Raw genomic sequence first — 50,882 nt, 5'->3', positions numbered from 1 at the left:
TCGTCGCCTTGGTGAGCTCTTACCTCACCAACCAGCTAATCAGACGCAGACCCTTCTTTTAGCGACAGCATGTTCAGAGGCCGTCTTTCCTGTCCTTGCCATGCGGCACGGACTGCTCATTCGGTATTAGCACCCCTTTCGAGGTGTTGTCCCCAACTAAAAGGCAGGTTGTCTACGCGTTACTCACCCGTTCGCCACTAAGGTTCCATTGCTGAAACCTCCGTTCGACTTGCATGTGTTAGGCACGCCGCCAGCGTTCGTCCTGAGCCAGGATCAAACTCTCCAATAATATTTATTGAAGAACCTTGATGGCTCTTTATGAATTAAAGAATTCTTGGTTGTTTTTTGACGGTATTACTCTCGTAATACCTGTCCGCACATCTGGCTTTTCACCTTACTTACATTGTTTAGTTTTCAAGGAACAACTTTTTTTGCTGCCGTTTGTTCAACGGCGGATCTCTATCATAGCATTTAACTTTCGCTATGTCAACACACTTATTTGTGCCATTTATTTCCGCCGCTCATGACGGCTTATATAGAATATCATGTCGCTGGATTTATGTCAATTGTAATTTAATGACTTTTATTTCAAACTAAAGCACGTAATATTATATCCGAACTGGAAGGGGAAAGATACGGACAAATATAAAAAAGCGCTGGTGATACTTTTTGAATTATCACCAGCTACTTCTGAAGTTGCTGCAATATGTTAAGGAAAGCAGCAATTTTTTTAATTAATGAAGGAAATTTAAAAAATGACCAAAACGAAAGGATATTCTAGTGCTTAAGGGCTGGGCAATTGAGCAGATATACTGATTAGCCACCCAGGCAATGGCCTTATATTGCGTAAAATTTTTGTAATAGCATATTACACAGTTATTATCAAACTGGATTTCCGATATCTCAAAGACCTCAAACGGCGTCATGAATCCGGTTTTCAGCACTTTTGCCAATGCTTCTTTCACTGTCCATAAAAGAGTAAGCCCGGTTTCCGGGGAAAGCGGCGCAACACTCATTTGTCTTTTTTCGGCAGCTGTTAAATGTTTGGCAAAAACCTTCTTGCCGGAATCTATTTTTTCAATATCGATTCCCATTGGGTGAGCTTCCGGAAAAGCAAGCGCCGCACCGATATGATCACAATGAGTAATGCTGATTTGCAGATTTTGTCCGTTGCCTATTACAATGGGTTGATTAAAAATACCGGCTAGGATCGGAATATCGGCCAGATTTTTCCCTTCCGCTAATGTTTTTAGGGCCTGCTTGGCGGCGAAGCGGCCGATCAGATAATTTCTTAGTCGCTTTTCCTGTTTTAAGGTATTATAGTAAATCCGCTCCGCAGGGTGAAGAAATCGAACTAATTTTTTATAATCTGCCGCACAGGAGCAAACGCTGCAGCATAACGCGGCATAGGATGTGTTGTCCGGCCTGATTAAAGTAATTTTTTCAGTATAAATATTATCTTTTACCGCGGCTGTCTTAAAAAATGAATGAATAATCAGGATACTTCCCTGCCTTGGTCCATAGTTAAGAGCACATCCCTGGTTATGCAGTGAAGCCCGGCCTGCAGCGCTTTCTTTTCAATCACTCTTTTGATAAATTCACGCACGTCCCCGGGCGCCAAGGCATCTAATATCTCCAAAGCCTCGTTGTTCCACGGAACCGCTTCTCCGGCACTTTCCATTTCCAAAACAAAATCCTTATCCGGTAGGATGTCGTGATTCAAATAATTTTCCAACCGTTTGCCGATTTCGTCACCGGCCAGCATTCCTTTCAAAGCGTTACTTTTTATGCCGCCGGCATACAGGCGCGCCCCTTCATGGGTGAAGCGGGAAAAACCAACCGAATGATATTCTTCATCCTGCCGTTTTAGTTCCATCCGGCATACCGGGCAAACAAGCCTGCCATCTTTTTGAATCTGGAATGTATCGGCAAAACAATTCGTACAAATCAGCCGGTCTTCACACTGGCCGACTGCCGATTTAATACACTGATCCTGTTCCAGGGAAGCGGCAAGGGAGGCCCCCAGTTTGGCCACCTGCTTCAGCTTGCTCGGCAATAATAAAACTTCCCCCTTATTAAAAGCATTTCCCATTGTAAACTGACCTACTACTTCGCAGTGGCATAATGTCAAAAATAAGCTTAACGGAGTCCTGAGCAGCGAAAACGTTCCTCCGGCAACCGATACCGCCGCGCCGTATTTTTTCTTTTCGCTTTGGGCCATTTCGTTTAACGCCCACCGGGATATGCGCTCCATCACTGCCCTTAATCTGGATGGAGCCGAAAGACAGTAGGACGGTGCCGAAACAGCAATGGCATCGGCTTCCCTGATCTTAGTTTTAATAAATTCCAAATCATCCTGCAAAACACAATTCCCTGCCGCCTGCGGTCCGCTCAGGCAGCCAAAGCAGCCGGTACACGGCAGAATGTTTAATCTTCCCAGATTTACTATTTCAATATCATGTCCCTTTTCCCGTAAAGGCCTGAGCAGTTCATTCAAAAGAATTGAGCTGTTTCCATTCTCATGGCCGCTTGCGCAAATTCCCAGCACTTTTTTATTGCTCATAATCTCTCTCTCCCTTTGGCGTTTTTTCAATTAGGATAAAAGCCGGTCGGCAAACCAGTCTGCTACATAGTTGCTTACTTCCGTATAATCATTGTAGGCGCAGTGGTCAGACCCCGGATATACCTTAAATGTTTTGTCCGCCGAAGCAGCCTCTTCATACAGCCTTTTAACGTTCTTCGCACTAATCAGAGGGTCCGGATCATTATGGATTATCAAAAGCGGACAAGTTATTTTTTCTGCGATCCCCTCCAAATTGAACCTGGGCGCAAAATCATGTCTGACATATTCCGTTTCATTTTCAGCCTTTCCGGATCGCATGGTAAAAGCGTCCAAAAAGTCCCGGTTAAACCGCAGCGCCTCTTTCGCGATATAGGAACCGCCGACACTGGCGCAGGCCGCCACCTCATCGGCAAAATAAGCTGCTGTCCGGGCGACAAAATAGCCGCCAAAGCATAGCCCGTACAACCCGATTTTATTCCCCACATCGCCGTGGCTTATTATATAGTCCAATATCGCTCTATGGCCTTCCTGACTGTCTACTTCAAAATAACATTGGTTAGCATAAAAGGTTTCTCCCTGCCCCGGTCCGTCCATATTCAAAACGGCAAAGCCTGCCTCCACCAGCTTCATGGCCATAAAATGCAATTCTTCCTTGAAACCGGTTAATCCGCCGATTAAAACGATGACCGGAACGTCCGCCGGCGCTTGCCGGGGAATACACATCCAGCCGCACATTTTAGAATCTTTATAAGGAATTTCTACTTTTTCCGCCTTCATATTTTCATATAATTGAACGGCGCGAGAAAAACTAGCCAGTTCCTTATTATAGATTCTGCTTTTTTCTTCGGTAAAATTTATAATCTCGTAGGGAGCAACCCGATACAATGCCGCCGCTTTTAAAAAGAAGACCCGCGCCGTGTTCCTGTGTCCTTTTTCTAATTCCCCTGCCGCATAAGCACAGGAAGCATCCCCAAGTTCCTCACATACCTGTACATAATCTTCACCATTGGCAACTCTGGCAACAATTCTGGAATAGTCCGTATGGTCAATTCCGTGCGCCATCATTCGGTTAAAGGTTTGGGCCTTAGGCATCTTTCTCGTCTCTATTTGATTGGTATTGATAACCTCATCCGGAAACATCCTGACAAAATCTTGCGCCGTAGCCGCTTTCGTTTTTGCCCGCATAAAAATTCTCTCCTTTTTGAATATAATAAATCAAGTCTCACAAACCTGTTAATCCTTGATACTGTTTAATAAATCAGCATTATATTACGGAGGAAATCATATCCTGAATTTAAATGAATGAATCAGGATACTAAGACTTTATTTAACACCCCGGCAATTACTTTCACATTCGGCTCATTGAGCATTGTATAATGCGAACCCGGAACTTCAAAAAGCTTTAACCCGGAAGGGGATAATTTGTTCCATTCCTCGAAATCCATACCTTCTGTTAAAGCAATATTAAGCCTCTCCAGAATTTCCTTCGGCTGCATCGTTTGTGCCCGGAAAAATACCAGGCTGCCTGTGTATTGATCCTTCGGCATATGGGTCCGCAGCGAATTATGATTTTTTCGCCAAATATGGTAATACTCTTTGAACTGAATGTTGTCAAATCCCCAGGGTATCCACCCACGCTCTTTCAGATAACGGATAACTCCCTCTAAATTATCAATTTCAACGTCCGCCGCTGCCGCCGTTTTATCAAAATACATGGCGCACACGAGCGGAAATGCTTTCAGAAACCGCAACTCGCTAAATACTTCATTGCAATAATAGGCTAGCGGCGGATGACTGTCGAACATAATCAGGTGCTCCACTTTCACCCCCTTTTTCTGCAGTCTTACCGCAATCTCAAAGGCGGCGTTGCCGCCAAAAGAATGCCCTCCCAAAATAACCGGCCCGTCCGGTTGGATCTCGCGAATCAGTTCAATATAGCCATCGGCGATATCCTCTATGGTCCTGATTGCGTTTTTTTCCTCTTTATACGTGTACTGTATGCCATATACCGGGTAATCTTGCGGCAGATACCGGACAAGCGGCTTGTATCCCATGACTGTGCCGCCCGCGGGATGGATAAGGAAAATGGGCGTTTTGCCGCCCCCAGTCTGGAAACGAACGACAGGGTCTTCGCCCGCCAGTTCCTTGGCGGAGCTGCTATGCAGAAGATTCCATATTATGTCCGCTAATTTTTCCACGGTATTATTCTCAATTATATTTTTAATAGGCAGCTTTAAATGGAACTGTTTTTCGATTTCGTTATTCAGCTGTAAAGCAACAAAAGAATCCCCGCATAATTCAAAAATATCATCCGTATCGTCGACTGTTTCCGTACCGATTAGCTCCATCACCAGATCTTTCAGGCGCTGCGTGATATAGCCCCGGTCAATATTTTCCTTCGTGTTCTCCGCCTGGTTTCTGTTTTCGCCACCAAGAGTTGCTGCCGCCTGAACCATGGAATCGAAACAAGGCGCTCCGATCCAATATCTCTTCCGGTCAAAACAATAGGCAGGCAGCGGGATCCGTTTCTGCCCTCCCTGGCGGTACAAAACACTCCAGTCAATGGAAACGCCGTTGACCCAAAGATGCCCCAGCGTATTTAACAAGTGCATCCGGCTGGAATCCTTGGACTCCTCGTCAAGCAGGACGGGAAGCACCAAAGCATTCGTAAAATGAGCCGCCAAAACCTCGCTCCCGTAATGAGAGCCCATAATCAGGACGGTAACCCGGTTTTCCTTGTTTGTACTTAGGTGAGAATCAATGAATTTAAAATCCTCCTGAGAATCCAGCATGATATATTGGTTGTCATGCTCTGGTTCTTTTTCTGCCGTAAAGTCATCGCCAACAGCAGCAAAGGCGCTGTCAAGAGTTACTTCACCGCCGACACATAAGGTGACCTGTTTCCCGATTGCCCCTCCGGCCCATAAAGCCGCATTGATTCCCAGCCGTGTAAAGAATATCGCCAGAGCATATTGCAGCGAAAATTGAACCAGCCGTTTCTCCCGGTCATCGGTTTCCTTTGCTGGCTCTACTCCAAATAGCCTATTTTCCAGACTGAGTCCGAATTTCTCACCTACCATTTTAGAACATTGGTCCAGACTCTCGCGAAATACCGGTTCCGATTCATAAATCTCCCGAATACTCTCTTTATGAATCCGCTCCATGTCAGGAAACAAAAAGAGCGTTTCCCGTTCTCTGTCTTCTACCTTTCCCTGGCCGCTTCTTGGCGTCTCTTTCCCGCCAACAATCGCTTCAAAATCAGCCGGGTCTTTGCAGACACAATAAAACCGGTTGCCGAACTCCCGCCGGCCCATAGCCAGGGTGAAGGCTGCATCGTCCATTTCAATCCGGGGATTTTCACTAAAATAGTGCAAATAGTTTGCCTTCACTCTCTCAAGAGACTCCGTTGTTCCGGCCGAAATAGGAATCAGGCTCCACATTGCCTGATTTTGTCTTTCTTCTTCCCTGCGTTCCCATTCTTCCAGTACCACATGGGCGTTTGTGCCGCCCAGTCCAAACGAACTGACCCCGGCCCGCCGCAGTGTTTCGCCGGTGGGTTTCCACTCCGTTAACTTCGTGTTGATAAAGAAAGGGCTATTATCCAACTCCAGTTTCGGATTGGGACTTACAAAGTTGATACTGGGCGGAATTAACCGCTTGTCAAGCATCCATACCGTTTTGATAAGGCCTGTGACCCCTGAGGCGGCGTCAAGATGTCCCACGTTGGCCTTGACCGAGCCGATGGGACAAAAGTTTTTCTTGGGTGTGCTTTCTTGAAACACTTGTCTTAGGGCCGCAATTTCAATAGGATCACCCAATTGCGTCCCCGTTCCGTGCGCTTCAAGATAGCCGACTGAGTCCGGCGATACGCCGGCAACCAGCAACGCCTCCTGAATCACTTTCACCTGCCCTTCGACGCTGGGAGCGGTAAATCCGACTTTCATCGCCCCGTCGTTATTAATCGCCGTTCCTTTAATCACGGCATAAATATGGTCCCGGTCTTTTACGGCCTTGGTTAGTGATTTGAGCACAACCATGCCGGCTCCGTTTCCTATTACCGTTCCCCGGGCCCCTTCGTCAAAGGCCCGGCAATGGCCGTCCGGGGAAAGAATCCCTCCCTCCTGGTACCGATAGCCGGCTTTTTGCGGCACCCTAACAGTAACCCCTCCGGCAAGAGCCACATCGCATTCTCCGTTCAAAATACTCTGACAAGCCATATGTACCGCCACCAGGGAGGTGGAACACGCCGTCTGGATTGTCAGGCCGGGCCCTTTCAGATTCAGCTTGTAGGCGACACGGGTGCACAAAAAGTCTTTTTCATTGCCGATCATCACCGGGTAGGTACCGGTGTCAATGCCCTCCGCCCTGGCGATATTATGTAACAGATAGGTATTACTGCTTGCCCCGCCAAAAACGCCGATGATTCCGGTATACTTTTCCGGAACATATCCGGCATTTTCCATCGCTTCCCAGGCGCACTCCAGAAAAATCCGCTGCTGCGGGTCGGTTAATTCCGCCTCCCGTGAGGTAATATTAAAAAACGGCGCGTCAAACATCTCGATATCCTCAATATAGCCGAACGCTTTTACGTAGCCGGGGTCTTTCAGTTGTTCCTCACCGACTCCGGCCTCTTTCAATTCAGCATCGGTAAAAAAGGTGATACAGTCTTTGCCGTTCTTAACATTTTCCCAAAATTGCATTATGTCCCGGGCTCCGGGAAACCGTCCGGCCATACCGATGATTGCTATATCAAACAGGTTATCACTCATAACCAATCCTCCACTTCTTTTACTAAAACAGAACTACACAATTTTTCTTCTCATTCTTGCCTGCCGGCGCAGTTGGGCCCGGTCTGGTTCCCCGTCGCTGCGGGCAATTGAATTCTGCTGGGACAGTATAAAATTAGCAAGGGACTTTATGGTGGGATATTGGAACAGAGTAATAATTTCCAGCCGGTGAGGAATTGTTTGCTGCAGACGGGAATGGATTTGAACGATCAACAGGGAATTACCGCCGATATCAAAAAAATTCGTTTCCGTCCCAACGCTTTCCACACCCAGAACATCCCGCCAAATACCGGCGATTGCCTTTTCCAGTTCCGTCTTGGGCGAATTCCATCCGGCTGCTTTATCTATAACCGCTGCCGGCGGAACAGGGAGAGCTTTTCTATTTACTTTGCCATTTGCCGTCATGGGTATGAAATCCATTTCCACAAAGGCCGCCGGCACCATATATTCAGGGATTCTTGCTTTTAAAAAGGTTCTCAGTTCCGCACTAACCAAAACCTGCTCTTCCTTCATAACAACATAGGCGGCCAGCCGTTTATCGCCGGCGTCTTCCCTGACGGCCACCACAACCTCGCGCACCCCGGGAAACTCAAGTATTTTCGCCTCAATATCCCCGAGTTCGATCCGGAAGCCGCGGATCTTTACCTGATGATCAATCCGTCCCAAATATTCAATATCGCCGTTATGCAGGAACCTCGCCAGGTCCCCCGAGCGATAAAGCTTGCCGTCCCTGTCCGGGTTTATAAAGTCATCCACAAACCGTTCCCGGGTCAGATCTTCTCTTTTAAAATAACCCTGGGCAACGCCTGCGCCGCCTACATAGATTTCTCCGCTGCAGCCATTCGGAACGATATTTTTATTCTCGTCCAGTATATAAACCTGTAAATCAGGGATTGGCATGCCAATCATACTGCCCGAGCCACTCTCTACATCTTCTATTGAAAGCGGTCTATACGTAACATGGACGGTTGTCTCCGTGATTCCATACATATTAATAAGCTGCGGCCGTTTGTCCCCGTGGCGTTCGTACCAAGGCGCCAGTGTTTTTAATTCCAGCGCTTCCCCGCCAAAAATAACATACCGTAAGGACAGCCTGTCCGTCTTGCATAGTTTTTCATCCACCCTGATAAGCTGCCGGAAAGCCGAAGGGGTCTGATTCAAGACAGTTACCTTCTCCCTGCTCAGCAGCTTATAAAAATCTTCCGGCGACCGGGTAGTAAAATAAGGCACAACAACCAGCCTGCCGCCGTAAACAAGGGCCCCAAAAATCTCCCAGACGGAAAAGTCAAACGCAAAGGAATGAAACAGGGTCCATACGTCCTCATTATTAAATTGATACCAATGGCCGGTCGCTGCAAAAAGCCGTACAACATTGGAATGGCTGACCATTACACCTTTGGGCTTGCCGGTCGATCCCGACGTATAAATAATATAGGCAGTACTGCCGGGAGTGGCCGTGTCGTCCAAATTGCCGGTGTCTTCCTTACTTACCAAATCCCACTGCGCATCGAGAAGCAATACCCTTTCCGCATAGCAGGCAAACAGGTCGCTAAAGTTCAGCCCGCTTAAAATAATAATTGGCTGAACCTCCTCCAGAATTCCGCGAATCCGTTCCGTCGGATACACGGGATTGAGCGGCACATAGGCCCCACCCGACTTCAATATCCCCAGCAGGCCGACAATCATTTCCAGGCCCGGGTTCATACAGATTGGCACCATCACCCCCGGACCCACTCCCCGCATTCGGAGATAATGAGCCAGTTGGTTTGCTTTTTGATTCAGTTCGCCATAGGAAAGGGCCGCATCACCGAAAGAAACTGCAACCGCGCCGGGGTTTTTCCTAACCTGCTGTTCAATCATTTTATGGATGCATACTGTGGAAGGAAACGTAACATCCCTCCGGTTCCAGACATTCAACACCCTTTCTTTTTCTTCCGCACTAATCATCCGGTATTGGTCTATGCCTTGCAGCGGATTTTCGGTCACTTCGGCAAGAATATTTACAAAATGACCGGCCATTTGTTCCACCGTGGAAGGATAAAATAAATCAGTCTGATACAGGAACCAGGCGCAATATTCTTCGTCTATTTCTTCCATGAACAAAGAAAGTTCATATTGGGACGCGCAATGGGCAAACTCAAACGATTCCATTGCCAATTCGCCAAACCGGATTTCGGTATCCGGACCGCCCAAATAAAACCGGGTCATTCCCGCTAACGACGCATCGTTGGGCCTCTCCATCGTAAAGGAGACCTGAAAAATGGGCGGCCGGGTCAAATCCCGGTCGGACTGCAATTCTGCAACCATCCTGGAAAAAGGGTACTTTCCCTGTTTAAGTCCCGCTAAAATTACGCTGTTCACTTTCGCCAATAACTCGTTAAAACTGAGGTTATGCTCCAGATTTATGCGAAAAGGCAGCATATTTACAAAATAACCTGCCGTGTCATTAAAATCATTGTTTCTTCGCAAAGATACCGGCGACCCGACAATTAGATCCTTCTGTCCGGTATAGCGGTAAAGAAGCAAATAATAAGCCGCCATGAACAGTCTATAGGGGGTAGCCCCGCAATTAGCGGCCAATTCCTTTACTTTTTTAGTTAAATTCTTATCGACAGTAAACCGGATAATGCCGCCCTTTTGACTCGCAGCCTGAGTCCGCGGTTTATCTGCAGGCAGATTCAGCACCGGTAACTCTCCCGCCAAATTGCTCAGCCAATATTCACGTTGACTCTTCGCAGCGTCACTATTCAGAAATTCGGCCTCTTGTATGGCAAAATCGGTATAGTCAAAGGCCGGTTGGGATAAATGAATCCCGTTTCCGTTTTTCAGACCCGTATATACCTCGCCAAGTTCCTTTTCAATGATTTCCAAAGTTACAAAATCGGAAGCAATATGATGTATGAGCAGCAGAAATATAGCGGTGTCGCCGGACACTCTGACGAGATAGGCTTTCACAATAGGCCCCTGGGCAAGATCAAAAGGTTCTTCGCATTTTTCTATCAGATATTGCTCCACTTCTTCCTTACTAAAACTTTGGGCGTTCTTTTCCTCAAAATAAAAGCAATTCGCTGAATCGGCAGACAGAACGGTTTTCATGATCCGGCCATTTAAATCAGAATACGTGGTCCGTAAAACGGGGTATCTTTGCATAACGGTCTGCAGGGCTCTTTTTAACAAATCAGCATTTATCTCAGATTTTATAATTGCCGCATGCTTAAAATTATAAGCCGACGACAGGGGCGTCATCTTATAAAGGAACCACATCGCCTGCTGCCCGCTCGATACTTGCGTACCGCTTGGCATTCTTATCTCTTCCTGCGGCATTCCGGCCTTTTCAGCCTCTAGTACTTCCTCTTGCCTCGTTTCCATCCCAATCATTTTTTTCAGCTCGCTTTCCTAACAAGATTTGTGTTAAAACCAAAAGCTAACTTTCTCTCTAAAACCGGTATGTTTAGTTAGATAAGACCTCCCTTCTTCGGAGTAATCATTACTATTTCATTTTGTTTCAAAAAATGTATACCAGGTAAACAATCTTGTTAAAAAAAATGTGAAACCCATAAAAATCTAATTTCAACAAATAAATTACTTCACTGTAAAATAATTACTATAATGTAAAATATAAACTTGCTTTTACTTTCTGTCAATATGTGGTAATTACAATTAACAAAAATTTTACTTTTTATACAAATTTTTGCATTATTTCAAAAATTCCGTTGACAATAAAATTTACTTGCTATACATTGTATTTAAAGGCTGGAAACATAGGAAAGGCAGGAAACTTATGGAACAAAGCGATCTAATTATTGAAACCGTATTGCGTCTCATTAATAAATTTTCAACTTTGTTAAAAGAGCCGCGAAAATTTGGCACAAATGATATTTTATATGGCTCCGAAATACATATGATTGATGTGATTGGGAAATATCCGGGCATAAACGTTACGGAAATAGCCGATAAGTTAGGCATCACCAAAGGTGCAGTCCCTAAAATGATTCGTAAACTTACGCAAAAAGACCTGATCTATCGTTATCAGGAAAAAGATAACAAAAAAGTGGTCCTATTCCGGCTTACTGAAAAAGGACATGTTGCGTTTCGACACCATTTAGAATTCCACCAACAATTCGACAAGGATATTAAAGATAAATTAAGTTCGTTAACGAATCGTGAAATCAGCTTGTTACAAAATATCTTAACCGAAATAGAAAAGTCCGCCGACATGGTCAACGCCAAATAAAAATTTTCACAAATTGTTTACCTGGTAAATAATTTGCAGTCTATAAGATCCCGGAGGGTTTACGAGCAGTTTCAGCTAATTCAAATAACTAAATGCTTAGACCTGACATTAAATATTGGAAACAAAAAATAATTCCCTTCTTTCCTTTTTGCCTGGCAAAAATTAAGAAGAGAATTATCACTTAGCCCTTCGGGAAAACCTTTTTTAACTTTTACTTTACTTTAGCTTGACGAACTTTGGCTCCTACTTATGCATTAAAAGATCTGTATCATTTTGATCTTTCCTCTTGTGTTTTCGGAACTCCGTCGGAGTACATCCCATAGTTTTTCGAAACAACCGAGAAAAATAGTTGGTATCATTGATACCTACCGTTTCAGCTACTTTAGCCACTGTACAGCTATCTTCCGTCAATTGCCGAACAGCCTTTTTAATACGAATTTTATTAATATAATCAATAGGAGTAAGTCCAGTCACTTCTTTAAAAACCTTACGAAAATAATGAGAACTCATACATGCCTTCAATGCAAGGTCAGATATGTTTAGCTCATAACTAATATTGTCTTCCAAATACTTTAGCGCTTCCGCTAGTAATTCTCGTTTTCCATTATATTCGTATGATTTACTTTCGAACTGTTTCTCCCATGCCCGTCCTAAAATAGTTAATAATAACGTAAGATATGATTTTTGTACTAAACGGTACCCGGCTGATTTATTTTCTTGTTCCTCTATAATTTTAGTAAGTATCGCTTCAACATATGAGATCCCTTCAGGTGATAAGTGAAGAATTTCCTGGCAATTTATCTCGGCACGAAATATTGGTTCGACCACCAACATATCATAGATTCCACTGATTTCCTTTAATTCCCGCCAATCTTCTCCAAGTACTTCTGTGTAGAATTGACAATTGTATATTGTAACCCTGGAATCAATGCCATAGGAATGCTCCTCATGAGGTACTATAATAAAGACATCTCCAGGTATCAGAGTTACCTCCGTATTATGATATTTATGCGTACAAGAACCCTTTGTTATTAATACAATTTCAACGTAATCATGTCTATGCGATATTACGGGGCTATTATTATTGAATACACCGATTCTTATAAGTTCATCTTCATCAGCCGGCCACGGGAAATACCTACTGCACACTGAACCACTTCCATTCCCATATAAATAATGGTTGGCCATAGGGCTGCTATTAAGCCACTATTTTGAGGCATGATACAAAGGAAAAAAACATCACTGATTAAAATAGCTAATGCGGCTGAATATCTTATTTATATTTTGCAATATAATCATCAACTTTATCTTTTGTAACTAGCTCAAATGGAATTATGACTTTCTTATCAACAGTTTGGCCTGCGACCAGTTTCGCGGCTACTTCAATGGCTGTGCTGCCTTGAGCAGTAGCATTTTGATATACCGTAAAATTCAATTCGCCTTCTTTTACATACTTCAAGGCTTCCGGGGTTGCATCGATACCCCCAACTATCACTTTTCCAAGCCTTCCTGCATCCTGGAGAGCTTTAATCGCTCCTAGTGCCATTTCATCATTCTCCGCAAGGATACCATCAAATTGCATTCCTGATTGAATCAAATCTTCCGTTATTTTCATGGCTTTTTCTCTAGTCCATTCACCAGTTTGAGTTGCGATAACTTTTATATCAGGATATTTTTTTAGTATATTGTCATACCCTTGCTTTCTTTGAATCTGTGGCAAACTGCCATATCCACCCTCGATTATTATAATATTACCTTTTCCGCTAAGCTCAGTAGCCATTTCTTGAGCCTCAAGTTGTCCCGCAAATACATCATCTGACCCAACATATGACGCCACCAGTTCCTGATTGGGCAGTATCCTATTTACACTTATCAGGGGTATCTTAGCTTTAATGGCCTCTTTCACCATTGGTTTTGCAGCTGTATTGTCAACGGGCATGAGAACAATGGCATCCACTTTTCGGGAAATTAGTTGTTCCATTTGTGACATTTGATTGGCTGCATCCCTACGCCCGTCCAAGAATACCACTTCAATATTATCGCCCTTTAACTTTTCTGCAGTTTTTGCCATACTATCCTTTAGATATGTTTGCCACTGGTCACTAAAGTTCTCCAGTAAAACACCAATAACTTTTTTTGGTTTTTCCGTACCCGTCTGTGAGTTACTTGAACCACACCCGCTAATCAACGAAACCGTGAACACCAGAACGAACAGTAACGCCAATACCCTTTTCACTTTCTTATCCTCCTCTTTTTTTATTGTTTCCTGAGTTTCCCCGGAAAAATAACATAATTATAGGGTTAATATCCTCGCGCTTGCTGCATAACTTCCCTTAACCTCTTGATATAATATTTATAATTTTCGAGCGGAGCATCTGGCGGTACTTGATGATCATTACAAGGAAGATATCCACCTTGTTTTATTACCGGCATGATTCTTTCAAACTCTTTATTTATTGCGTCCTTTCCTCTAGCTATTTCTAACTTATTGTAGCCCCCTATAAATTTTAATGTGGAGTATTTCTCTCTCACTGCCACAATATCCATTCCGCCCTGAACGTCCATCGGTAAAAAACCATCTATTCCGGCTTCCACAAAATTGGGTATTAATACATTAAACTCACCATCTGTGTCAACAAAGACATTTGCTACCCCTTTTTTCTTCAAAAATGGTATCAGGCGTTTATAATACGCTCCAACAAATTCATCAAATAGCGCTGGAGATAACATAGGTCCACTAGATCCACTTAAATCTTCCTCAAAAAAGACAACATTAGGACTTATAATGTCAAGAATTTTATCTAGTTTCTCCATGTATACCTTTAAAACAAATTCATTAATATCATGTAACATTTCCGGATAATCATAAAAAGCCATCAGATGTGGTTCAATCCCTAAAAGTGTCCGGGGGGTCCAAAAGAAACCAGAGGCTCTGAATCTTATAGCAAAGTCGCCCTTATCATGTCCCTCTTTGTAACAGCCATAAATTTTTTGAATATTTTCATCTGTGCAGTACTCATCCAGGGCTTTTTGTACTCGATCTTTTAACTGCTGCCAGTCCTCTTCATTTGATACTACCGGTCTAAGTTCTTGTATCAAATCTCTGGTTTTATAATATTTCCTTTTCCATCCATCCCTGTCTAGCTTTATTTTATATTCAGATGTTTCTTCAATTAATTTTTCATCAAAACATAGAAATGGCACCCTGAATGCTACCCTCTTTAGAGGATCAAACCCCAGATTTTGCTCATAAATAAAGACTTCTTCTGTCGACAAACAATTAAGATATCTTTCCTCGGGTTCTATTTCCCTGTCTCTAGGAAAGTATAAATTATCAGTTGGTATTGTGGGAAACATCACTTTTTCGCTAAAACGTGTAGAAAGTCCCTCGTTCTCCCATTTTTTTACTGTTTTTTCCCATGGATAAAATATCTCTTCAACAGCACCTCTATCCAAATCATCACTAAATGATAACGTAGCCTTTTCTCTTTCCCTACAATTCATAACGATCACTCCATACTCAAATTGTTAAAAAACCAAGGTACGCTAGACAACCGTGCACGCTATTTCATGAACAATATATCATATAATTCCGGGAAATCGTTAGAATGAAAGGTGCCAATATTAGCACAATTCAGTTTTTTATTCCCGCGACCTCGCCAATCAGGCAGGGAACTGGTTAGCCGGAAGCAACAAAAAAATTCCCTCCTCTTTTACCTGGTAAAATAAGAAGGGAATCATTTGACAATAATTTCCCTGGAAAAGATAAACTGAGTGGTCTGTTTAGACTTTAAATGTAGAAATTTCTTTCAGGACCGTTTCTGTAGATTCTTTTGATTCATTGGCCTTCGAAAATATATCGTCCGCTTGATGAACGATATCCAACACTTTTCCGGCAATTACTGAATTTCCGCTGGCTCCTTCATTGGTGGCCGCCGCAATTTCTTCAATCGAATTTGCCATGGTTGTTATTAAAACCAACAATTCGTGGGAAGATTTATTGGCATCGGCAGCAAAATTCCGCATATATGCCGCATCATTGCTATATTGTTCGGCGGTAACTTCTAAGGAAGCATAATCCTTTTTGACTATGGTATCAATAAATTCCAGAATATCAAAAGACCCCGAGGCTAAACTTTCTACTGACGGAATTACATTTTGGGTTATTTTCTGAATTTTTGCCGCCGTATTATTCGATTGCTCCGCTAACTTTCTGACCTCATCGGCAACAACGGCAAATCCTTTACCGGCTTCACCCGCCCGGGCCGCTTCTATGGCGGCATTTAACGCCAACAAATCGGTTTGCGAAGATATTGTTAAAATATCCTCCGATAAAAGATTGATCTGACCAACGACTTTCGATTGCTCAATTGCTTCGGTCAATTTTCCTTTCGCAGCTTCATACACTTCACCGGCCAGCCTCGTCGCCGCCGCGGCTGACTCTTTCAATCCTGCGGCCCGCGCATTAATTTGATTGGCATAGGTCTCACTGTCCTGAGCGTTATTAGCAATGATTTCAATCGTCCCGCTTAAATCCGCCGATAACGTTTTAAATTCCTGGGTGGCTGCTGCCGTTTCTTCCATACTTGCCGACAACTCTTCCGTGGCAGCAGATATATCCTGGGTATTAAGATTCAACTGTTCTGTTAATTGCCGGACACTGCCGGCATTATCAACGGTACTCTTTGATTTATCCTTTATCTGAAGTATGATATGCTGCAAAGATTTCTTCATAGCATCTACCGACCTGACCATATCGCCAACTTCATCGTTTCTTGCCAACAGATTTTCGGGAATCTCCCTTCCCATTTCTCTATTGGCTACCCAATTCAAATGAGTGATTGCTACCTGTAATGGATTGGCAATACTTCGGGCAATTAATGTGGCCAGGACCGAACCGATTGCAATCCCCAAAATAATAATAACCATAAATACGGTTACAGAGGTTCTGTAATAGTTATCATTCCTTAAAATTAAGGCCTTGGCCTGACCAACATTATCAGGATTCAAATCGATGAAATCGTTTATAAAGCTTTTTATAGTTAAAAGTCTGCCGGTAGCATCTTCACCCTTACCCGCCTGCTCCGACCGGATTATTTGTTTTATGCCCTCTGAATACTTAGCCAGGTCACCTTCTACCTTCGCTAATATTTTTTGGGCCTTGGGGCTTTGATCTACTTGTTTAAGTTTTTTTATATCTTCCTGCAAAACACCGGTTCTTTTTTCAAGGTCCCTAAGCAGTGTTTTATCGACCGGTTTCCTGGATTGTAAAATTATGTATGTGACATCCACTTCCATTAGCCGTAATTGATTACTGGCGTCGTTCAAATACTGAGTTGCTAATAAATTATAGTTATACATGGAATCAATCGCTTTTTTTGATTGTGAAATAAAGAAATAGCCGAGTCCGCCGATAATACAGGTGATGCCAATCATTATTGCCGCTAAGATAAGCACTTTCGTTTTAACTTTTCGATTTGTTAACATCGCTAATTCCTCCTGCTACAATTAGTTAATCGAGGAAACCAATTTGCTTTGGGGAAGAACTGTTGTAATTAATAAATGATCACCTGAGTATTTCGTCCTCTTACTTACTTACCGGCAGCGTGGAGCCTCCATATGGCATGATCAAGACTTTTGCTGATTTACCCTGCTCGGCAAACGCTTGATCAACGGCCGATTGTACATCCCGGAATGGTTCCATAAATACCTTTCTTACAAAATCAGCTTCCAGTTCGGAAACTAAAAATATTTTTGAATTCTTAAGTACCATGGCGATGGCTGCGGCTTTATGCCCGCCCAATTCAAAATTCTTTTGAATATCCTCAATCATGCTTTCCGCTGTCGGCGCGGCAAGTATCCATTTTTCAAATACCTTTTCTCCCAGCCCTTCGGCGCAGGAAGCCACCAATATGATTATGCCGCCTTTTTTTACGGCATGCTTGGCATTATCCAGCGCTTTTTGCGCCTGATACATATTTATATCTTTGGGGTATCCGCCGGGAGTTGTAATTACGATATCCGCTTTATTTGCTATTTCTATTTTATTGGCAGTATCCAGAAACCGGCAGCCCTCTCTGTGGGCCTTAATATAATGCCCTGCTACCGCTTTAATGATTTGCTTTTTCTTGTCCAGAACCACATTCACGATGAAATCAATCGGACAATACTGAATTGCCTCCTCCAAATCCTGACGTACCGGATTCGTGTCCAGATTTCCCGTTTTGGCTTCTGCCTCAACCATTCTGCTGTGATTGGCCTGAATCGCCGCCCGGGTGGATACCCCCGGCATAATTGCCTTGGCTCCGCCGCTATAGCCGGCAAAATAATGATACTCGATATTTCCCAGACAAATTCTCATATCGGCTTCGGCCACTTCCGTAAAAATATCGACCGGCGTACCTCCCTGCGTTGTGCCTAAATGCTTGTAATCCTTTACATTGCTGTCGACACACCGTATTCTGCCAAATAACTCTTCCCCCATCAAATATTTCTTTTCCTCTTCCGTATGGGCTCTATGACTTCCCAGGGCGAACACAACCGTTATATCACTGTCCTTTACTCCTGCCGCCCTAAGTTCGTCAATTACGATCGGTAGCACAACCTTACTGGGCATTGGCCGGGTAATATCGCTGGTGATCATCACAATTTTTTTACCGGGTATAGCCAGTTCTTTTAATTTTTTAGTCCCTATGGGGCTCTCCATTGCTCTTTTTACTTCCGCTTCGTTCACGAGTCCAACTTCTAATTGCTTGGGAAGTATTTCTCCCAGCAGATTTTCATCCTTAACATGAAAGTTCACCGTCTTTTTCCCAAAACCAAAATTAAATTCCATTTTTCCACCTTCTTTTAGATTGAGCCTGCTTAAAAAGATGTGGATACTAGGCGCGGCGAGCATTCGAATGAGGCGTACTCAGTCGTACGTTGAATGAGAACGCACAGCCGCAACAACGTAGACGCGCTTTTTAAACAGGCTCAGGTTAGTAAAAATGGCAGGAGAATCCCCCTACCAAAAGATTACATCAGACCATTTCGCTAATATTGTCTGGCTTGTTCGATATTCTTGCTTAATTTTTTATAAACCGTTTGAATCTTTTCGCTGGCGGATACTTCCGCCACACCGACTCTCCACCATGAGCCATACTTATGAACCATCGTTTTAGGCAATACCTTTACATCAATCAAAGTGGACACGGTTTGTTTTTTCGCATCGGTTACCGCTGCTTTTAATTCTTCGATGGTTCTGACCGTATACGTCTTGCAGCCATAAGCGGCCGCATTCATGGCAAAATCCACCGGTACAAATCCTCCGTCCAACTTGCCGGTCGCTTCATTCCTGAACCGGAATTCCGTGCCAAAGCTTCCCATCCCGTGTTCCATTTGCAGGTTGTTTATACAGCCAAAGGTCATGTTGTCTAATACAATTACATTGATTTTCTTTCGCTCTTGAATGGAAGTCACCAATTCGGAATGAAGCATCATGTAAGATCCATCGCCAAGCAGGGCATAGACCTCCTGGTCCGGTGCCGCCAACTTAACTCCCAATGTTGCATTCACTTCATAGCCCATACAGGAATATCCATATTCCATATGATAAGTGCCGGGTCCCTTGGCCCGCCAGACTCTCTGCAAATCTCCCGGTAAACTGCCGGCTGCGCCGACAATGATATCCCGGTCCGTTACCATTTCATTCAATACACCCAATACTCTCGACTGGGTTAAGCAGGATCCTGTTAATTGCCGGAATTCGGCAAATACGGCTTCCCGTTCCATATCATCATCAATTTCCGGCACAAAATCTTTTTCCGTATATTCCACAGCGTATACCCGGTCTACTTCCGCCTTCAGTTTCTCTTTCGCCGCTTTTATTTCGTCTCCATAGGCCGACTTGTATCCTGTCTTTTCCAGCGCAGTTGTTAGCGCTTCCAGCGCAGCCCTGGCGTCGGCTGCCACCTTTACCGCATCCAGTTTATACGCATCAAACGCTGCAATGTTTATATTTAAATAGTCAACCTCCGGATTCTGGAATATCCATTTCGACGAGGTTGTGAAGTCTGTATAGCGGGTACCTACGCCGATGATCAGGTCTGCTTCCTTGGCAATGGCATTGGCAGCTAAACTGCCGGTTTCGCCGATTCCCCCCAGATTTAAGGCATGGTCCCAAACGATTGCACTTTTCCCTGCCTGGGTTTCGCCAAAGGGGATATTGAATTTTTCGGCAAAATCCCGGAATGCCGCTGCCGCCTCCGAGTATCTTACGCCGCCGCCACAGATTAACATCGGTTTCTTCTTCCCGGCAATCAGCGTAACGGCGTCTTTTATCATTTCCTGGGTCGCCGGTGTTCTTTCAATTCGATGTACTCTTTTTTGCAGGAAATAATCAGGATAATCATATGCCTCCCCCTGAACATCCTGGGGCAGGGCGATTGTAACGGCTCCGGTATTGGCCGGGTCCGTCAGCACCCGCATAGCATTGATACAGGCAGTCATCAACTGTTCCGGCCGGGAAATCCGGTCCCAGTATTTGCTTACTGCTTTAAACGCATCATTGGTACTGATTGTCAGATTGTGAAATTGTTCGATCTGCTGCAATACCGGGTCCGGCTGTCTGGTGGCATATACATCTCCCGGCAAAAATAAGACGGGGATCCGGTTAGCCGTTGCGGTTGCCGCCGCTGTTACCATATTGGCCGCTCCCGGTCCCACCGATGAGGTAACGGCATAGATCTGTTTTCTCATTTTCTGTTTGGCAAAACCGGTCGCGGCATGGCCCATGCCCTGTTCATTTCTTCCCTGATGAACGGTTAATTCACCGGGATCCTGTTCCAATGCCTGTCCTAATCCGATTACATTTCCGTGGCCGAAGATTGTAAAGATCCCTTTAACAAACTTCATTTCGATGCCATCAAATTCTATATATTGATTATCGAGAAACTTTACCAGAGCCTGTGCAACTGTAAGCCTTGTTTTTTTCATAAGCCCACCTCGCATTCTCTACTTTTTATCCGGCCAGATGACCGCGTCCGGTTCTGTAACCCATACATGTTCCGGCACAAAAGTAGGGGTAATATAGGGATTGCCTTCGATATGCCTGATTACCCATAAATAATACATGGCATAACCCGGTGCGGTCGCCTGCGGATGGGTGGCATTATCTAGAATTTTCACGGTATCATTATTTTTTAATTTAATAACGTCCTCGCCTAACTCGGAAAACCCATAACCGTTTTCCGGTTTAAATTTGTAGTAATAAATTTCCGGCTGGGGATGGTAATGAGGCGGAAAACTGGACCACTTCCCCGGATAATCAATTACTTCGCCGACAACCAAATTGGAGTAGGGGGCGTTGGAATAATCAAAAACCGTTCTTACAATTCTGGTTGACGTTTCTTTCATTGTGCCTTTGCCGCGTTCTTCACTTCTACATTCCGCCTGCGTATAGAATTTTGCTGCAAATTCCCGCTCATTGGCCGTTTTGATTACAGCAATTCCCGAATCTTCCCCGACGCCGGTGATAACTACTTGTTTGTTTTGCGGCACATGCAGCACGCAGGGATTCTCATCAAAGCAATTGGCCCTTTTTACAGTTGCTTTATGGTCCTCCCACGCAAAGGTTACCTCTCCTTCCAGCAGCAAATAGGCTCTTTCCCTGGGTTCAGCATTTTTTTCCGCCGTCCCTTTGGCAAGCCGCAGGATACCAAAATCCATCATTGCATTATGCTGAATTTCTTCCATAGTTGTAATCTCATTATAACCATACCGGAACGGTCCGTTTTGTCTGATCTGAATCATTTTATTTACCCTTTCTTGCCAATGCCTGCTTGGCTTTTTTCACTATTTCGGCGGCAGTTAAGCGGTAGGTTTCCTTCAGATAATTTAAGGGACCCACCTGGCCAAATTGATCCTGCACGCCGACTCTCTCCAGCGGCACTGGAATATTTTCCCCGATCACTTCGGCTACGGCCGAACCTAATCCGTTGATTACGCTGTGGTTTTCCGCCGTGACAATGGCTCCGGTTTCTTGCGCACACTGTATTATCAATTCCCGGTCAACCGGTTTTAAGGTAAACAGATTGACTACTCTGGCGGCAATTCCCTCCAGCGCCAGTTTATCGGCCGCATCCAAGGCTTCTTTCACCATAATCCCGCTGGAGAAAATTGTCACATCGTTCCCGGGGCGTAAGGTGACTCCTTTGCCGATTTCAAAGGTAGAACCTTCGGCATATATTTTTACCGCATTCTTTCTCAGCAGCCGGATGTAGAATACTCCATACCTTCCTGCCGTCTGGACTAATAAATCTTTTAACATGACTGTATCGACCGGTTCAAGAATCGTTATGGAGGGAATATTTCTCATAATGCCCATATCCTCGAAAGGCATATGGGTTCCGCCGTTGAACGCAGCGGTTACTCCGGGGTCACTGCCCATGATTCTTACGTTCAATTGGGCGTAGGCGCAGGAAAGGAAGATCTGGTCATAGCATCTTCTGGTTGCAAAGGGTCCAAAGGTATGCGCAAACGGAATCTGCCCCGTCGCCGATAATCCGGCTGCAATGCCGACCATATTCGCTTCCTGGATTCCTACATTAAAGGTTCTCTCCGGATATTTTTGCCAAAACGGCGTCATGCCCATGGAGCTCATAAGGTCCGCGTCCAGCACAACCACTTTATCGTTTTCGGCCGCCAATTGGATTAAGGTCTCACAATAGGCATCCCGCATCGCTTTTGTCTCGGTACCAAACTTGTCTGCCAATTTAATTTTACTCATACGTTCACCACCCTAGCCAGTTCAGCTTCCAGTACCGCCAATGCTTCTTCCATCTGGGCCTTGCTGATTTCCATGTGATGATTCTTCAGCTTACCCTCGGCAAAGGAAATGCCTTTTCCTTTTATCGTATCCAGTACGATCACGGAGGGCCGCCCTTTCGCCGCCTTGGCTGTTTCAATCGCTGCATAAATTTTTTCAACATCGGCTCCGTCAACTTCCTGAGCATCCCAGCCAAAGCTGGCAAACCGGGCGCCAATATCACCACTGCCATTGATATCACAGGTATATCCGTCTAATTGCTGCTTGTTTGCATCAACAAAAGCGATTAAATTGTCCAACCCTTTGTGTCCGGCATAGGATACCGCCTCCCATACCTGCCCTTCCTGGATTTCGCCATCACCTACTATTAAATAAGTGTAACTGTCAATTCCATTCAGCTTGTTTCCTAAAGCAACACCGACCGCCGTTGATGCACCCTGCCCCAAAGAGCCGGTTGTCATGTCGATACCGGTAGTTAAATTCCGGTCACAGTGGCTGGGAAAATGGGTGCCCGGGGTATTAATCGTCAGCAGCTCTTCCAGCGGAAAGAAGCCTCTCAGACCTAGCGCGGCGTAAATTGCCGGCCCTGCATGCCCTTTGGAAGATACCAGCCAATCCCGTTTTTCCCATCGCGGGTTTTTGGGGTCTATCTTCATCACGCCGCCATAAAGTACGGCTATGGTATCGGCTATGGACGCCGCCCCGCCTATATGGCCGAAGCCAAGTGTTCCCAGGGCTCTCACCGTTTCCATTCTGATTTTCAGAGCAAAAATTTTTAATTCTTTTACTTGTTCCTTGCTTACCATCTTACACCTCCAAATTGCAGCAAAACTAAAGAGAATGATTCCCTGCCACTCATTGATGATAGGCCTTACGCATAGCCTTGATTAAAGGCAGTTCCCGGCCGGACAGAAACTGAACCATCGCCCCGCCGGCTGTACATACATAACTGATTTCTTTTAGGTCGATATATTTCTGCGCCGCACTGACCGTATCGCCGCCGCCGATAACGGAATATCCCTTGGCTGCCGCTATGGCCTGCCATATTTCCTTCGTGCCATTTTCAAAGATTTTATTTTCATAGACCCCTGCCGGTCCATTCACAAAGATCGTCCCGGCTTTTCCTAGGGTCCCGGCAAAAGCCCGGATTGTCTTGGAACCGATATCCAAAAGCGGCTCCTCGATCGGTAACTCTTCGATGGAAATTTCTCTTCTTTGACCCTCTTTTTGATAAGCCAGATCTAGGGGAATCCTGATTTTATCCGGGTATTTGGCTAAATATTCTTTGGCCGGCTCAATAAATACATCCAACGAACGTTCCATAATAAATTTTTCATTGGCTTTACCGATTGAATAGCCTTTGGCCATAAGCATTACATTCCCGGTTACCCCGGCAGTCAAAATCATATCCGCCGTCCCATTTTCCAGTACCTGTTTCATCATGCCGAAAGCATCGGAAATTTTCGCCCCGCCAAGTACAAAAACTGATGGTTTATCAGGGCATTCCATTACTTTGGTGAGCGCCGACAATTCTTGCATCATCAGCAGCCCGCCGGCAGTGGGAAGCAGTTCTGGAAAGGCCACCAGGGAAGGGGCATTTCTATGGGCGGCGGAAAACGCATCATTCACATAATAATCGGCAAGAGGCGCTAAATTACGGATTAAATACGTATCCAGCATTGCCGCCGGTTCTAATTTAACGGCATTTTCAAAGGTTGAAATCTCTTCGGTCAGATACCGCAAGTTGCCAAGCAAGACCACTTCCCCCGGTTTTAAGCTTTTTACCGCTGCCTGGGCGGCCGGACCGGCCACATCATCAATATATTGGATGGGGATTCCTAATTTGCCGGAAAGCTTTTCGGCATGCTCCGCCAGGGGAATCAGGTTTTCATAATCCAGGGTGTCTCCCTGGTGAGCCAGGATCGCTATTTTGGCTTTTCGCTCCAGAAGATACTGCACGGTAGGTATACTCATCTTGATTCTATTTTCACTGACTATTTTTTTCGTTTCCCGTTGAATGGGAGAATTAATATCCAGCCGTAAGAGTACTGTCTTTTCCCGATAGTCGAATTCATCCATTCCTCTTATGCCAAATTCTATTTTTTCAGCCATTTTCCTAACCCCAAATAGTTATTAGTTGCCGCCACGCCGGCTGCTTTGTCTGTCTGCATGCTCGTCGCCGCCCGGATTGCATCCATGTTTTCCGGAATGACGACGGCTTCCTGGGGAATGTTGATGACAAACATGATGTCATTGCCTGATTCCACCACCGAATCTTCCCATACGGCAATTTCGTACATGTCGCCCCGGGGATTGCCCAGATCTCTTGCATACCGGAACAGGGACGCATTACCCAGGAACCCTTCGGACAGGCTTACGACCCGTATTCTGGGATGTTTGCGGAAAAAGGAGAGTGTTTCTGCTTTATTGATCTTTTTCTTGGTGGTGGCAACAACGGAAATGATATGTCCATGCGTTACCGGGGTATGCACCAGGATCCCCGTTGCATTGACATGCGGCATGATTGTCATCAAGTCCAATGCCTGATGGCTCGGCGCTTTTTCCACCTGCAGGGCATTGGTCAGTCCCCGGTGATAATCCCCTGGATCGGCGACCCGGCGGATTATCGTGATCGCAACTTTTTCCACGCCCACTTCCCGGTCCAGACAGTCAACCGCCCGAATCAGCCCGGTTGTATTACAGGACGTAAGTTTTAAAAATTGCTTATCAATTCCCTTTTCATAGTTGGCATACCCGTGAAAAAACACGTCAGCCACACTATTCTTTTCTCCGCCCTGAAAGATTGCCTTTTTATTATACTTGGCATAGATTTCTTTGTTTTTTGCTCCCACTCCAGCACTGGTTGCATCTAACATAATATCTACTTTTTGCACCAGTTCTTCCAAGGTACCGGAAACCGGAATGCCGGCCTCGGCAAACAGGGTTTCATTTCCCGGCAGGGCATTATATAAATTATAGGGCATCCCTTTTTCCTTTAAGGCTCTTACGGCCAGTGTGGGGGAAACATCCGCAACGCCTACCAGTTCCATATCCTTTTGTAAGGCTACGCCGTCGGCAAGCCGCTGGCCAATTACGCCGTATCCGGCAACTCCCACTTTTATCATCGTAGTATCCTCCACTTTTCTTTTTATTTTTGCAATAATTTCCGGGTGTGTTCAGCCACCCATTCCGGGGTCACTTCTTTATTCCGGGCAACACCCGTTTCGATGGCCGCTTGGGCGACATAAGCGGCCACCTTCGGCGCAATTCGTAAATCAAACGGTTTAGGAATCACGTAGTCTTCGTTGAGTTCTGCCTCGCTGATAATCGCCGCGATCGCTTTGGCCGCCGCAATCTTCATTGCGTCATTAATCTCGGCCGCCTTCACATCGAGCGCACCCCGGAATATTCCAGGAAACGCCAGAACGTTATTAACCTGATTAGGATAATCCGACCGGCCCGTACAAACGATTCTTGCGCCTGCCTGCTTGGCTAGGGCCGGTAAAATTTCCGGATTGGGGTTCGCCATCGCCATGATTATGGCATCCTGATTCATGGCTTTGACCATTTCCGGGGTTACGCAATTGGCGACCGATACGCCGAGAAACACGTCCGCTCCTTTCAGAGCTTCAGCCAATGTTCCCTTAACCTTGCCCTTGTTGGTGATCCTGGCCATTTCCTCCTTATACGCGTTCATGCCCGCTGTTCTGCCCTCATAGATGGCACCTTTCGTGTCACATAAAATCGCGTCTTTAATTCCCAGCTTTAATAATAGCTTGGTAATGGCAATCCCGGCGGCCCCGGCCCCGTTCACGACAACCTTTATATCTTCAAATTTCTTGCCGATTACTTTTAGAGCATTCATGATGCAGGCGGTAGAAACGACTGCTGTTCCATGCTGGTCATCATGAAAGACCGGAATGTCGCAGATTGCTTTCAACCTTTCTTCAATTTCAAAGCATTCCGGCGCTTTAATATCCTCCAGATTAATCCCGCCGAACGTAGGCTCCATTAATTTTACGGTTTCAATTATTTTTTCGGCATCCTGCGTGTTCAAACAGATCGGAAAGGCATCGACACCGGCAAATGCTTTAAACAGCACCGCTTTCCCTTCCATTACCGGCAGGCCCGCTCCCGCGCCGATATCGCCAAGTCCTAATACGGCGGTTCCGTTGGTAACAACGGCGACCCAGTTGCCTTTTGACGTATAGTCATAGATGGTATCGTAATCTTTGTGTATCTCCAGACAGGGCTCCGCCACCCCCGGAGTGTAAGCAAGGGTCATATCTTCTCGCGTTTTTACAGGCACTTTGCAATGCAGGGCAATCTTCCCTTCATTGTCCTTATGAAACTTTAGAGCGGCTTCTCTTAAATCCAAAGTATTCATCTCCCAATATAAAAATGCCCCAACCATAATGGCTATTGACTGTATATCCATTAGCAGGTTGTATTCCACTTTTCGCATTAGTCAATTTTAAGCAGAACCCCTTAGACTAAGAAGGACCTCCCCTAATAAAGCAGCTTCCAGGGGGTTATGAAGTACTTTTTCGAGGAAGTCCAACTTATCTAACCCATCAATGCGTAAATTTCCCGGCTATATCTCGACGATTCCACTTTTCGCAGTTTGCTGTAAATCGATGATAATGTTCAAATTTATTTCAAGTATTTATCGACATTCTCTTTGGTAATGGATTGGAAGGGAATAATCACTTCCTTAGGCGGTTTTTCCCCTTTCATTAACTTCTGGATCACTTCATACCCTTTGGCAGCCTGACTAGCCGCATCCTGGAAAATGCTTTGGGACATCTCATTCCCTTTAATTGCATTTAAGGCATCTTTCGTACCGTCAATGCCGGAAATCATTACACCCTGCAAGCGGTTGGCAGTCTTTAAGGCTTCGAGTGCGCCAAGCGCCATTTGGTCATTGGCGGCAATAATGGCATCAAAATGGGGGAATGTCTGAATCCAGTCTTCGGTTATTTTCATTCCTTCCGCTCTGTCATAGTTGCCGGATAATCTTGCCAGAAGCTTAACATCGGGTCTTTTGTCGAGCAGCGCTTCTTTAAATCCTTGCCATCTTTCGGTTGAGTGATATAATCCGTTAGTTCCCTGGAGATAAAGAATTTGGGCGTTTTGCGGCAGCTTGTCTTTCATAAATTCGCCTTGCATTTTCCCGGCATCATAATTTTTGGAGCCAACAAAAGTATAATCACCGCCGTGTGACTGGATTCCCAGGGCGATTACCGGAATTCCCGCAGCATTAGCCTTTTCTACCCCCGGTACAATTCCTTCATAATCTACAGGAACAATCACGATGGCGTTTACTTTTTGAGCGATAAAATTGTCAATTTGGTCTAATTGTTTATTAATATCATTGTTGGCATCCGTAAAACGGACTTCGAGATTCGGATCTCCTTTGGTGTACTTTATGAACGCATCTTTTCTACTCGTACAGAAAACATCTGTATCAGCGAGGTTGGTATACCCTACTACAAATTTCTTGGCGCCTTTCGAATTATCTGCTCCCTGGGAAGAACCACAGCCGGCAACCACGAATAAAGCCAGTACCAGAACCAGAAGTAACCCTACCGTTCTTTTCATAAAAGTACCCTCCTTTAAATTGTGAAATAGCCCTTTTCCCCAAAATCAAAAAGCAAATCATATCTGGGTTGTTCGAATATCAATCCCCCCTTTCGAGGTTAATTCGAGAGAGAACTATATCTATACAGTAAGCGCCGCTATACTTTTTTCTTAACCTTCGCCGTCTTTGTTTTAACGTCCAATATGACAGCCACAGCTATGATGGTACCTTTAACAATTTGCTGCCAGTAAGAATTTACGCTCATAAGATTTAATAGATTATTGATAACACCAATGATCATTGACCCGATCAGCGTACCTACAATCGTCCCGGTTCCGCCCATTAAACTTGTACCACCGACAACAACAGCCGTAATCGCATCAAATTCATACCCTACTCCGCCCGCCGGCTGGCCGGAATTAATACGGGACATTAGAACAATACCAGCTATAGCCGCTAAAATTCCATTGAAAATAAACGCTTGTCTTATTACTTTCTTGGTATCAATCCCGGATGCAGCAGCCGCCTTTTCATTCCCGCCAACAGCATATATACGCCGTCCGAACTTCGTTCTATTCAAAAGTCCCCATGAAACAATCAGACAAACAATGAATATTAAGATTGAAATAGGTATCGGACCGATTGAACCTTGGCCAATTACATTAAAATTGCCTAAATTGGATACGGGAACCCCCTTGGTATATAGCAGGATAGCCCCTCTCGCTACGGTAGTCATGGCCAGGGTCATAATAAAGGATGGGATATTGAATTTGGTAATAACAAACCCATTCAGCATACCAACGGCAATGCCAATTATAATCCCGGTTAAAACAGCAAGCGCTAAGCTATGGGTCATAGACATTACGCTGGCAGCCATTGTGCCGGTTAATGCCGCTACGGAACCTAACGAAACGTCAATTTGCGCTAAAATAATAACGAAGGTTACGCCAAAAGCCAGCAAACTTATTACAACCTGTTGTTTTAAAACGTCCGTTAGATTTGCAGTCGTTAAAAAATACGGACTAACTAAAGAAGCAATCATCACCAGTCCTATAAAAATAAGGATTGTACCATACTTGCTGTAAATGCCGGCAAATCCTTTTTCCTTTATTTTGGCTAGTATACCGTCTTCCGGGTTCCTTATTTTACTTAGGTTCATCCTATTTTACCTCCCGTAGCCAGGATCATAATTTTCTCCTGGGATGCTTCTGCTCGGTTTAATTCCCCTGTTATTCTGCCTTCCTGCATTACGATGACCCGGTCGCTCATTCCCAAAATTTCCGGCAATTCGGAAGATATCATGATAATGGCCAATCCTTCCTGAGCGTACTTGCACATTAACTTGTGGATTTCTGATTTGGATCCCACATCAATGCCACGGGTTGGTTCATCCAGTATCAGAACCTTAAGGTCTCCCAGCAGCCATTTGGCAAGAATTACCTTCTGCTGATTGCCGCCGCTTAGGGTATTTGCTGCCGCATACAGCGAATGAACTTTTATCTTCAGCATTTTTATCATGTTCTTGGCGGTCTCGGCTTCCTGCTCTAAATCGATAAACAAGCCCGGAGCAAACTTGTTTAGATTCGTCATTGAAATATTTTCCAGAACCGATCTGCACAATACAAGCCCGTCGGACTTTCTGTCTTCTGATAACATGGCTACCCCTTTTTCAATAACGTCCATCGGTTTCCTTACCTTGATGGGGCTGCCTTCCAGAAGGATTTCGCCGGAATCAATTGGATCAAGCCCAAAGATCGCCCTGGCGACTTCCGTCCGGCCCGCTCCTACTAGTCCGGCCAGTCCCAGAATCTCTCCCCTTCGCACCCGGAAGTTGATATCCTTAAAAAGCCCATCTCTTGTTAAATTTTTTACTTCCAATACGGTTTCTCCAATTTCAGCCGGGTCTTTAGGAAAGATATTGGAAATTGTCCGGCCGACCATCAGGGAGATCAACTTGTTTTCATCGTAATAACCGGCATGATTGGAATCAACATATTGTCCATCCCGGATTATGGTAATATCGTCGGCAATTTGGAAAATCTCGTCCATCTTATGCGTGATATATATAATGGCTACCCCGTTTTGCTTTAGGTCGCGTATTTGATTGAATAGCATTGTCACTTCCGTATCAGTAATCGCTGATGTCGGTTCATCCATAATGATCAACGATGCGCCGCGGGAGATCGCCTTGCTTATTTCGATTAACTGCATGCCGGCAACACTGAGTTCCCGCATCTTCATATACGGGTCATATTTCAGCCCCAGCCGGTCAAGCAATTCCTGGGTTTGTTGATAGAGTTTTTTGAAATTTACAAATATATCCAAGGAAGCGAAATTATAAGTCGGCTCTCGATCCAAAAATATATTTTCAGCAATTGTCATGTCGAGAATTGGACTTAATTCCTGATGGATCATGGCAATACCTAGATTTAATGCCGATTTGGTATTTTGATGATCCAGTTTTGTACCTTTGAAGTAAATTTCACCACCATCAATTTGATGTTCGCCGCTTAAAATCTTCATCAGTGTGGATTTACCGGCTCCATTTTCGCCGACAAGCACATGGACTGTGCCCGCCCTGACTTTTAGATTTACCTTGTCTAATGCTAGAACTCCCGGAAATATTTTGGTTATATTCTTCATTTCCAGTACATACTGATTCTCTTGTTCACGCATAACCCTCTTGAACACCTCCCAGTATATTTTTTGAAATAATGATTTCGCCGGCAAACCAGTGCAAAAATCCCTCCCCCTTAGTTACGCTAAATAAAGATGTCTTGCGCAAGCCTACTATAAATGCATGAAAATTAAGATAACTATATTTTTAAAATAGGTATATAATATACGAATTCCCTCTTTTCTACGATCACGTGCTCTTTGAAGAAAAAAAATAAAATTCATCAGTTAAAAATCTATCCCGGATATAGTAATTTTTGAATTTGCATTATTCCAAGGTCAGAGCACGTGCTCGTTATGAGTAAAAATATACCTGATACTTACTTCAAAGTAATCTACTTAGAATCAATCCGTTTAAGCCAGGTCAATATTTTCTTTTAGTCTAATATCAATCGCCGTTTTAATATGCTCGGCTTCAGGGCTTTTGTTAAAAAATAAATACTCGAACAGCACCTTCGTGCTTTTATATCCCTGACCGAACAGGTCTTGGCCGATCGTAAAATTAATAACACCTTCTTTAACCAGTTCAACGATTTCAGGATATAAATCAAAACTAATAATTTTAATTTCTTTCGTTTTATTCATAAGTCTTACTGCCTTGCCTACTTCATTAACACTGCCGCAGGTAATATATATTCCATTCAGATCATTTACCGTCTCCAGCAATGATAATGTTTTTTGAAAGGCAACAATTCTCTGCTCATAGGTCTCAATCGTTTCAATAATTTCAATACCGGGATAACTGTCGGTGATTACTGTCTCAAACGCGTTTTTCCGTTCACTTGAGCACAATAGATTGTGAGAACCGGTAATAACAGCTACTTTACCCTCTCCGTTCAAAATCTCTCCCATAAGTTTCCCGGCCACCCTGCCGGCCATCATCATGTCCTGTCCTACAAAACATAACCGTTGGCTTTCCGGTATATCCGAGTTAATGGTTACCACCGCAATTCCTTTATCTATCAATTCATTAATGGCGTTTTTGATACTTACATCATTTAACGGACTTATGATCACGCCGGCAATTTTTTTATCTTTTAAGAGATTAATCGCATTTACTTGTTCTGCTGCAAAATTATTCGTTAAATAATACTCAATTTCCAGGCCAAAATTTTTCAATTCTCCGTATGCCTCTTCGATGCCGGCTTTTATTTCTTCCAGAGCATCCACTTTTAACAATACTACCGCGATTACTAACGGTTTATTTTGACAGGCCAGCGCTTTCCCAATGATATTGGGTCTATAGCCTAATTCATTGATTATTTTTTTTACCTTTTTTCTTACTTCATCACTAACGCCGTCTCTATCATGCAGCACCTTATCTACGGTTGCTCTGTGCACACCGGCTATTTCAGCTATTTGCTTGAGAGTTACCTTCATTTTATTCCCTTTTATATCCTTTCCAGTGTCAACGATCACGTGCTCGTATTTTTTGTCTGCTTATTTTTAACTTTACGTCATTATTTTTGTGATGTCAAGAAGGAATTATCTGAAATTTACTAAAAATCTACGTTTTTCAAAAATTGCGATTAAAATCATTGACACTCTATTAGCATGTACTCTATAATTTAAAACAAACGATCACGTGCTCGTAAATTTCCAAATTTATTTTATATAAGGAGGTACATATCATTATGACATTACAATTAGGGGTTATCGGTACAGGTGCTATTGGTCGAGATCATATTCACAGAATTACCAACAAATTATCCGGTGCTAAGATTGTTGCCGTAACAGACGTTAATTCCGAACAGGCTCATGCTGTGGTTAAAGCGGAAAATATTAATGCCAAAGTTTACAAAACAGGCCATGATGTTATTAATGCGTCAGATGTTGATGCCATCTTAGTAACTTCCTGGGGCCCTTCTCATGAGGAGTTTGTCTTGGCATCCATTGCTGCCGGTAAACCGGTTTTCTGTGAAAAACCCCTGGCCACAACGGCAGCCGCCTGCAAGCGGATTGTTGATGCGGAGATTGCCCACGGTAAACAGCTGGTCCAAGTCGGCTTCATGCGCCGTTATGACCAAGGGTATCGCGCTTTAAAAAAGGTCATTGATAACGGCCAGATCGGTGAGGCACTAATGGTGCACTGCGCCCACCGCAATCCCTCGGTTGACAGCACTTACACCGGCGACATGGCTCTTACGGACTCTTTTGTTCATGAAATCGATGTTTTACGCTGGTTATTAAATGATGATTATATTTCCGCTCAGGTTATTCTGCCGCGAAGAACCCGCCTCGCTGATAAAAATTTGCAGGACCCCCATTTTGTCTTATTAGAAACCAAACAGGGAATCCGGATTGATGCAGAAATATTCGTCACCTGCAAATATGGCTATGACATTCAATGCCAGGTTGTAGGAGAGACCGGTACGGCCAATCTGCCGGAACCGCTAAGTGTGCTTATGCGTAGTGAAGCAAAACTTTCCACTGAAATTCTGACAGATTGGAAGAAACGTTTCCTTAGTTCCTATGATAGTGAACTTCAAGAATGGATTGATTCTACCATAAAAGGGGAAATGCATGGTCCTTCAGCCTGGGATGGTTATTTTGCTTCCGTGACCGCCGACGCCTGCGTTGCGGCTAAACATTCCGGTAATATAATTCCCATCACGATGCCCGAACGGCCGGCGTTTTACGCTAGAAAATAGCGCTCCGCCGATCTTAGACCCGTAGCCTTTAAAATCATACCTTTGCGCAGGGCGTAAAGGTCCTGCTTAGTACAAAATACGGAGGAGATACCGAATATGAAACTTGCAATATGCACCGATGTATTTGCCGACCTGTCCTTCACGGACATGCTTGACAAAGTCAAGAGCCTTGGTATCGACGCGGTCGAGATGACTGCGGGCGGCTGGGGCGCAAGAAAGCACGTGAACACCGCAGAATTACTGGCAGACAAAGGCAAACTGGCTGCTTTCAAGGCGGAGCTGGAGAAGCGCGGCATGCGCATCTCTGCCCTGAACACCTCCTGCAATCCAACTTGGCCCTCCGAAACGGGCAAGGAATACGCTGCATCCATGTACGACTGCGCAACTCTTGCAGGGAAGCTGGGCGTGAAGAAGCTGGTCGCAATGGCAGGCCTGCCGGCGGGCGCACCGGGCGACACTACCCCGAACTGGATCACATCTACCGTGTCTTGGCCGGACTTTATGGCGCCTGCTTATGAATATCAATGGGAAGTTACCATCAAGTTCTGGCATAAGTTCATCGCGCACTGCAAGACCTGCGGCGTTGAGCAGATCGCAATTGAGGAGTTTCCGGGGACCATGGTTTGGAGCGTGGCAACCTTGCTCAAGCTGCGTAACGCAACCGATCCTATGCTTGGCATCAACCTCGATCCATCTCACATGATTGTGCTTGGTGCAGATCCGATCGCAGCAGCGCGCGCGCTGAAAGGCTGCATCTTCCACGTACACGGCAAGGATGCGCGCATTGAGCGTGGTCTGGCAGACGTCAACGGTCTGCCAGAGCCCAAGCCGGTAACGGAATCCGCGGAACGCATCTGGAACTATGTTGCTGTTGGCTGTGGCAAAGATCTGCAGTGGTGGAAGGAATTCTTCTCCGTCTGCCATATGATGGGCTACGATGGAGACGTCTCCCTTGAAATGGAAGACCTCACCATGACCACCGAAGCAGGCGTTCTAACCTCTATCGACGCGCTGCGTCAGACGGTTAGCCAATAAATCAGGAGACGCGGCGTCTCGGGCGTTGCGTAGCGTCTTTTCTTAAAATTTTAACGATAAGGAGTTTTACGAATGAAAATCGCATTTGATGTAGACGTACTGGCAAAACAGATGAGCATCAGCGATATGGTGCATCAGGTGGCAGACTGGGGCTATAAGTACATTGAGCAGTCCCCGCATCCGCGGATCAACCCGTTCTACAAGCACCCTCTGTTCTCTCGTGAGTGCGAAGCAGAATACAAGAAGGCGCTGCGTGAGACCGGCGTTGAAATCTCCTCCTTTATCGTCGTATATCGCTGGAGCGGTCCGACCGAAGAACAGCGCCAGCACGCGGTTGCAAACTGGAAAAAAATTATTGGGATCGCAGTCAACATGGGTGTGCAGGTCATAAACACTGAATTATCCGGCGATCCGAATCAACAGGAAATCTGCAACGGCATGTGGTTTAAATCCATGGAGGAATTGCTGCCGCTGTTTGAGAAGGAAGGCATCCGAGTAGAGGTCCAGTCTCATCCCTATGACTTCTGTGAACTGAACAACGAGACCTGTGATATGGTCAAGTCTTTCCGCTCCGACAACCTCGGCTATGTTTACTCCGCCTCCCATGGCTTCTTCTACGATCAAGGTAAGGGCGATGTGCGCTCCATGCTCAAGTATGCGGGCGACGACCTGACCCATGTACTGTTCGCAGATACCTGGAACCAGACCAAGGACTGCCGCTACATTGTCAATCCGCCATGGCTCAACAGCCGCGGCAAGGCGGACTATACCATCCACCAGCACAACCCGGTCGGCGAGGGCGAAGTAGACTTTGCCGGTATCTTCGAGACCCTGCGCGAAATGGATTTCGCTAATAAGATTTGCAAGGTTGGCGGTGAGTCCATTGCCTGCGTCTCCCTGTTCGGCTACCCCGAGCGCATGGGCGTTGAAGCGCCGCGAACCCGCGAAATGATCGAAAAGGAACTGTTAGGCAGATAATGGCACTATAAAAAAGCTACGAAGCCGGTAAAATGACTTCGTAGCTTAAATTTTTAACTTTCAATACCGACATAACCGGTATTAAAAAATGTGTGTTTCTCATTTACCTGCCGCAATTAAACAGGCCGAAAAACCAATCTAACATTTTACGGAAAAACGATTTTTCCGGTACGCTTCCTGTGCTTCCGGTCCACATATCGGTTACAAGACCGCTGCTCCAATACTTGTATGGCAAATAAAAATACCCTTTGTCTCCCCAGTTTTCTCCCCAGCTATTACGGACAATGGCCCATTCTTTGGCATCGTCATAGCCTACCACCAGAACCGCATGCCCGCCAAGCAGCTCCTCTTTCCAGGTGTTTGGCATTGGCACAATCCCCGTTGCCGCAACCTCGTCGCTTTCAAACGAACTGTAAACGTAAAAGCCAATCACCACCGGCTGCTCTTCGGCCAACGCGGTTTTAAGCTTGGTCAGGCTGGTAACCCGGTGATATTCGCTGATTGTATATTGCTTGGCATCCTCTAAAGCCTGCTCCGTTGGCGGGTCGGTAAACTTGGCAATATCATACGGGTAATCCGTTTCCGGGCAAACCCCTATTGTTTTGAGCACTTTCATGCCATCCCGGATCGTCGCGCCGCTGTCTTCCTCTACCGTTCCTTCCAACAGGCGCTCCTCATAATAGAGGAATAACCGGGATAAGGCTACCCATACCTGTTTTGCTTTCAACAGGAGATACTCCCGTAAACCGGAAGCAATTGCATTGGCTGTGCAGGAGCCGAGTTCACCCTGGTCGACTACCGGACTGCATTGTGCCCTCAGGTCGACCATAGACGGTAAGTCCTTGGCATCTTTATACGTTTTGGCTACATAGAGGTAATCCCGCAGGTCGGGACTATCCGGTTTTAATTTGTAGACTCGTTGTATCAAGCAAATCTCTCCTCGCTAATGAATATTTTTATCTGGTTCAGTTATTCTATATTATGTAAATACAGCGAGAGAAGTTCCTGTCAGCAGAATAAGAAAAACAAGGGCTATAATCCTCTTCCCGGATTTTAGCCCTTGTTACTTTCGACTTTATAAAACTATACTTTCTTTATTCCTAAAGCCCGCTCAACAATCACCGTCAAATCTTCTCCGGTAAGCTGACGCGGACTGTTCGGCAATCTCCGGTACGTTATCGCATCCCTGACAATGGCGTCCACCGCTGTCGGCGGCACCCCTGCCGCCGCTAAGGTTTCCGGTATGCCGATATCCTGTTTTAGCGCCCTCACTGCACTAACCGCCTGTTGGGCGGCGTCCCGGCCGCTCATACCGCTGATATTTTCGCCTAAGGCGGCCGCTATATCGCCAAATTTGGTATAGTCGGCCATGGCGCAATACTCCATTACATAGGGCAGCATAATTCCGTTTCCCACGCCGTGGGCTACCCCGAACTGCGCTCCAATCGGATGGGCAATACCGTGAACAGCGCCTAATCCGGCATGATTAAAACCGATCCCGGCCAGTAAACTGGCAAGAGCCATGTTACCCCGCGCTTCCATATCCTTGCCATTGGCCACCGCCCGCCGCAGATACTTGCCGATTAGCCTTATGGCCTGTAAACAGGCGGCATCGCTCAGAGGATTCGCTTGCACGGCGGTATACGCCTCAATCGCATGGGTTAGCGCATCAATTCCAGTGGACGCGGTTACTGCCGGCGGCATACTGACATGCAGTACCGGATCAACGATTGCAACCTTCGGCGTCATCGACCCATGCGAAATGCCGATTTTTTCCTTGCTGCCGCGGTCGGTCACCACAGCAGCCGCCGTAACTTCACTGCCGCTGCCGGCCGTTGTGGGGATACAGATTAAAGGCAATCCGGCGTTAGCGGTCTGCCGCCGCCCCCGCATATAATCCAATATGGACCCCTCATTTTTCTGCAGCATGGCCATTGCCTTAGCGGCATCAATCGGACTGCCGCCGCCAAAGGCGATGACAATATCTGCGCCGGCGGACTTCAGGACCGCGGCTCCCCGGTCAATCGTCCCGACACTGGGGTCCGCCTCAATTTCGGCATAAATCTGTACCGCAACTCCCGCTTCCTGCAACGACTTTTCAATTTGTCCCAAATAGGGTGAATTCCTGGTAGCTGTCCGGCCGGTAACCAAAAAAGCCTTGGTCCCGCCCAGAGCGCGGCATTCCTGCCCAATCCCGTTCACCGCGCCAACCGCAAAAACAACTTTTGTCGGCATGTTAAATACAAAATCTTTCATTCTCCCGGCTCCTTCCAGCGGATCTTCCTGCTGCACGCAGTTAAACGCCTGCCTTTTATTATCTGATAATCGCTAGACATCCAGTTGCTCGCCAATAATCAAAGCCATTTGTAATGTAACCCGGTCTTGCATATTGCTGAAGTTTTTCGCCGTAATCGTTTCTATTTTTTTGATCCGGTAGGTCAGGGTATTTTTATGAATAAATAAATTCTGCGCCGTCTGAACGGTATTACAATTTTGTTTCAGGTACTCTGACAATGTTGGTACTAATTCCGTACCGTGTACCGTATCGTATTCCATTAATTCCCCCAGCGACTCCTGATAATACGCTTCCAGCACCTGGCTGTCCAAGCCCAGCAGCAATTTATAAACACCAATATCCGAATAACGGTAAACGCCATTTTGGGAATGGGAAAAATCAGCGTATTTCAGGGCCAGCCGCGCTTGTTTATAGCTATTTTTTGCCAACCCGAAATCAGAAAAGCTGCTGCCAAGACCGATATTTAACGTCAACTTAGGAAACTTGTTGCAACAGGCAGTGATTACCTCCCGGGCAATAACCAAGTTGCCGTTTTTATCCCCTTTTTTCCCTGCTTCCTCCGGAATGAGAAAAATCATGGAATCCACGCGAAACATCGCCAGGGCCTTTCGATAATGAATGCTGATAATTTCACGCACCGTCCGCTCAAAGGCTCCCTTTAACTTCATTAACGCTACTTCATCCTGTTCATCCGGCAAAGCCGTTCCAAAATCACTGACCCGGAGAATCCCTACCTGGTGCGGTATGCTTAAATCATAGCCATAATAATCGGCCCGGCGTACAAGCGTCGCAAAGTCACAGCCGGTGTTAAACAAAATATTTTCCAGCAAATCGCCGACTGATTTTTCTTCCATCTGTTTCTTAATAATATAGGCCGAAACATCATAAGTGACTTCCACCAGTCTGACTTCCCAGGGAAGTTCAAAAACGGGAAATTTCAATTCATCCGCCAGTTGAATGACTGACGCCGGGGTTTCCGGAATATAAGGGCCGATATTGATTACCAGTCCGGCCAGTCTTTTTCCGGCTATTCCCCTGACCAGATTTAAGAGGTGTTCCCCGTCTTTTTCCAGTCCCATGCCGGTTATAAATAACAGTTCCCCGCCTTGTACCCACGGCAGTACGTCCGGTAAATCCAAAAAATGAACCCAGTTAACCATTCGGTCCAGACCGTCCCGTCCGGCAATCATTTTTATTTTCCTTAAGGATGGCAAGTTTATAATTTCCTTTAGACTTGGCAAGCGTCCCCCCTCCTTCCGTCCTTCTCCCCGGGGTTTTCTCCGCTATTTTGCCAAATTCCTGCCCAAACAGGCACGGTCTGTTTCAAATAACCTGCCTTATCCATTTCCGGACGAAAATTACCACTCCGTTTGGACCTTGGGGTCGGCGATTGTCTGGGCCTTCCCAATATTAAACCATTTATACAGCGCATACAGACCGCCATACCAGCACGGCGCCACATATAGACCGACCAGATTATCATGGTCATAACTCATTCCCAGCGTCACGGCAGCCATAAATAAAATAACACCGTAGTTAGCATAAGGATAACAAGGCATCCGGTATTTTAGACTGCTTACCTGTTCCGCGCTCAAACTCTTGCGCCATTTGTACTGAATATACATGATAAGGGACCAGGTCCACATACAGCCGGTTGTTGTTATCGCCGACATATAATAAAACACATTGTCCGGGGACGTATAATTCAAATAGACGCCGATCAAACAAACGGCGGCGGAAACCAAAATACCGTTGGCCGGAACTTGATTTTTGGAAAGCTTCCCCAAAAACTTTGGCGCTTCCTTTCGCAGGGCCAAACCATACAGCATGCGCCCGCAGACATACATGCCGCTATTCAGACAGGATGCCGCCGAAGATAAAATAACAATGTTTACAATCGAAGCCGCATAAGGAATCCCAATTTTCTCGAACACCATAACAAAAGGGCTTATTCCCTTCGGTAAAGTATCCCACGGAAAAATCGACAGAATTACGGTGATAGAACCTACATAAAAAATCAGCACCCGCCAGAAAACCTTATCAATCGCCGACTTAAGGGAATGTTCCGCATCGACTGCCTCGCCGGCCGTAATTCCGATCAGTTCCACGCCGGAATATGCAAAAACTACCATGACTAAAGCTTTGGCCACCCCCAGCCAGCCAAAAGGCATAAATCCGCCGTGGGTCCAGAGGTTGGAAATTCCCACCGGCGCACCGCCGTTGCCGGTACCGAAAAGAATCATGGCCGAACCAAACAGCAGCATGACGATAATCGTCACCACTTTAATTAGGGCAAACCAAAATTCAAATTCGCCAAAATACTTAACCGCAATTAAGTTTACTGTTAAGACTACGCCCAGGCAGATAAGCGCGGGAATCCACTGCGCTAAATCCGGGGCCCAATATTTCATATACATGCCGACTGCGGAAATTTCACACATTGCCAAAACAACCCATTGGTACCAATACGTCCATCCCGTAATAAAAGAAGCCAAGGGTCCGCAAAACGCTCTGGCATACCCGGAAAACGAGGCGGCGACCGGATGCTCTACGGCAACCTCCCCCAGTGCCCGCAATACGAAATACATCACCACCCCGCCGAGTGCATACGCCAGGGCCAGCGCCGGCCCCGCCATTTTACTGGCCGATGCCGACCCCATAAATAAGGCGACCCCAATCACCCCGCCAATGGCAATCAATTGAATATGCCGGTTTTTCAGGTCTTTCTTTAAATTTTCCTGTTTCAAATGTAAATTTACCGTTTCCATATACACACTCCTTTGCTTTTCCGAAAATAAAAATAAAAACGCCGGCAAAAAGACGGTTGCCTTTTCTGTCAGCGTCACTGCTGCACCAAAATCAATTAGAATATCCAAAAAGGCGCCGATAAATAGTAAAGACTATCTATCAGCGCCTTTGCCGATATCAGGGTTCGTTTTGTTTTATTCTGCGGCTTTTACAATACTTTGTTCCAGAATCGTAAGCCCGCGGTCTAACTGTTCGTCGGTCACAACGAGCGGAATCAGCAGGCGGATGACATTCCCGAAGATTCCGGCGCTAATAAGGAGCAACCCTTGCTCTAAGCAGAGTTTAATCACTCTGGCCGTCAACTTTTTATCCGGCGTCTTGCTCTGCCGGTCTTTCACCAATTCAATGCCGATCATGGCGCCAACCCCTCTGACATCGCCAATGAAATTGCATTTTTCCTGCAATGCTTTCAGCCTTCCCATGCAGGTATCGCCAATTTGCTTAGCCCGGTTGCAAAGATCCTGCTCTTCAATATACTTTATTGTTTCCAGCCCGGCCACGCAGGCCAGCGGATTGCCGCCATAAGTCCCGCCGATACTGCCGGCAACCGGAACATCCATAATTGCCGCTTTTCCGGTTACGGCGCTTAAGGGAACCCCGGCGGCAATGGATTTGGCAGTCGTCATCAGGTCCGGCTCCACACCCCAGTTCTCAATAGCAAACATTTTTCCCGACCGGGCAAAGCCGGTCTGTACTTCATCCGCAATAAACAAAATGCCGTTTTTCTCGCAAATGGCCTTGAGCCCCGGCAGGAATTCCGGCGGCGGTACAATAAAACCGCCTTCACCCTGTATCGGCTCGATAATCAGCGCCGCAATATGATCCGCATCAATTTCCGCCGTAAAGAGCCGTTCGAAATTCTCCAGACAGTGCAAACCGCAGCCGGGATACGCAGCATTATAATGACAGCGGTAACAATACGCCGACGGTACTTTATAAAGTTCCGCCGGGAACGGACCGAACCCATACTTATACGGCTTCACCTTGCTGGTCAGTCCCATCGTCATAAACGTCCGGCCATGAAACGCGCATTCAAAGGAGATAATACCGGTTTTCTCTGTAGCGCGGCGGACAATTTTCACCGCATTTTCCACGGCTTCCGCCCCGCTATTCACAAACATCGTCTTTTTCGGTCCCGCCCCCGGCATCAGCGCATTCATTTTTTCCGCTAATGCGACATACGGTTCGTACATAACCGTGGGAAAGAAGGAATGCAAAAGCTTTCCTGCTTGCTGCTGAACCGCTTTTACGACCGGCGGCGGACAGTGGCCAATGTTCAAAACCCCAATTCCGGCATAAAAATCCAGATACTCTTTTCCTTCCACATCCGTAATCACCGCGCCGCTGGCCCTTTCGGCAAAAATGGATGTCGCATTCGCAATCCCACTTGCCACTGCGGCCTGTTTGCGTTTTAACAACGTTTCGCTTTTACTTTCCGCGCTCATCGTAACTACCCCCTTATGGAAAGCCCAAGAAAAGAAAAAGCCGAAACCATATCTTTCGATACAATTTAGGCCTCATTGCCGCTTTCATCTTATCTTCAGGCACTTTATGAGTTCAAATATCCTGGTTATATCGTAACACTTCCCGCCGCCACCGTCTATGTGAACATCCTACAAAAAAGTTGCCGTTTTTTTGTATAAAACAGCTAAATCCTATCGCATAAAACAGCCCGTTCTAATCGGCAGTTCCAGATCCACCACCCGCATTATATTGGGCGGAATGCTTTGCTAACCCAAACTAGCATCTCATTTCCCGGTTGTCTATTACCCCATAAATAATAAGGAATAGCTTTAATGGCCTTGTGTTTAGCCGGATACTCTCCGAACTGATATAAATGCTTCTCGCCGATACCCCCCCCATACCATTTCGCATTTCCTGTAATAACAACCGTTCCATCAAACAAATCCTCATCAAATTTCGCCGCCAAACCGGCGTTGGTTTCCAGCATAACTTCGGCTAATCCTTTACCGTTATCCGCCTCCTCCAGGCAATAGATCAACGGCCCGCGTTGGATTGCCACCTTGCCTATGTTCTCGCGAACCCTCGGGTGAGCATGCACAATCTCCACAGGCATAGCCAGCGTTAAAGTGATTTCATCATTGTCTATCCATTCTCGCGACAACACGGCATAGCCGTCCTCTATTGTCAGAAAATCCATTTTTTCTCCGTTGACGGCAAGCTGATATTGCCTGCACCAGCCCGGGACTCTCAATGCCAGCGTAAATTTCTGTTTTTCCGCTACTGTCAACGAAATGCTAATTGTTCCATCCCAAGGATAGTTGCTGCTTTGTTTTATCATTACAGTTTTTCCGTCGATATCAAATTGCGCATTACTGCTTATATATAAATGAGTATAGATGGCAGACTCTTGTTGTGAATATATATATTGACCCAGCGAAGCTACCAGGCGCGCAATGTTAGGCGGGCAGCAGGCACAGCCAAACCACTCCTGCCGCTCGGTCTTAACATGTTCACAATCATACCGGTTCATTGCCACTTCCGGAATCACTTCCAGTGGATTTACATAAAAATAGCGTTTTCCGTCCATCGAAATACCGCTCAGCGCTCCATTGTACAATGACCGTTCCAGCACATCGGCGTAGCGACGATCGGGATTCAATAACAACATGCGCTGCGCCCAAAAAATCAAACCGATAGCTGCACAAGTCTCGGTATAAGCCCGATCATTCGGCAAGTCATAATCCACGGTGAACCGTTCGGCATGCCCCTGCGATCCCAGACCGCCGGTAATATACATCTTCCGTGTGGTTGTATTGTCCCAGAGTTTATCCAAAGCAGCCAAAAAGGAATCATCACCGGTTTCTCTTGCCAAATCAGCCATTGCGGAATACAAGTACATCGCCCGGACCGAATGCCCCTCCGCCGTCGTTTGCTCCCGCACCGGCATATGCGCTTGATGATACGCCAAATCAAACCACTTGTCTTTATATATATTGCCAAACGTAGGTTCATTCTGCAAAAAACATGGCTGCTTGCCCCGCTCATCGACAAAGTATTGACTCAACCGCAAATACTGTTCTTCGCCTGTGGCCTTGTACAGCCTGACTAAAGCCAGTTCAATTTCCTCATGTCCGCAGTATATCTTTCGTTTTCCCTCTTCCGGACCCATAACAGAATCAATATAGTCCACATACCGGCACATAATATCGAGAAACTTTCTTTTGCCTGTCGCGCTGTTATAAGCCACGGCGGCCTCAATGAGATGCCCGGCACAATACAGTTCATGGCCAAAGGAAAGATCCGTCCAGCGTTCCCCCGGGTTAGCGGCGATAAAATAGGTATTGAGATAACCGTCCTCTTGCTGCGCTTTGCCTATTAATTCAACCACTTCATCCATAATGGCTTCTAACTTGCTACTCGGGTAGGTCACCAAACTATAACTTGCAGCTTCCATCCACTTGGCCACATCGCTGTCCTGAAAAACCATCCCATAAAAATCACCACGGATTTCACCTGCGGCGATCCGGAAGTTTTCGATGGCATGGCTCGGCTCAGCCCCGTCAATCGTATCGTTCAAAGCTTCCCATTGATACGGAATAACTTCTTCCGCTATAAGTTTAATTCGTCTGCTCCAAAAGCGATCATGAATACGAACGTTTTGCAGCAATATCGGCTTATGTGTATTCCTGTTCATTCATTCCACTCCTGCCCTGCCTTGTTCACGGCTCATAAATCCATCACACTAATCCATTTTATAAAAAGTTAGTCGGCAATAATCCGCTGCTGGCTGTCTTTGTCAAAAAAGTGGGCCATATTCATATTAAAACCAATCGTAATGACATCACCGGCATTAACATTGATGCGGGCATTAAATCTGGCGATAATTGACTGGTCGCCCAATTGCATATAACAATAACTTTCCGCACCCATTCGCTCTATCAGTTCGATTTTTACGTCCACACAAATTTGCGGCAAGTTTTCCAGAACCACAAGCTCATCATAAATATTTTCCGGACGTATGCCCATAATGACATCTTTATTGAAGTAAGCCGAATCAATCTTCTTGCGAATCCCCTCAGGAACCGGAAGCTTGCAGCAGCCGACGTTCATATACAACTGATTGTCTTCCAGCCCCAGTCTTCCGTTAATAAAATTCATTTGCGGACTGCCGATAAAACCGGCGACAAACATATTAACCGGATGATCGTAGATATTCTGTGGCGTACCGATTTGCTGAACAATACCGTCTTTCATGACTACGATCCGAGTGCCCATAGTCATGGCTTCTATTTGATCATGAGTTACATAAATAAAGGTTGTCTGTAATTTTTTATGCAGCTTGGAAATCTCTGTCCGCATGTGCACTCTTAATTTTGCATCCAAATTGGATAAGGGCTCATCCATTAAAAAAACTTTGGGATGACGGACAATGGCTCTGCCTAACGCGACCCGTTGCCGTTGCCCGCCGGATAACGCCTTGGGCTTTCTGTCCAACATACCCTCAATACCTAAGATAGCGGCCGCCGCGCGTACCCGTTTATCAATTTCGTCTTGGGAAGTCTTTTTCATTTTTAAGGCGAACGCCATGTTTTCATACACTGTCATATGCGGATACAACGCATAACTTTGAAACACCATCGCGATATCCCGCTCTTTCGGCGGTGCTTCATTGACAAGCTTGCCGTCAATATAAAGTTCACCTGCTGAAATCTCTTCCAGTCCGGCTACCATTCTAAGCGTCGTCGACTTACCGCAGCCGGACGGTCCTACCAGAACCAGGAACTCCTTATCGGCAATTTCAATACAGCAATCGTTCACTACCGTATTGCCGCCCGGATATGTTTTGCAAATATTTTTCAGCGTAACGCTAGCCATTTCTATACCTCCGCAACAATCATTTCAAAATTATTCTTTCACCGCGCCGTTCGTAAGTCCACTAACAATATACTTTTGCAAGGTAACAAAGATTACGACAACAGGCAGAACCAGCATCGTCCCAAATGCCATAATTTTATTCCATTCCATTCCATATTTGCCCATGAAATTATAGATGGTGGCCGTCATCGGCCGCATTTCCGGCGAACTGGTAAAAGTCAGAGCAAAGGCCAGATCCCCCCAGGCAAATAAAAAGGAAAAGGCAGCGGCCATAATTAATCCGGGATAGGATATAGGCAGCATAATGCGGATGAATGCCGTAAAAGTGTTGCAGCCGTCAATTTTGGCCGAATCTTCCAGCTCCTTAGGCAGGCTCAAAAAATACGTACGCAAAATTAATACGATAAACGGAATGGATATAGTAGCGTCTGATAATGCCGGAGCCAGATACGTATTGAGAATTCCCATGTTCTTATAAATCAAAAACATCGGTGTCAGAATTAAGGTAACCGGCAACATCTGGGTAACCAAAAACAGCATAATGAATAACTTAGCCCCCCGCATGGGAAACCGGGCCAAACCATACGCCGCAGGCACCGCCAGGATAAACGACAATACGGTGGACATAATGGCTACAATACTGCTGTTGGCAAACGCCCGTATGATATTGCTCTCGCCGCTAAACTGGCTGATATAGGCATCCAATGTCAGAACATGGGGTATATAGGTCGGGTGTGAGGCAAAAATCTCCACATCCGGCTTGAACGAGCAAGCTACAATCCAATATAAAGGAAAGAGAAAAATCACTCCAATAACGACAGCAACTACACTCAATAGGATATTTCGCTGTTTTTCCGTTAAGTAAATCGGATTCAATTGATCACCTCATCCTTACGAATTAGTTTGAGGTAACCCAGGCTTACAACAAACAAAATCAAGAATAGTACATTAGCAATTGCCGCCGCCTTGCTAAAGGAAAATTGAGCAAAACCCATTTTGTAGGCATAGGTTGACATAAGCTCTGTAGCCACCACCGGACCGCCGCCGGTAGCCACATATACCAAATCGAATACTTTAAAAGTATAAATAAAACCGAGAATAACGACAGATAAAATCGCCGGCCGGAGCTGAGGCAGCGTGATGTAAAAAAATCGCTGCCAGGCGTTAGCCCCGTCTACTTCCGCTGCTTCATACAGACTTTTGGAAATATTGCTTAACCCGGTGGTCAATAAAATCATATTAAACGGAATGCCTACCCATGTATTGGCAAGTATTACCCCCCATAAGGCCGTCTTTTGATCAATTAACCAACCAACGGGTTTGGCGATAAGATGCAGACGCATCAGCAAATCATTTATGACCCCGCCGCTTGGACTTAACATAAATTTGGAAAGCAAAGCCACAACCGTCATCGGAACCATCCAAGCCACAACCATCAAGCCGCGCATGGGCTTTGCCAGAGGGAAGTTCAGGTTAAAAAATAATGCCAGGGCAAAACCAATCACAAACTGCAAGAAAATACTGCCTATCGTAAATAGAAATGTATTCCAGATACTAATTTTCATCGTGGGATCGGCAAATATGTCCGTATAATTTTTCATACCGACAAACTCTTGCGTCTGCTGTCCGATTGTCATTACATCCACATGATATACGCTCAAAATAAAATTATAGATAATGGGATAACCCACAAAGGCAATCATAAACAACAAGGCCGGTATAACAAAGGCATAGCCTCGCCGTTCCGCTTTTATGTAATCGCTGCTGTATTTTTTGCGCAAAACCTTTCACCACCTATACTTTGTAATAAAGTGCCTTGTAACAAGGCACTTTATTACAATTATAAATTCATTTACTTCAGTACATTGCTAACCTTAGCCTCTGCAGCTTTTGCCGCTTGCTCCGGTTTCATTTGGTTTGTAAAACACTCCTGCATAGCGGTATAGATAGCTTCTGAGACCTCAGGCCATTTTGGTTCCGGCCCACGCGGCATTGCATATTTCATTTCTTCGACGAATACTTTCATAATTGGATCAGAATTCAATTTAGCACTCCCTTCCGCCCAGTCTTTTCTGGAGGGAATATAGCCAATGCTGTCCAAAATCGGATTAAGGTTTTCCGGTTTCATGAGAAACTTAACGAACTCCCAAGCTTCAGCCTCATGGTGTCCTTTAATAATACTCAAGTTTTCTCCACCAAGAACGGATGCATACTGTTTATCTTTGGGTAATAAAACAACACCATACTTCAAATTAGGCGCGTCAGCTTTGATAACCGGAAGCTGCCACGGCCCGTTTTCCATCATAGCAGTCTTACCTGTAGCAAATTGTTTTTCCACATCTGTTTGTGTCCAGTTAATACACTCTTTGCTCAAGGAACCGTCATTTATTAAATCAGTAACGAATTGGAACCCTTTTATTCCTTCCGCGCTATCTAATCTATCAAAGCTCGCTCCCGGAGAAAGGATCCAAGGCAGCATTTGAAACGTGCCCTCTTCATTTTTTATCCCGCTCATTGCAAAACCATAAGTACCATCTTTTGTTAACTTTTTAGCATCTGCCCGCAGTTCATCCCAGGTTGACGGCGGAGTAATTCCGGCCGCTTTTAACATGTCTATATTGTAGAACAAAGCAACACAGTTGCTTCCCAACGGGATTCCATAATATTTACCATTGACCGTGTTGGATTTAAGCGGCCCGGGATAGTAAGCATCTTTTTTTACATCCGGTGAATTTACTTTGTCTGTAATGTCTGCCAATAAACCCATAGCGGCAAATGAAGGAGTATCTGGATTGTCCAGAAAAACCAGATCGGGTAACTTGTTTGCTACCATACCGATAGAAAGCTGTTTTGTCAATTCATTTCTCGGCAAAAATTCCATTTTTATGGTGATTTTATCCTGGGAAGAATTGAATTTTTGCGCCACTTCATTCAATGCTTTTTGCTGCGGCGGCAATTCATAGTAATGCCAAAGTGTCAGAGTCACTTTTCCTCCCTTTTTGGCTTCCCCCCCGGTCTTTGTACTTCCGCCGCAGCCCGCGAACAAAGCTGCACTAAGGGCTAACATCGCTATCAAGGCCGCCAGTTTTGTCCATTTACCCATTTGCATTCCTCCTATTTTACCCCTCCAACTTTTTCATGTTCAGTATACCTGCTTTTCGTCATGATTGTTATTCCACGATTCTAAGAAAGGTGTACAATCTTGTTGTTAAATTTTATGAATAATCAAATATTTTTTCGGGCAAATTCCCGTAACTTCTTTAAACATCTTATTGAAATACTTGGGATCTTTATAGCCCACCCGTTCACCAATTTCATAAAGTTTCAGACTGCCTTCCATGATTAATTTCTCGGCTAATTTTATTCTGTACTCTTTTACATAACTTGAAAAACTCTGTCCGATTTCTTTTGTAAATAAATGACTGATATATTCCGGCGTAACATTTAGCTTTTCTGCCAGTTCTTCCAGCGATATCCTGCCATTATAGTTGTTTTTAATATAATTAACGGTTTTTCGAACCAACAAAGAAGCCGTATCAATACCCGCCTCGTCATTGGCCTGCATTTGCCGGATCAGCTTCGTATTGCAGGTGTTTTTGCCGCCAATTTTCTTTTTCATTTCCTCAAGTACCTTTTTCAAATCTTCGTAAGTGATCGGCTTCAACAGATATTGGGTAACGCCCAAGCTTATACCTTTTTGGGCAAATTTAAATTCCGCATACCCGCTTAAAACAACAAAATACGGATTCATTCCCACTGCCAAAATCTTTTCAATCATATCCAGCCCATTTAATTTGGGCATCTCTATATCCACGAAAATTAAATCTGGCCGTAATGTTGTCGCTAACTTAAATCCCTGTTCGCCATCTGCGGCTTTCCCGCAAACCACATATTCACAACTGATTTTTCCAATTAATTCAGCCAAGCCTTCCCGGGAATTAAATTCATCCTCAACAATTAAGATTTTCATAATTCCTCCTCTAATTCACCAATGGTATCGTCAAAATCACCCTTGTGCCTTTTCCTTCTTCACTCATGACATCAAGACCGGCTTCTTCGCCGTAATAAATCTTAAGCCGGTTCCAGACATTGCTGATTCCTATATTATCTTCCAACTCCTGTTTGAGAATTTGTTCCAACTTGTCTTGCGGTATTCCTGCGCCATTATCGCCAACGGTAATTCTCAATTTATTTTCCGGCTGCCGCTCCATGCCAATATATAATTCTCTGCCACTGTCAAAACCCTTAAAACCGTGGATGATCGCATTCTCCACCAGCGGCTGCAGTAACAGCTTGTATATTTTACATTCCAGCAAAGCTTCATCAATGTCTAATGTAAGCACAAAACTATTGTTAAATCTGACTTGCTGCAGATAAATGTACTTTTTCAACCACTCAATTTCATTATTAATTTCTACTTGCTTGTTGACATTACCAATGCTATAGCGCAATATTTGCGCTAAATTACTCAGCATATTGCTAATTTCATATTCTTCTTTTCTAAGTGCCATCCAATTAATGCAGTCCAGCGTATTATAAAGGAAATGAGGATTGACTTGCGCTACCAGCGCCTTAAGTTCAGCCTCTCGGCGCTTATTGGAAATTTCATATATATATACGCTTTTTTGTTTTATATCAATTACTAATTTATTAATTCTGGCTACCATCTCATTAAACTCATTCCCGATAAAAGCGAGCTCATCTTGTGTCGCCAGCATAATCCGCACACCGAAGTCACCTTTTTTTGCCGCTTTCATCCCATTTACGATACATTGAACAGATTCGTGGAACCTATTGGTGAAAAGGATAATCAGCGTTACCGAAATCAAGATAACCAGTATTGATATCGCCAGGGTCACGTCCCGCAGTATATTTACCTCATAAAACATGCTGTCTTTATCAACAATCGTGATTACCCGCCAGTCCGTCCCTTTGATTGGAGTATCGTTGATAATTACATTTTTGCCAACCAGTTGAGGAATTTGCCTAATGATAAATCCCAATGGATTTATTTTTGCATAACGAGAACCTTGATACATATATTCTTGAATATATGTGCCGATGTATCTTTCATCCTGAAAGGAAATAATTTTACCGTTATTATCAATCACAAACGAGTATATATTAACCTTATTATTGCTTCCAGTCTGGCTCTGCTCTATATTGCAAATACTCTCTAGGTGTCTTTCATCTACACTTAGAATAATGATACCCAGCTCTTCTCTTGTTTTAAGGTTTCGAACTCTCAAACCAATGTGAAATGCGAATTCCTTTCCAGCAGGCGTGAAGATAGAACTAGTCGGTAGAATGACAATGCTATTACTCTCCATTATTTTCGAATAGATCTTACGTTTCTCAGCAATATCGAAACAATCCCACAATGAGTTATAGGCGCTATTATTCCTTTTATCATAGAACGCGCTTTTTAATTCTTCGTTCACAAAGGTAATCGCTCTAATTTCATCTCGCGCTAAGGCATAACTGACAAAATCATCTCTTATTTTGCTTATGGAAGCCGCTTTTTCAAAATCATTGCCTGTATTAAACATCTCCATGTCATGAATCACGCTGTTATCCACGGCAATCCTGTAGGCCGTTTCTTCATAAGAGCTGATATTGGATTCGAT

37 protein-coding genes and 1 rRNA gene (1 of these 38 only partly in view) are annotated in these 50,882 nt (G+C 45.1%); 4 read left to right on the top strand and 34 right to left on the bottom strand.

Translation table 11 applies throughout. The features are described 5' to 3' along the window. The 6 genes from LUCIF_RS04825 to LUCIF_RS04800 form a co-directional block, all read right to left on the bottom strand. A 16S ribosomal RNA gene (locus LUCIF_RS04825) occupies positions 1-289 on the bottom strand; the annotation flags it as partial. 445 nt (positions 290-734) lie between these two features. Further along, positions 735-1,094, bottom strand: a complete 360-nt coding sequence (locus LUCIF_RS26455; protein WP_207856997.1) for a 4'-phosphopantetheinyl transferase family protein — start codon at positions 1,092-1,094, stop codon at positions 735-737. Positions 1,095-1,495: 401 nt separating this feature from the next. Next, positions 1,496-2,563: an NAD(P)H-dependent oxidoreductase gene (locus LUCIF_RS04815; RefSeq protein ID WP_122626742.1), complete on the bottom strand. Its 1,068-nt coding sequence runs from the start codon at positions 2,561-2,563 to the stop codon at positions 1,496-1,498. A gap of 30 nt (positions 2,564-2,593) precedes the next feature. Continuing rightward, positions 2,594-3,748 (bottom strand): alpha/beta hydrolase family protein, encoded by a 1,155-nt coding sequence (locus LUCIF_RS04810; RefSeq protein ID WP_122626741.1) that lies wholly within the window; start codon positions 3,746-3,748, stop codon positions 2,594-2,596. 122 nt (positions 3,749-3,870) lie between these two features. Beyond that, positions 3,871-7,332 (bottom strand): type I polyketide synthase, encoded by a 3,462-nt coding sequence (locus tag LUCIF_RS04805; RefSeq protein WP_122626740.1) that lies wholly within the window; start codon positions 7,330-7,332, stop codon positions 3,871-3,873. 33 nt (positions 7,333-7,365) lie between these two features. After that, on the bottom strand, positions 7,366-10,719 hold the full coding sequence (locus LUCIF_RS04800) for a non-ribosomal peptide synthetase (protein WP_165865889.1): 3,354 nt from the start codon (positions 10,717-10,719) through the stop codon (positions 7,366-7,368). A gap of 412 nt (positions 10,720-11,131) precedes the next feature. On the opposite strand from LUCIF_RS04800, the gene LUCIF_RS04795 reads away from it, so the two are divergent. Continuing rightward, positions 11,132-11,584, top strand: coding sequence for a MarR family winged helix-turn-helix transcriptional regulator (locus LUCIF_RS04795; RefSeq protein WP_122626738.1), 453 nt, complete (start codon positions 11,132-11,134; stop codon positions 11,582-11,584). Between the two features lie 243 nt (positions 11,585-11,827). Here LUCIF_RS04795 and LUCIF_RS04790 read toward each other — a convergent pair whose 3' ends face one another. The 16 genes from LUCIF_RS04790 to LUCIF_RS04715 all read right to left on the bottom strand — a co-directional run bounded on the left by LUCIF_RS04790 (position 11,828) and on the right by LUCIF_RS04715 (position 32,028). Continuing rightward, on the bottom strand, positions 11,828-12,772 hold the full coding sequence (locus LUCIF_RS04790) for an AraC family transcriptional regulator (protein WP_122626737.1): 945 nt from the start codon (positions 12,770-12,772) through the stop codon (positions 11,828-11,830). An 85-nt stretch (positions 12,773-12,857) separates the two neighbouring features. Further along, positions 12,858-13,820: a sugar ABC transporter substrate-binding protein gene (locus LUCIF_RS04785; protein WP_165865888.1), complete on the bottom strand. Its 963-nt coding sequence runs from the start codon at positions 13,818-13,820 to the stop codon at positions 12,858-12,860. A gap of 65 nt (positions 13,821-13,885) precedes the next feature. Then, entirely contained in the window at positions 13,886-15,088 is a 1,203-nt protein-coding gene (locus LUCIF_RS04780) for a uroporphyrinogen decarboxylase family protein (protein WP_122626735.1), read from the bottom strand. A gap of 279 nt (positions 15,089-15,367) precedes the next feature. Then, positions 15,368-17,071 carry a methyl-accepting chemotaxis protein gene (locus LUCIF_RS04775; protein WP_122626734.1) on the bottom strand — a complete coding sequence of 568 codons (1,704 nt, stop codon included), beginning with the start codon at positions 17,069-17,071 and terminating at the stop codon, positions 15,368-15,370. 100 nt (positions 17,072-17,171) lie between these two features. Beyond that, the gene (gene larAH6 / locus LUCIF_RS04770; RefSeq protein ID WP_122626733.1) at positions 17,172-18,419 is read right to left on the bottom strand and encodes a nickel-dependent malate racemase, LarAH6 family; all 1,248 of its coding nucleotides are present in this window, start codon (positions 18,417-18,419) and stop codon (positions 17,172-17,174) included. Positions 18,420-18,619: 200 nt separating this feature from the next. Beyond that, the gene (gene iolD / locus LUCIF_RS04765; RefSeq protein WP_122626732.1) at positions 18,620-20,560 is read right to left on the bottom strand and encodes a 3D-(3,5/4)-trihydroxycyclohexane-1,2-dione acylhydrolase (decyclizing); all 1,941 of its coding nucleotides are present in this window, start codon (positions 20,558-20,560) and stop codon (positions 18,620-18,622) included. An 18-nt stretch (positions 20,561-20,578) separates the two neighbouring features. Then, positions 20,579-21,376, bottom strand: coding sequence for a 5-deoxy-glucuronate isomerase (locus LUCIF_RS04760; RefSeq protein WP_122626731.1), 798 nt, complete (start codon positions 21,374-21,376; stop codon positions 20,579-20,581). A gap of 1 nt (position 21,377) precedes the next feature. Then, positions 21,378-22,352: a transketolase family protein gene (locus tag LUCIF_RS04755; protein WP_122626730.1), complete on the bottom strand. Its 975-nt coding sequence runs from the start codon at positions 22,350-22,352 to the stop codon at positions 21,378-21,380. Further along, complete coding sequence (locus LUCIF_RS04750) at positions 22,349-23,197, bottom strand: transketolase (RefSeq protein WP_122626729.1); 849 nt, start codon at positions 23,195-23,197, stop codon at positions 22,349-22,351. The genes LUCIF_RS04755 and LUCIF_RS04750 overlap by 4 nt, the downstream gene beginning before the upstream one ends. 49 nt (positions 23,198-23,246) lie before the next feature. Further along, the gene (locus LUCIF_RS04745) at positions 23,247-24,503 is read right to left on the bottom strand and encodes a phosphoglycerate kinase (protein ID WP_122626728.1); all 1,257 of its coding nucleotides are present in this window, start codon (positions 24,501-24,503) and stop codon (positions 23,247-23,249) included. Further along, positions 24,488-25,516: a type II glyceraldehyde-3-phosphate dehydrogenase gene (locus tag LUCIF_RS04740; protein ID WP_122626727.1), complete on the bottom strand. Its 1,029-nt coding sequence runs from the start codon at positions 25,514-25,516 to the stop codon at positions 24,488-24,490. Before LUCIF_RS04740 ends, LUCIF_RS04745 begins: the two co-directional genes overlap by 16 nt. Before the next feature lie 23 nt (positions 25,517-25,539). Further along, a complete protein-coding gene (locus LUCIF_RS04735) occupies positions 25,540-26,769 on the bottom strand; it encodes an NAD(P)-dependent malic enzyme (protein WP_370744757.1) in 1,230 nt (409 codons plus the stop codon). Between the two features lie 275 nt (positions 26,770-27,044). Further along, entirely contained in the window at positions 27,045-27,992 is a 948-nt protein-coding gene (locus tag LUCIF_RS04730) for a sugar ABC transporter substrate-binding protein (RefSeq protein ID WP_122626726.1), read from the bottom strand. A 137-nt stretch (positions 27,993-28,129) separates the two neighbouring features. After that, a complete protein-coding gene (locus tag LUCIF_RS04725) occupies positions 28,130-29,131 on the bottom strand; it encodes an ABC transporter permease (protein WP_122626725.1) in 1,002 nt (333 codons plus the stop codon). Then, positions 29,128-30,648, bottom strand: a complete 1,521-nt coding sequence (locus LUCIF_RS04720; RefSeq protein ID WP_122626724.1) for a sugar ABC transporter ATP-binding protein — start codon at positions 30,646-30,648, stop codon at positions 29,128-29,130. The genes LUCIF_RS04725 and LUCIF_RS04720 overlap by 4 nt, the downstream gene beginning before the upstream one ends. A gap of 354 nt (positions 30,649-31,002) precedes the next feature. Beyond that, a complete protein-coding gene (locus LUCIF_RS04715; RefSeq protein WP_122626723.1) occupies positions 31,003-32,028 on the bottom strand; it encodes a LacI family DNA-binding transcriptional regulator in 1,026 nt (341 codons plus the stop codon). 254 nt (positions 32,029-32,282) lie between these two features. On the opposite strand from LUCIF_RS04715, the gene iolG reads away from it, so the two are divergent. From iolG to LUCIF_RS04700, 3 genes are all read left to right on the top strand, one after another. Further along, on the top strand, positions 32,283-33,299 hold the full coding sequence (gene iolG, locus LUCIF_RS04710) for a bifunctional inositol 2-dehydrogenase/D-chiro-inositol 1-dehydrogenase (protein ID WP_122626722.1): 1,017 nt from the start codon (positions 32,283-32,285) through the stop codon (positions 33,297-33,299). Positions 33,300-33,395: 96 nt separating this feature from the next. Continuing rightward, entirely contained in the window at positions 33,396-34,334 is a 939-nt protein-coding gene (locus tag LUCIF_RS04705; RefSeq protein ID WP_122626721.1) for a sugar phosphate isomerase/epimerase family protein, read from the top strand. A gap of 72 nt (positions 34,335-34,406) precedes the next feature. Further along, entirely contained in the window at positions 34,407-35,312 is a 906-nt protein-coding gene (locus tag LUCIF_RS04700) for a sugar phosphate isomerase/epimerase family protein (protein WP_122626720.1), read from the top strand. 103 nt (positions 35,313-35,415) lie between these two features. Here the strand turns inward: LUCIF_RS04700 and LUCIF_RS04695 are convergent, their stop codons facing one another. The 12 genes from LUCIF_RS04695 to LUCIF_RS04640 form a co-directional block, all read right to left on the bottom strand. After that, positions 35,416-36,240 (bottom strand): C1 family peptidase, encoded by an 825-nt coding sequence (locus LUCIF_RS04695; RefSeq protein ID WP_122626719.1) that lies wholly within the window; start codon positions 36,238-36,240, stop codon positions 35,416-35,418. Positions 36,241-36,395: 155 nt separating this feature from the next. Next, positions 36,396-37,568 carry an iron-containing alcohol dehydrogenase family protein gene (locus tag LUCIF_RS04690; RefSeq protein ID WP_126720576.1) on the bottom strand — a complete coding sequence of 391 codons (1,173 nt, stop codon included), beginning with the start codon at positions 37,566-37,568 and terminating at the stop codon, positions 36,396-36,398. 72 nt (positions 37,569-37,640) lie between these two features. After that, the gene (locus LUCIF_RS04685; protein ID WP_122626717.1) at positions 37,641-38,849 is read right to left on the bottom strand and encodes a PucR family transcriptional regulator; all 1,209 of its coding nucleotides are present in this window, start codon (positions 38,847-38,849) and stop codon (positions 37,641-37,643) included. A 117-nt stretch (positions 38,850-38,966) separates the two neighbouring features. After that, positions 38,967-40,484: an amino acid permease gene (locus LUCIF_RS04680; protein WP_207856988.1), complete on the bottom strand. Its 1,518-nt coding sequence runs from the start codon at positions 40,482-40,484 to the stop codon at positions 38,967-38,969. Positions 40,485-40,550: 66 nt separating this feature from the next. Then, on the bottom strand, positions 40,551-41,861 hold the full coding sequence (gene gabT, locus LUCIF_RS04675) for a 4-aminobutyrate--2-oxoglutarate transaminase (protein ID WP_122626716.1): 1,311 nt from the start codon (positions 41,859-41,861) through the stop codon (positions 40,551-40,553). A gap of 263 nt (positions 41,862-42,124) precedes the next feature. Further along, positions 42,125-44,074 (bottom strand): glycoside hydrolase family 127 protein, encoded by a 1,950-nt coding sequence (locus LUCIF_RS04670; protein ID WP_122626715.1) that lies wholly within the window; start codon positions 44,072-44,074, stop codon positions 42,125-42,127. A 68-nt stretch (positions 44,075-44,142) separates the two neighbouring features. Beyond that, positions 44,143-45,255, bottom strand: coding sequence for an ABC transporter ATP-binding protein (locus tag LUCIF_RS04665; RefSeq protein ID WP_122626714.1), 1,113 nt, complete (start codon positions 45,253-45,255; stop codon positions 44,143-44,145). A 30-nt stretch (positions 45,256-45,285) separates the two neighbouring features. Next, positions 45,286-46,131 carry a carbohydrate ABC transporter permease gene (locus LUCIF_RS04660; protein WP_122626713.1) on the bottom strand — a complete coding sequence of 282 codons (846 nt, stop codon included), beginning with the start codon at positions 46,129-46,131 and terminating at the stop codon, positions 45,286-45,288. After that, positions 46,128-47,036 (bottom strand): carbohydrate ABC transporter permease, encoded by a 909-nt coding sequence (locus tag LUCIF_RS04655; RefSeq protein WP_122626712.1) that lies wholly within the window; start codon positions 47,034-47,036, stop codon positions 46,128-46,130. Before LUCIF_RS04655 ends, LUCIF_RS04660 begins: the two co-directional genes overlap by 4 nt. A gap of 71 nt (positions 47,037-47,107) precedes the next feature. Further along, positions 47,108-48,358 (bottom strand): ABC transporter substrate-binding protein, encoded by a 1,251-nt coding sequence (locus LUCIF_RS04650; protein WP_122626711.1) that lies wholly within the window; start codon positions 48,356-48,358, stop codon positions 47,108-47,110. Positions 48,359-48,463: 105 nt separating this feature from the next. Next, the gene (locus LUCIF_RS04645; protein ID WP_122626710.1) at positions 48,464-49,225 is read right to left on the bottom strand and encodes a response regulator transcription factor; all 762 of its coding nucleotides are present in this window, start codon (positions 49,223-49,225) and stop codon (positions 48,464-48,466) included. A 10-nt stretch (positions 49,226-49,235) separates the two neighbouring features. Further along, on the bottom strand, positions 49,236-50,882 hold the 3' portion of the coding sequence (locus tag LUCIF_RS04640; RefSeq protein WP_207856986.1) for a cache domain-containing sensor histidine kinase. It continues 270 nt past the right edge of the window; 1,647 of the gene's 1,917 nt are visible here — the last part of the coding sequence; its start codon lies beyond the right edge, outside the window — the gene reads right to left on this strand; it ends in the stop codon at positions 49,236-49,238.

Source organism: Allolucifera butyrica, from assembly GCF_900476375.1.
Taxonomy (GTDB): Bacteria; Bacillota; Negativicutes; order Sporomusales; family UPPP01; genus Lucifera; species Lucifera butyrica.
Note: the sequence above shows the minus strand (reverse complement) of the source record. Positions and strands in the feature narration are given on the sequence as shown.

What these genes read in the sequence shown, in the direction of transcription:
- LUCIF_RS26455 (WP_207856997.1), bottom strand. Translation starts at nt 1,094, where the DNA reads ATGGGAATCGATATTGAAAAAATAGATTCCGGCAAGAAGGTTTTTGCC.
- LUCIF_RS04815 (WP_122626742.1), bottom strand. Translation starts at nt 2,563, where the DNA reads ATGAGCAATAAAAAAGTGCTGGGAATTTGCGCAAGCGGCCATGAGAAT.
- LUCIF_RS04810 (WP_122626741.1), bottom strand. Translation starts at nt 3,748, where the DNA reads ATGCGGGCAAAAACGAAAGCGGCTACGGCGCAAGATTTTGTCAGGATG.
- LUCIF_RS04805 (WP_122626740.1), bottom strand. Translation starts at nt 7,332, where the DNA reads ATGAGTGATAACCTGTTTGATATAGCAATCATCGGTATGGCCGGACGG.
- LUCIF_RS04800 (WP_165865889.1), bottom strand. Translation starts at nt 10,719, where the DNA reads ATGGAAACGAGGCAAGAGGAAGTACTAGAGGCTGAAAAGGCCGGAATG.
- LUCIF_RS04795 (WP_122626738.1), top strand. Translation starts at nt 11,132, where the DNA reads ATGGAACAAAGCGATCTAATTATTGAAACCGTATTGCGTCTCATTAAT.
- LUCIF_RS04790 (WP_122626737.1), bottom strand. Translation starts at nt 12,772, where the DNA reads ATGGCCAACCATTATTTATATGGGAATGGAAGTGGTTCAGTGTGCAGT.
- LUCIF_RS04780 (WP_122626735.1), bottom strand. Translation starts at nt 15,088, where the DNA reads ATGAATTGTAGGGAAAGAGAAAAGGCTACGTTATCATTTAGTGATGAT.
- LUCIF_RS04775 (WP_122626734.1), bottom strand. Translation starts at nt 17,071, where the DNA reads ATGTTAACAAATCGAAAAGTTAAAACGAAAGTGCTTATCTTAGCGGCA.
- larAH6 (WP_122626733.1), bottom strand. Translation starts at nt 18,419, where the DNA reads ATGGAATTTAATTTTGGTTTTGGGAAAAAGACGGTGAACTTTCATGTT.
- iolD (WP_122626732.1), bottom strand. Translation starts at nt 20,560, where the DNA reads ATGAAAAAAACAAGGCTTACAGTTGCACAGGCTCTGGTAAAGTTTCTC.
- LUCIF_RS04760 (WP_122626731.1), bottom strand. Translation starts at nt 21,376, where the DNA reads ATGATTCAGATCAGACAAAACGGACCGTTCCGGTATGGTTATAATGAG.
- LUCIF_RS04755 (WP_122626730.1), bottom strand. Translation starts at nt 22,352, where the DNA reads ATGAGTAAAATTAAATTGGCAGACAAGTTTGGTACCGAGACAAAAGCG.
- LUCIF_RS04750 (WP_122626729.1), bottom strand. Translation starts at nt 23,197, where the DNA reads ATGGTAAGCAAGGAACAAGTAAAAGAATTAAAAATTTTTGCTCTGAAA.
- LUCIF_RS04745 (WP_122626728.1), bottom strand. Translation starts at nt 24,503, where the DNA reads ATGGCTGAAAAAATAGAATTTGGCATAAGAGGAATGGATGAATTCGAC.
- LUCIF_RS04740 (WP_122626727.1), bottom strand. Translation starts at nt 25,516, where the DNA reads ATGATAAAAGTGGGAGTTGCCGGATACGGCGTAATTGGCCAGCGGCTT.
- LUCIF_RS04730 (WP_122626726.1), bottom strand. Translation starts at nt 27,992, where the DNA reads ATGAAAAGAACGGTAGGGTTACTTCTGGTTCTGGTACTGGCTTTATTC.
- LUCIF_RS04725 (WP_122626725.1), bottom strand. Translation starts at nt 29,131, where the DNA reads ATGAACCTAAGTAAAATAAGGAACCCGGAAGACGGTATACTAGCCAAA.
- LUCIF_RS04720 (WP_122626724.1), bottom strand. Translation starts at nt 30,648, where the DNA reads ATGCGTGAACAAGAGAATCAGTATGTACTGGAAATGAAGAATATAACC.
- LUCIF_RS04715 (WP_122626723.1), bottom strand. Translation starts at nt 32,028, where the DNA reads ATGAAGGTAACTCTCAAGCAAATAGCTGAAATAGCCGGTGTGCACAGA.
- iolG (WP_122626722.1), top strand. Translation starts at nt 32,283, where the DNA reads ATGACATTACAATTAGGGGTTATCGGTACAGGTGCTATTGGTCGAGAT.
- LUCIF_RS04705 (WP_122626721.1), top strand. Translation starts at nt 33,396, where the DNA reads ATGAAACTTGCAATATGCACCGATGTATTTGCCGACCTGTCCTTCACG.
- LUCIF_RS04700 (WP_122626720.1), top strand. Translation starts at nt 34,407, where the DNA reads ATGAAAATCGCATTTGATGTAGACGTACTGGCAAAACAGATGAGCATC.
- LUCIF_RS04690 (WP_126720576.1), bottom strand. Translation starts at nt 37,568, where the DNA reads ATGAAAGATTTTGTATTTAACATGCCGACAAAAGTTGTTTTTGCGGTT.
- gabT (WP_122626716.1), bottom strand. Translation starts at nt 41,861, where the DNA reads ATGAGCGCGGAAAGTAAAAGCGAAACGTTGTTAAAACGCAAACAGGCC.
- LUCIF_RS04670 (WP_122626715.1), bottom strand. Translation starts at nt 44,074, where the DNA reads ATGAACAGGAATACACATAAGCCGATATTGCTGCAAAACGTTCGTATT.
- LUCIF_RS04665 (WP_122626714.1), bottom strand. Translation starts at nt 45,255, where the DNA reads ATGGCTAGCGTTACGCTGAAAAATATTTGCAAAACATATCCGGGCGGC.
- LUCIF_RS04650 (WP_122626711.1), bottom strand. Translation starts at nt 48,358, where the DNA reads ATGGGTAAATGGACAAAACTGGCGGCCTTGATAGCGATGTTAGCCCTT.
- LUCIF_RS04645 (WP_122626710.1), bottom strand. Translation starts at nt 49,225, where the DNA reads ATGAAAATCTTAATTGTTGAGGATGAATTTAATTCCCGGGAAGGCTTG.